Annotated in this window: 52 protein-coding genes and 1 pseudogene (2 of these 53 only partly in view); 17 read left to right on the top strand and 36 right to left on the bottom strand. The window is 68.3% G+C overall.

Going from position 1 to position 55,798, the window contains the following annotated elements:
- The 3 genes from ACFO8M_RS25580 to ACFO8M_RS25570 form a co-directional block, all read right to left on the bottom strand.
- Window positions 1-1,051 carry the 5' portion of a glycoside hydrolase family 27 protein gene (locus ACFO8M_RS25580; RefSeq protein WP_387980751.1) on the bottom strand. It extends 197 nt beyond the left edge of the window, so only the first 1,051 of its 1,248 coding nucleotides appear in the window; it begins with the start codon at window positions 1,049-1,051; its stop codon lies off the left edge, out of view.
- A gap of 71 nt (window positions 1,052-1,122) precedes the next feature.
- Complete coding sequence (locus ACFO8M_RS25575; protein ID WP_387980750.1) at window positions 1,123-1,878, bottom strand: SDR family oxidoreductase; 756 nt, start codon at window positions 1,876-1,878, stop codon at window positions 1,123-1,125.
- A 2-nt stretch (window positions 1,879-1,880) separates the two neighbouring features.
- Entirely contained in the window at window positions 1,881-2,870 is a 990-nt protein-coding gene (locus ACFO8M_RS25570; protein WP_387980748.1) for a zinc-dependent alcohol dehydrogenase, read from the bottom strand.
- A gap of 143 nt (window positions 2,871-3,013) precedes the next feature.
- On the opposite strand from ACFO8M_RS25570, the gene ACFO8M_RS25565 reads away from it, so the two are divergent.
- Window positions 3,014-4,024: a LacI family DNA-binding transcriptional regulator gene (locus ACFO8M_RS25565; protein ID WP_387980747.1), complete on the top strand. Its 1,011-nt coding sequence runs from the start codon at window positions 3,014-3,016 to the stop codon at window positions 4,022-4,024.
- Between the two features lie 109 nt (window positions 4,025-4,133).
- Window positions 4,134-5,471, top strand: a complete 1,338-nt coding sequence (locus ACFO8M_RS25560) for an L-fuconate dehydratase (protein ID WP_387980746.1) — start codon at window positions 4,134-4,136, stop codon at window positions 5,469-5,471.
- Here the strand turns inward: ACFO8M_RS25560 and ACFO8M_RS25555 are convergent.
- The 5 genes from ACFO8M_RS25555 to ACFO8M_RS25535 all read right to left on the bottom strand — a co-directional run bounded on the left by ACFO8M_RS25555 (window position 5,452) and on the right by ACFO8M_RS25535 (window position 12,503).
- Window positions 5,452-6,402, bottom strand: a complete 951-nt coding sequence (locus ACFO8M_RS25555) for a glycoside hydrolase family 43 protein (protein ID WP_387980745.1) — start codon at window positions 6,400-6,402, stop codon at window positions 5,452-5,454. The genes ACFO8M_RS25560 and ACFO8M_RS25555 overlap by 20 nt on opposite strands.
- Window positions 6,392-8,848 (bottom strand): glycoside hydrolase family 2 protein, encoded by a 2,457-nt coding sequence (locus ACFO8M_RS25550; RefSeq protein WP_387980743.1) that lies wholly within the window; start codon window positions 8,846-8,848, stop codon window positions 6,392-6,394. The genes ACFO8M_RS25555 and ACFO8M_RS25550 overlap by 11 nt, the downstream gene beginning before the upstream one ends.
- A 61-nt stretch (window positions 8,849-8,909) precedes the next feature.
- Window positions 8,910-10,568, bottom strand: a complete 1,659-nt coding sequence (locus tag ACFO8M_RS25545) for an ABC transporter substrate-binding protein (RefSeq protein WP_387980741.1) — start codon at window positions 10,566-10,568, stop codon at window positions 8,910-8,912.
- A gap of 85 nt (window positions 10,569-10,653) precedes the next feature.
- On the bottom strand, window positions 10,654-11,607 hold the full coding sequence (locus ACFO8M_RS25540) for a carbohydrate ABC transporter permease (RefSeq protein ID WP_387980739.1): 954 nt from the start codon (window positions 11,605-11,607) through the stop codon (window positions 10,654-10,656).
- Between the two features lie 14 nt (window positions 11,608-11,621).
- Window positions 11,622-12,503: an ABC transporter permease gene (locus tag ACFO8M_RS25535; protein ID WP_387980737.1), complete on the bottom strand. Its 882-nt coding sequence runs from the start codon at window positions 12,501-12,503 to the stop codon at window positions 11,622-11,624.
- A gap of 491 nt (window positions 12,504-12,994) precedes the next feature.
- Here ACFO8M_RS25535 and ACFO8M_RS25530 point away from each other — a divergent pair, with 491 nt between their 5' ends.
- Complete coding sequence (locus ACFO8M_RS25530; protein WP_387980735.1) at window positions 12,995-14,392, top strand: glycoside hydrolase family 43 protein; 1,398 nt, start codon at window positions 12,995-12,997, stop codon at window positions 14,390-14,392.
- A gap of 77 nt (window positions 14,393-14,469) precedes the next feature.
- Here the strand turns inward: ACFO8M_RS25530 and ACFO8M_RS25525 are convergent, their stop codons facing one another.
- On the bottom strand, window positions 14,470-15,783 hold the full coding sequence (locus ACFO8M_RS25525; protein ID WP_387980733.1) for a ricin-type beta-trefoil lectin domain protein: 1,314 nt from the start codon (window positions 15,781-15,783) through the stop codon (window positions 14,470-14,472).
- Between the two features lie 256 nt (window positions 15,784-16,039).
- On the bottom strand, window positions 16,040-16,861 hold the full coding sequence (locus ACFO8M_RS25520; RefSeq protein WP_387980732.1) for a helix-turn-helix domain-containing protein: 822 nt from the start codon (window positions 16,859-16,861) through the stop codon (window positions 16,040-16,042).
- A gap of 113 nt (window positions 16,862-16,974) precedes the next feature.
- On the opposite strand from ACFO8M_RS25520, the gene ACFO8M_RS25515 reads away from it, so the two are divergent.
- Window positions 16,975-18,177, top strand: coding sequence for a Gfo/Idh/MocA family protein (locus ACFO8M_RS25515; RefSeq protein ID WP_387980731.1), 1,203 nt, complete (start codon window positions 16,975-16,977; stop codon window positions 18,175-18,177).
- Window positions 18,178-18,271: 94 nt separating this feature from the next.
- The gene (locus ACFO8M_RS25510) at window positions 18,272-19,897 is read left to right on the top strand and encodes a condensation domain-containing protein (protein WP_387980730.1); all 1,626 of its coding nucleotides are present in this window, start codon (window positions 18,272-18,274) and stop codon (window positions 19,895-19,897) included.
- Here ACFO8M_RS25510 and ACFO8M_RS25505 read toward each other — a convergent pair.
- From ACFO8M_RS25505 to ACFO8M_RS25425, 17 genes are read right to left on the bottom strand one after another with little or no spacing between them, the layout of a single operon-like run.
- Window positions 19,894-21,747, bottom strand: coding sequence for a hypothetical protein (locus ACFO8M_RS25505; protein ID WP_387980729.1), 1,854 nt, complete (start codon window positions 21,745-21,747; stop codon window positions 19,894-19,896). The genes ACFO8M_RS25510 and ACFO8M_RS25505 overlap by 4 nt on opposite strands.
- A gap of 10 nt (window positions 21,748-21,757) precedes the next feature.
- The gene (locus ACFO8M_RS25500; protein WP_387980728.1) at window positions 21,758-22,897 is read right to left on the bottom strand and encodes a hypothetical protein; all 1,140 of its coding nucleotides are present in this window, start codon (window positions 22,895-22,897) and stop codon (window positions 21,758-21,760) included.
- Window positions 22,898-22,935: 38 nt separating this feature from the next.
- Entirely contained in the window at window positions 22,936-23,595 is a 660-nt protein-coding gene (locus ACFO8M_RS25495; protein WP_387980726.1) for a hypothetical protein, read from the bottom strand.
- Between the two features lies 1 nt (window position 23,596).
- A complete protein-coding gene (locus ACFO8M_RS25490; RefSeq protein ID WP_387980725.1) occupies window positions 23,597-25,300 on the bottom strand; it encodes an AMP-binding protein in 1,704 nt (567 codons plus the stop codon).
- Complete coding sequence (locus tag ACFO8M_RS25485) at window positions 25,294-26,142, bottom strand: phosphotransferase (RefSeq protein ID WP_387980723.1); 849 nt, start codon at window positions 26,140-26,142, stop codon at window positions 25,294-25,296. The genes ACFO8M_RS25490 and ACFO8M_RS25485 overlap by 7 nt, the downstream gene beginning before the upstream one ends.
- 4 nt (window positions 26,143-26,146) lie before the next feature.
- Complete coding sequence (gene blsE / locus ACFO8M_RS25480) at window positions 26,147-27,124, bottom strand: cytosylglucuronate decarboxylase (RefSeq protein ID WP_387980721.1); 978 nt, start codon at window positions 27,122-27,124, stop codon at window positions 26,147-26,149.
- A 20-nt stretch (window positions 27,125-27,144) separates the two neighbouring features.
- Window positions 27,145-27,639, bottom strand: coding sequence for a hypothetical protein (locus tag ACFO8M_RS25475; RefSeq protein WP_387980719.1), 495 nt, complete (start codon window positions 27,637-27,639; stop codon window positions 27,145-27,147).
- Window positions 27,617-28,132: a nucleoside 2-deoxyribosyltransferase gene (locus ACFO8M_RS25470; protein WP_387980717.1), complete on the bottom strand. Its 516-nt coding sequence runs from the start codon at window positions 28,130-28,132 to the stop codon at window positions 27,617-27,619. The genes ACFO8M_RS25475 and ACFO8M_RS25470 overlap by 23 nt, the downstream gene beginning before the upstream one ends.
- A 17-nt stretch (window positions 28,133-28,149) precedes the next feature.
- Entirely contained in the window at window positions 28,150-28,668 is a 519-nt protein-coding gene (locus ACFO8M_RS25465; RefSeq protein ID WP_387980715.1) for a non-canonical purine NTP pyrophosphatase, read from the bottom strand.
- Window positions 28,665-29,723 (bottom strand): GNAT family N-acetyltransferase, encoded by a 1,059-nt coding sequence (locus ACFO8M_RS25460; RefSeq protein ID WP_387980713.1) that lies wholly within the window; start codon window positions 29,721-29,723, stop codon window positions 28,665-28,667. Before ACFO8M_RS25460 ends, ACFO8M_RS25465 begins: the two co-directional genes overlap by 4 nt.
- Window positions 29,724-29,728: 5 nt before the next feature.
- Window positions 29,729-30,628, bottom strand: a complete 900-nt coding sequence (locus tag ACFO8M_RS25455; RefSeq protein WP_387980712.1) for a methionyl-tRNA formyltransferase — start codon at window positions 30,626-30,628, stop codon at window positions 29,729-29,731.
- A complete protein-coding gene (locus ACFO8M_RS25450; protein WP_387980710.1) occupies window positions 30,625-31,578 on the bottom strand; it encodes an ABC transporter ATP-binding protein in 954 nt (317 codons plus the stop codon). Before ACFO8M_RS25450 ends, ACFO8M_RS25455 begins: the two co-directional genes overlap by 4 nt.
- A 49-nt stretch (window positions 31,579-31,627) precedes the next feature.
- Window positions 31,628-32,446, bottom strand: coding sequence for an ABC-2 family transporter protein (locus tag ACFO8M_RS25445; protein WP_387980709.1), 819 nt, complete (start codon window positions 32,444-32,446; stop codon window positions 31,628-31,630).
- A 10-nt stretch (window positions 32,447-32,456) separates the two neighbouring features.
- Window positions 32,457-33,272 (bottom strand): hypothetical protein, encoded by an 816-nt coding sequence (locus ACFO8M_RS25440; protein WP_387980708.1) that lies wholly within the window; start codon window positions 33,270-33,272, stop codon window positions 32,457-32,459.
- The gene (locus ACFO8M_RS25435; RefSeq protein ID WP_387980706.1) at window positions 33,265-34,077 is read right to left on the bottom strand and encodes a dihydrodipicolinate synthase family protein; all 813 of its coding nucleotides are present in this window, start codon (window positions 34,075-34,077) and stop codon (window positions 33,265-33,267) included. The genes ACFO8M_RS25440 and ACFO8M_RS25435 overlap by 8 nt, the downstream gene beginning before the upstream one ends.
- On the bottom strand, window positions 34,074-35,219 hold the full coding sequence (locus ACFO8M_RS25430; protein ID WP_387980704.1) for a pyridoxal phosphate-dependent aminotransferase: 1,146 nt from the start codon (window positions 35,217-35,219) through the stop codon (window positions 34,074-34,076). The genes ACFO8M_RS25435 and ACFO8M_RS25430 overlap by 4 nt, the downstream gene beginning before the upstream one ends.
- A complete protein-coding gene (locus ACFO8M_RS25425; protein WP_387980703.1) occupies window positions 35,216-36,466 on the bottom strand; it encodes a DegT/DnrJ/EryC1/StrS family aminotransferase in 1,251 nt (416 codons plus the stop codon). The genes ACFO8M_RS25430 and ACFO8M_RS25425 overlap by 4 nt, the downstream gene beginning before the upstream one ends.
- A 503-nt stretch (window positions 36,467-36,969) precedes the next feature.
- On the opposite strand from ACFO8M_RS25425, the gene ACFO8M_RS25420 reads away from it, so the two are divergent.
- The gene (locus tag ACFO8M_RS25420) at window positions 36,970-37,239 is read left to right on the top strand and encodes a hypothetical protein (protein ID WP_387980701.1); all 270 of its coding nucleotides are present in this window, start codon (window positions 36,970-36,972) and stop codon (window positions 37,237-37,239) included.
- On the opposite strand, the gene ACFO8M_RS25415 is transcribed toward ACFO8M_RS25420, so the two are convergent.
- Window positions 37,232-38,134 (bottom strand): helix-turn-helix domain-containing protein, encoded by a 903-nt coding sequence (locus tag ACFO8M_RS25415; protein ID WP_387980699.1) that lies wholly within the window; start codon window positions 38,132-38,134, stop codon window positions 37,232-37,234. The two genes, ACFO8M_RS25420 and ACFO8M_RS25415, sit on opposite strands and share 8 nt — an antisense overlap.
- 345 nt (window positions 38,135-38,479) lie before the next feature.
- On the opposite strand from ACFO8M_RS25415, the gene ACFO8M_RS25410 reads away from it, so the two are divergent.
- Window positions 38,480-39,847 carry a condensation domain-containing protein gene (locus tag ACFO8M_RS25410; protein WP_387980697.1) on the top strand — a complete coding sequence of 456 codons (1,368 nt, stop codon included), beginning with the start codon at window positions 38,480-38,482 and terminating at the stop codon, window positions 39,845-39,847.
- A gap of 3 nt (window positions 39,848-39,850) precedes the next feature.
- Here the strand turns inward: ACFO8M_RS25410 and ACFO8M_RS25405 are convergent, their stop codons facing one another.
- Together ACFO8M_RS25405 and ACFO8M_RS25400 are read right to left on the bottom strand one after the other, a co-directional pair.
- Entirely contained in the window at window positions 39,851-40,990 is a 1,140-nt protein-coding gene (locus ACFO8M_RS25405) for a hypothetical protein (RefSeq protein WP_387980695.1), read from the bottom strand.
- Between the two features lie 81 nt (window positions 40,991-41,071).
- The gene (locus tag ACFO8M_RS25400; protein WP_387980694.1) at window positions 41,072-42,358 is read right to left on the bottom strand and encodes an MFS transporter; all 1,287 of its coding nucleotides are present in this window, start codon (window positions 42,356-42,358) and stop codon (window positions 41,072-41,074) included.
- 71 nt (window positions 42,359-42,429) lie between these two features.
- On the opposite strand from ACFO8M_RS25400, the gene ACFO8M_RS25395 reads away from it, so the two are divergent.
- A complete protein-coding gene (locus tag ACFO8M_RS25395) occupies window positions 42,430-43,455 on the top strand; it encodes a GlxA family transcriptional regulator (protein ID WP_387980692.1) in 1,026 nt (341 codons plus the stop codon).
- On the opposite strand, the gene ACFO8M_RS25390 is transcribed toward ACFO8M_RS25395, so the two are convergent.
- The 3 genes from ACFO8M_RS25390 to ACFO8M_RS25380 form a co-directional block, all read right to left on the bottom strand.
- Window positions 43,424-44,572 (bottom strand): hypothetical protein, encoded by a 1,149-nt coding sequence (locus ACFO8M_RS25390; RefSeq protein WP_387980690.1) that lies wholly within the window; start codon window positions 44,570-44,572, stop codon window positions 43,424-43,426. The genes ACFO8M_RS25395 and ACFO8M_RS25390 overlap by 32 nt on opposite strands.
- A 257-nt stretch (window positions 44,573-44,829) precedes the next feature.
- Window positions 44,830-45,018 carry a CstA-like transporter-associated (seleno)protein gene (locus ACFO8M_RS25385; protein WP_387980688.1) on the bottom strand — a complete coding sequence of 63 codons (189 nt, stop codon included), beginning with the start codon at window positions 45,016-45,018 and terminating at the stop codon, window positions 44,830-44,832.
- Window positions 45,015-47,219: a carbon starvation CstA family protein gene (locus ACFO8M_RS25380; protein ID WP_387980687.1), complete on the bottom strand. Its 2,205-nt coding sequence runs from the start codon at window positions 47,217-47,219 to the stop codon at window positions 45,015-45,017. Before ACFO8M_RS25380 ends, ACFO8M_RS25385 begins: the two co-directional genes overlap by 4 nt.
- Before the next feature lie 305 nt (window positions 47,220-47,524).
- Here ACFO8M_RS25380 and ACFO8M_RS25375 point away from each other — a divergent pair, with 305 nt between their 5' ends.
- The 4 genes from ACFO8M_RS25375 to ACFO8M_RS25360 all read left to right on the top strand — a co-directional run bounded on the left by ACFO8M_RS25375 (window position 47,525) and on the right by ACFO8M_RS25360 (window position 51,807).
- Complete coding sequence (locus ACFO8M_RS25375; RefSeq protein WP_387980685.1) at window positions 47,525-48,106, top strand: TetR/AcrR family transcriptional regulator; 582 nt, start codon at window positions 47,525-47,527, stop codon at window positions 48,104-48,106.
- Window positions 48,103-49,614, top strand: coding sequence for an MDR family MFS transporter (locus ACFO8M_RS25370; protein ID WP_387980683.1), 1,512 nt, complete (start codon window positions 48,103-48,105; stop codon window positions 49,612-49,614). Before ACFO8M_RS25375 ends, ACFO8M_RS25370 begins: the two co-directional genes overlap by 4 nt.
- A 219-nt stretch (window positions 49,615-49,833) precedes the next feature.
- Complete coding sequence (locus ACFO8M_RS25365) at window positions 49,834-51,054, top strand: FAD-dependent monooxygenase (RefSeq protein ID WP_387980681.1); 1,221 nt, start codon at window positions 49,834-49,836, stop codon at window positions 51,052-51,054.
- Between the two features lie 33 nt (window positions 51,055-51,087).
- A complete protein-coding gene (locus ACFO8M_RS25360; RefSeq protein WP_387980679.1) occupies window positions 51,088-51,807 on the top strand; it encodes a TetR/AcrR family transcriptional regulator in 720 nt (239 codons plus the stop codon).
- Between the two features lie 6 nt (window positions 51,808-51,813).
- Here the strand turns inward: ACFO8M_RS25360 and ACFO8M_RS25355 are convergent, their stop codons facing one another.
- Window positions 51,814-52,695 (bottom strand): helix-turn-helix domain-containing protein, encoded by an 882-nt coding sequence (locus ACFO8M_RS25355; protein WP_387980678.1) that lies wholly within the window; start codon window positions 52,693-52,695, stop codon window positions 51,814-51,816.
- A gap of 104 nt (window positions 52,696-52,799) precedes the next feature.
- On the opposite strand from ACFO8M_RS25355, the gene ACFO8M_RS25350 reads away from it, so the two are divergent.
- The 5 genes and pseudogenes from ACFO8M_RS25350 to ACFO8M_RS25330 form a co-directional block, all read left to right on the top strand.
- Window positions 52,800-53,558: a nuclear transport factor 2 family protein gene (locus ACFO8M_RS25350; RefSeq protein WP_387980676.1), complete on the top strand. Its 759-nt coding sequence runs from the start codon at window positions 52,800-52,802 to the stop codon at window positions 53,556-53,558.
- Between the two features lie 94 nt (window positions 53,559-53,652).
- Complete coding sequence (locus tag ACFO8M_RS25345; protein WP_387980674.1) at window positions 53,653-53,895, top strand: hypothetical protein; 243 nt, start codon at window positions 53,653-53,655, stop codon at window positions 53,893-53,895.
- Complete coding sequence (locus ACFO8M_RS25340) at window positions 53,859-54,200, top strand: macro domain-containing protein (protein ID WP_387980817.1); 342 nt, start codon at window positions 53,859-53,861, stop codon at window positions 54,198-54,200. Before ACFO8M_RS25345 ends, ACFO8M_RS25340 begins: the two co-directional genes overlap by 37 nt.
- A complete protein-coding gene (locus tag ACFO8M_RS25335; RefSeq protein ID WP_387980673.1) occupies window positions 54,197-54,340 on the top strand; it encodes a hypothetical protein in 144 nt (47 codons plus the stop codon). Before ACFO8M_RS25340 ends, ACFO8M_RS25335 begins: the two co-directional genes overlap by 4 nt.
- Before the next feature lie 144 nt (window positions 54,341-54,484).
- Window positions 54,485-54,587 (top strand): annotated as a pseudogene (locus tag ACFO8M_RS25330) (alpha/beta hydrolase); the annotation flags it as partial.
- A gap of 127 nt (window positions 54,588-54,714) precedes the next feature.
- Here the strand turns inward: ACFO8M_RS25330 and ACFO8M_RS25325 are convergent.
- Both ACFO8M_RS25325 and ACFO8M_RS25320 read right to left on the bottom strand, forming a co-directional pair.
- A complete protein-coding gene (locus ACFO8M_RS25325) occupies window positions 54,715-55,071 on the bottom strand; it encodes a hypothetical protein (RefSeq protein ID WP_387980671.1) in 357 nt (118 codons plus the stop codon).
- 186 nt (window positions 55,072-55,257) lie between these two features.
- Window positions 55,258-55,798: the end of a CotH kinase family protein gene (locus ACFO8M_RS25320; RefSeq protein WP_387980669.1), read on the bottom strand. 1,028 nt of this gene lie beyond the right edge of the window; only the last 541 of its 1,569 coding nucleotides appear in the window; its start codon lies off the right edge, out of view; its stop codon occupies window positions 55,258-55,260.

Here is a 55,798-nt window from a genome sequence, read left to right as displayed (position 1 = left end):
CCCAGGCCACGTGCTCGCCCTCGCGCCAAATCTCGCGGGCGCCGACGGGATGCTGCAGCGCGGCAAGGACTTCGGGGTTGGTGAGCAGCTCGATGGTCTCCGGGCTGGAGCTCGGCAGGTCCGCGCCGACCATGAGCGGGGAGCGGGCGATGCACCACAGGGTGAGCATCGTGCGCTGCTCGGCGGGGGTCAGGAGGCTGTCGCGGGGTTCGCCGACCTCCGCGCGAAGGCCCATGCGGCCCAAGGGAAGCATGTCCGCGTCGGGCCAGTGGCCCGGTCCTGCGTGCTGCGTCCAGTCGCGGAGGAGGTCGAACTGGGCGTCGACGTCCTTCCAGCGGTCCCACAGGTCGCCCGAGACCCGCCACATGTGCGAGTGCGCCTTCAGGTGCTCGGCGTGGTCGATCGAAAGCCCGACGCCGGGCGAAAGACTGAACACGATGTCGCGGCCGGAGCGGTCGATCGCGCGCCGGAACGCCGCGATCTCGTCGTCCCAGTAGGGGCCGATCATGTCGTCGGCTTTGATGAAGTCCACGCCCCAGTCGGCGAACTGGGCCACGAGCGCGTCGTAGTAGGCCTGGCCGCCGGGGTGGGAGTGGTCGATCCCCCAGTTGTCGTCGTTCCAGGAGCAGGGCCGGTCTTTATCGGCGATCTGCGCCGCCGTGTACTCGGTCCCCTTGATCGGGGTGTCGGCCGCGACGGCCTGGCGGGGGATGCCGCGCAGGATGTGGACGCCGAACTTCAGGCCCAGGGAGTGCACGTGGTCGGCCAGCGGCTTGAACCCGGCTCCGTCTGCGGCCGAAGGGAACCGGTTCGGGGCCGGTTGCGGCAGGCCGTACTCGTCGAGGACCAGTTCGGCCCCGGAGTTGTAGCCGCCCGCGCGGGCGGCAGGTTCGTACCACTGGATGTCGACGACGACGTACTCCCAGCCGTGTTCTGCCATGTGCTCGGCGATGAACTCGGCGTTCGCGCGGGTCTCGGCCTCGGTCACCGAACTTCCGAACACGTCCCACGAGTTCCAGCCCATGGGCGGGGTGTTGGCGAGTCGGGTCATGGGGTTGCTCCTTGGGTGGGGTCTGATGTCACGCATCATGATAACGATTTCAACTGGTGGATCGGATGGCGCTAGCGGCCGAGCCAGCCGCCGTCGACGGGGATGACCGTGCCCGACACGTAATCCGAAGCGGCACTGGCCAGGAACACCGTGGCTCCCGCGAGGTCGTCGGGCCGGCCCCAGCGGGCCGCGGGGATGCGTTCGAGGATCGCGCGCGAGCGATCCGGGTCGTCTTGCAGCGCTTGGGTGTTGTCGGTGGCGATATAGCCGGGCGCGATCGCGTTCACCGTGACGCCGCGGGCGGTCCACTCGTTCGCGAGCGCCCGGGTCAGCCCGGCGATCCCCGACTTGGCCGCGGCGTAGCCGGGCACGTTGATGCCGCCCTGGAAGCTCAGGAGCGAGGCGGTGAAGATGATCTTCCCTCGGCCGCGCTCGAGCATGGACCGGCCGACGGCGCGGGTGAGGGCGAACTGGCTCGTCAGGTTGACCTGGAGGACCTCGTCCCAGTACGCGTCGGGATGCTCGGCGGCGGGCGCGCGGCGGATGGTCCCGGCATTGTTGACCAGGATGTCGACCGGTTCCGCGGCGAGCGTTTCACCAAGGGCGGCAACGGCCTCCGGGTCGTTGAAATCGGCCCGGATCGCTTTGAAGGCGCGCCCGAGGGCGGTGACGCGCTCCTCGATCAGTGAGCCTTCGGGCTCGATGGTGGCGCTGACGCCGATGACGTCGGCGCCCGCAGCGGCGAGGGCCTCGGCCATGGCGAAGCCGATGCCGCGCTTGGCGCCGGTGACGACGGCGAGCCGTCCGGTGAGGTCGAAGAGGGTCATGGTCACTCCTGTCCGGCTTGGACGTCGACGAGGATCTTCATGGCCTCGCCGCCTGTGAGGGCGTCGAAGGCCGACTGGATCTCGGCCAGGGGCACGGTCTTGGTGATGAGGGCGTCGGCGGGGATCTCGCCGGAGTCCAGCAGCGCGACGGCGGTGTCGAAGTCCTCGCGCTGGTAGACCCGCGCGCCGAGCAGGCGCAGTTCGCGCCAGAAGACGCGCTGGAGGTTGATCGGGCGCGGCTCGGGGTGGATGGCGACGACGACGAGCGTGCCGCGGACCTTCGCGTAGTCGACCGCGCCGAGCACGGCCGCGGCGGCGCCGGAGACCTCGAAGACCACGTCGGCCCCCGCTCCGGCGGTCCACTCCTCCACCCAGGCCACGGTGTCGTCGCGGGCGTCGAGGACGGTGAAGCCGAGTTCGGCGATGCGTTCACGGCGCCCGGGATCGAGCTCGATCACGACGACCTCGCCGCCGAAGGACCGGGCGACCGCCGCGATGAGCACGCCGATGGGGCCGCCGCCGATGACGACGGCCTTCTGGCCGGGTTCGAGTTCGGCGCGGCGCACGTCGTGGACGGCGACGGCGGTCGGCTCGACGAGGGCCGCGTGCTGCAGCGAGAGCGAGGCGGGCAGGGGCACGAGGAGTCCGGCGTCGACGTTCCAGCGGCCCTGGAGCGCGCCGGGCGAGTCGATGCCCACGAAGTCGAGGTTCTGGCAGATGTGCTGGTTCCCCGCGAGGCACGCGGGGCAGGTCCCGTCCCAGGCGAGCGGCATCACCGTGACCGGGTCGCCGACCGCCCAGTCCGCGACGCCCTCACCGAGCGCGGCGATCGTGCCGCTCATCTCGTGCCCGATGATCGCGGGGGTCGCGACGCGGGCGTCCATGTGCCCGCTGAGGATGTGCAGGTCGGTCCCGCAGATCCCGTTGTAGGCCACGGCGATCTGCACCTGCCCGGGTCCCGGCGGGGGCTGCTCGGCCTCTCCCACGGTCATGGTCCGATTTCCTGCGTAATGCGCGGCGAGCACGACTGCCTCCTCGGGGGCGGGTACAGAACGATCGACGATGAGGATCGCACACATCCACCGATTGCGCAATCGTTTGTTCACCGATTCGGCGGATAGGCGATACTGGACCGATGGTGAAACTCAGCGATGTGGCCGCCCGCGCGGGCGTCTCGGTGTCGGCGGTCTCCAGAGTGCTCTCGGGCGACCCATCGGCCCGGGTCAGCGAGGCCACGCGCGAACGGGTCCGCAACGCCGCCGCCGAGGTCGGCTACCACCCCAACTTCGCCGGCCGGGCGCTCAAACTCGCTCGCACCGACGTCATCGCGCTCATCGTCCCCGACGTCACCAACTCGCTGTTCGCCGAGCTCACCCGCGGCGTGGAGGACGAGGCGGTCGCCCGCGGCTGCGTCATGCTGCTGGCCCGCAGCGAGGACATGCAGCCGGGCGGCAAGATGTTCGACCGCCTCATCGGCGAGGGCCGGGTCGACGGCGTCGTGCTCCAGCCCCGCGACGAGGCCGACCCCGAGGAACTGGCCCAGACCGTGGGCGAACGCGCGCCCCTGGTCACCATCCACCACCGCGTTCCCGGTGCGAGCTCGGTGGTCGTCCCCGACGCGCTCGCCGCCCAGCGTGCCACCGAGCATCTGATCGCCTTGGGGCACCGCAGGATCGGCTTCGCCGGCGGCCTCGCCGCCTCGCCCACCGCGCAGCGCAGGAACGAGGGCTACCGGGAGGCCCTGGCGCAGGCGGGCCTCCCCGGCGATCCGGACCTCGTCACCTGGCGCGGCTACCGCGAGCCCGACGGCCGGGCCTCGACGGCCGAGCTGCTGGCGCTTCCCCAGCGGCCCACCGCGATCGTGGCCGCCAACGTCAACGCCGCGGTCGGCGTCCTCGCCCAGGCCAGGGCCCAGGGCATCGCCGTTCCCGGCGACCTCTCGGTGGTCGCGATCCACGATGCCTGGACGGCCGAACACACCTGGCCGCCCCTCACGTGTGTGCGCATGCCGCTCTACGAACTCGGCCGGGCCGCCGTCACCGCGCTCGCCGACGCCATCGACGGCGGACCGATCACGCACCGCACGGTGCACGACCCCGAACCGGTCCTCGTCCCGCGCGCGTCCGCGGCCGCTCCCGTGAGCTGACCCTCACGCACCTCTTGCATCGGGCGACACCGGCCGCTATCGTCGATACTTGATCAAACGTTTGCGCAAACGGTGGCGCAGCCGTGGCCGCGAAACCGAGGAGACTCCAATGACCGTCATCGAAGCCGTTGAAGCACACGACATCCGCTTCCCCACCTCCGTGACGCAGGACGGCTCGGACGCGATGAACAAGGACGGCGACTACTCCGCCGCCTACGTCATCATCCGGACCGACGACCCCGAACTGTCCGGATACGGCTTCACCTTCACCATCGGCCGCGGCAACGACATCGTCGCCGCCGCCGCACTCCACTGGGCCGTCAAGCTGATCGGCCGCGACCTCGACACCATCGTGAACGACCCGGGGGGCCTCTACCGCGACCTCCAGTCCGATTCGCAGATGCGCTGGCTCGGGCCCGAGAAGGGCGTCGTCCACATCGCACTCGCGGCGGTCATGAACGCCGTCTGGGACCTCGCCGCGCGCGCCGCGGGCAAGCCCTTGTGGCGCCTGCTCGTCGACATGACCCCCGAGCAGCTCGTGGACGCCGCGGACCTGCGCTACCTCTCCGACGCGCTCACCCGCGACGAGGCCCTCGCGATCCTGCGGGCCCAGGAGCCGACCCGCGCCGACCGCATCGCCGAGCTCGAGGCCCGCGGCGGCTACCCCTGCTACACCACGAGCGCCGGGTGGCTCGGCTACAGCGACGACAAGCTCCGCCGTCTCCTCCAAGAGGCCGTCGGCGAGGGCTACCGGCACGTGAAACTGAAGGTCGGCGCCGACCTCGAGGAGGACCGCCGCCGCCTCGCCATCGCCCGCGAGGTCATCGGCTGGGACGCCAAGCTCATGATCGACGCCAACCAGGTCTGGGACGTCCCGGAGGCGATCGACTGGGTCAACGCGCTCGCCGAGTTCAAGCCGCACTGGATCGAGGAGCCCACCAGCCCCGACGACGTGCTCGGCCACGCGGCCGTCCGCCGCGCGGTGGCCCCGATCGGCGTCGCCACCGGCGAGCACGGCATGAACCGGGTCCTGTTCAAGCAGTTCCTCCAGGCCGAGGCCATCGACTACCTCCAGCTCGACTCCGCCCGGCTGGCCAGCGTCAACGAGATCATCGCCGTCTACCTGCTGGCCGCGAAGTTCGACGTTCCGGTGTGCCCGCACGCCGGCGGCGTGGGCCTGTGCGAACTGGTCCAGCACCTGTCGGTCTTCGACTACGTCGCCGTCTCGGCGAGCCTGGAGGACCGTGTGACCGAGTACGTCGACCACCTGCACGAGCACTTCACCGACCCGTGCATCGTCGCGAACGGCAACTACGTGCTCCCGTCGAGGCCCGGCTACTCAGCCGAGATGCACCGGGCCTCGATCGAGGAGTACGCCTACCCCGGCGGCGGCTATTGGAAGGGCCGGAGCGAAGCGGTGCAGGCCGTCACGTCCAAGCAGAGCTGAGGCGTTCGTACTCTTCTGCGGTCACCGGGAGCACGACGCCGTGGCACGGGTCCGTCGGCAGCCGGAAGTCCTCAGAGGGCGTCCACTCGCCGCCGGCGAGGTCGGTCGTCTCGAACGGCACGTAGCGGCGTTCGGGCGTGAACTCGTCGATCCAGAGGTACCACTTGTCCTCGGTGTTCGACTTGTACACGAGCGGCCCCTCCCCCCGGCTGATCGGCCCCAGGCCGATGCCCTCGGCCAGCGGCTTCCATTCGCCCGCAAGGGAGGTCGCGGTCTCGGAGAAGATGCTCTTGCCCTTCGGCACACCGGGGGTGCGGCTGCGCTCGTCCTTGAGGAAGCGGTGGTAGACGCCCTCGTGCTCGATGACGGTGGTGTCGATGGTGTGCCAGCCCCGGTCGATCCACACGCGGGGTTCGGAGAACTCCCGGAAGTCGCGGGTGTTCGCGCACATGATCCGGTTGTAGCTCTCGCCCTCGTGCTCGGGATTGTCGAAGAGCGTCGAGGACCAGTGGACGAGATAGGCCTCCTGCTCAGGGTCCCAAACGGACTCCGGAGCCCAGGTGTTGCCGGCCTCGGGCGGTGCGACCTCCACGAGCCGGCCTTCGCCCCAGTCCACCAGGTCCTCCGATTCCCAGACCATGACGGATCGGCTGCCCCAGCGCTGGTGCCGGTCCCAGTCGAGACTCTTGAAGAGGCACAGGTCGGTGGCGACCATGAAGAACCGGTCGCCAGCCGGGGAGCGGACGATATGCGGGTCGCGGACACCGCACTCGCCCAAGGTCGACCGCAGGACCGGCTTGCCGCCGTTGAGGTCGTCGAAGTGCAGAGGGTCGTCGCCGTCGCTCAGGGCGAAGTAGATCTGCTCGCCGTCGGCCGCCTCGCGCTTGAAGTGCACGTAGAGGTAGCCGGCGTAGCCGGGTTCAATGGACACGGATCTCCTCGATGTCGTTGGGCTGCTTGGGAAAGTACACACGGACCGTCAGCGCCGTCCGCGTCTCGAACTCGATGCGCACGGATCGCTCGCCGCCGGGTTCGGCCTCGTGGACCGGCACGAAGGTGCGGCTGTCCTCGGCCGTCTCGACGATCCACGGGTGGACCGGCGGCTCGGCGAAGTCGATCTCGATCCGGTTGATCGGATACTGGAACTCCAGGCTCGGGGCGATCCATTCGCCGGGTTCCCGGCGCTCCGCGCGCCAGATCGCACCGCCCGGCTCGGTCGCGTTGCCGCCCTTGTAACCGGGAGCGGTGCTGCTGGTCTTGACGGGGCGGTACGACGCCAGCGACATGAAGCCGGGGACGGACGGCGGAACGGCCAGGAACGGGGCGGGGGGCGCGAACCGCCGCTCCGTGCCCTGTCCGGGCTTCGCCGGGCCGACCGCGGTCAGGACGATCTCGGCCGGGGCCAGCCCTTCGACCACGGCCCGGATGCGCTGCGGCCCTGGGATATAGGAACGCATCTCGATCGCGCCGGCCCCGTCCCAGACGCTGTTGGTCTCCGGGGACAGGGTGAAGCTCGGTCCGGAGGGGAACACTCCCCCGCCTTCGACCACAGTGAGCTCGATGGTGCGGTCGTCGGCGACCCGGCGGCCGTGCTCGTCGAGCAGCTCGACCTCGATCCTCGCGTCACCGGTGCCGTCGGTGGGGATCGTCTCCGTGTCGCTCTTCAGGCGCAGCGCGACGGCGGTGCCCGGCTCGGGGAACTCCGGCGGGGCGATGCCGCGCAGCTGCTCGCGGTACCAGTGGTAGGCCCGCTTGGGCCTGCGGAAGTAGTCGGCCAGACCCATGAGCCCGGACCCGGGCGCGATGGTCTTGTAGTGGAAGGCGCACCAGAAGATCTTGCCTGAGCGCCAGGGATAGTCGGTCTCGACGCCGTGCTCCCACTGCACCTCGTACTCGCCGGGGCCGTTGCCGAGCGTCCCGTGGTACTCCGAGACGACGCTCGGAACACCGGGGTCCATGTACAGCTCCGCGCCGTCGCCGTTGTAACCGGCGATGTCGCCGAGCACGTCGAAGCCCCGCCGCTGCACGCCGCCCACGGCCGCCGGCCGGGTCGGGTCCAGCTCCTTCGACAGGGCCACCAGTTCGGAGGTGAGGGCTTTGGCCTTGTCGATCACCTTCTCGTCGCTGAAGAACGCCTCGTTGCCGATGCTCCAGGTGATGATGCTCGGGTGGTTGCGCTGGGTGCGGATCATCTCCCGCAGCGCCTGGCGCAGGCTCTCCTCGAACGCCGGCTCGTCGGCTTCGTTCACGGGGTAGGCGCTGGCGAACCAGTAGCCTTCGGTGTCTTCGCCGCCGATGCCCCAGAAGTGGAGTTCGGACCAGAACAGGAGTCCTTGGCGGTCGCATTCCTCGGCGAAGTAGGGGTGGTGGGGGTAGTGGGATCCGCGGATGATGTTCATCCCGAGGTCCTTGATCATCGCGACGTCACGGCGGATGGACGCGCGGGTGCCGGCGTCGCCCCAGCCGCCGCGGTTCTGGTGGACGTTGGCGCCGTGGAGGTCGAGGTGCTCGCCGTTGAGGAAGAACCCGCGATCGGCGGTGAACTCGAACCAGCGCACACCGAAGGAGGTCTGGTGCGAGTCGCGGACGGTCCCGTCGACCGAGATCGAGGCCGTCAGCTGATAGCGGTGCGGGTGGTCGGGGTGCCACAGCAGCGGATGCGCCAGGGCCCCTTCGAGTTCGACCACCGCGCGCGACCTGGCCGGGATCGTACGGCGCACGGGCGGAATCGTGGCCACCGCGCGCACAGGGTCGGCGATCACGGCCGCCACGTTGACCTCGACCGGTCGCGGTTCGTCGTTCACGATCTCGACGGCGGCGGCCACGGTGGCGCGCTCCCTGCTCACCTCCGGAGTGGTGACACCGACTCCGTGCCAGTCGATTCGCACGCGGTCGGCGACGATCAGGCTCACGTCGCGGTAGATGCCGCCCGCGAAGCTGTAGTCCCCGGCGCGGGGGGCGAGGCGCGCGTTCCACAGGTTGTCGACGCGCACGAGCACGTCGTTCGCCCCGGCCGTCACCGCGTCGGAGATGTCGATGGTGAACGGGGTGTAGCCGCCCTCGTGGCGTCCGACCGAGCGACCGTTGACGAACACCTCGCAGGTCTGGAAGACCCCCATGAACTCCAGGGCGATCCACCTGCCCAGCCATGCCTCGTCCACGTAGAGATTCCGCCGGTAGCAGCCGTGGCCGACGTAGATGCGGTGCGCACGGTAGTCCGGCTGCTCGAATGAGTGCGGCAGACCGACGTCGTACCACTGCGGATCGGGCGCCTCGCGTTCCGCTGCGGGGTGCTCGCCGAAGTCGAACTTCCAGCCGTCGTTGACGAACTGCTGCACTCGCATCATGGTGCCGGGGCCTTTCTGTTCGGGTGTCATGGCGGTGGGCCGCCCCCGGTCTTGACCCCTGGGGCGGCCCACCTGGTGGGGAGTAGGACGGCTACTTCGAGGCGTCCCAGGCCTCTTGGTAGATCTCGACGTACCGGTCGGCGCCGAGGTCGGTGAGGTTCTGCTGGAACTCGGCCCAGTCCTCGTCGCTCCCGATGTCGCGGACGCCGGTGACGAACTCGGCCGCCGCCTGGACGACGAAGTTCTCCACATTGGTCTGGATCGTCGCGAGCTCTGTGGCGGTCTCGCCCGTCACCGCCACGTCCCAGTACGGGAACAGCTCGTCGGACTCGTGGCCCTCGTAGTGCTTGGTGGCCTCGAACAGCCGGCGCTCGTAGCCTTCGGGCGTGTCGACGTCGGTCGCGGTGACCTGCCCGTTGCGGAACTCCGCGTCGCTGAAGAATTGCGCGATCGGGCCCCAGGAGTTGTTCACGCCCTCGCCCTCGGGCGGCGTGAGGACCTTGAAGTTCGGTTCGAGGGTCTCGTCCAGGGCCACGTCGCCCGCCTCGGGCCGGGCCCAGTTGACGCCCTCGACGCCGAACTCGCCCAGCAGGTGTCCGTCGTAGGAGACCATGAAGTCGACGATCTGCATGAGCTTCTTCTGCTTCGCCTCGCTGGAGCGGTTCGTGATGACGAAGGTCGCGCCGGGCGCGGCTCCGGCGCCGCCGCCGCTGTACGTGGCGTCGCTGCCGTTCGGCCCGGTCAGCGGCGGGACCGCGTTGTACTGCGTGTAGCGCCCGTCCTCGTTGTCGTCGGAGACGAACCACGGGTGCATCATGGCGGCCGATCCGACGATCACGCCCTCGGCGCTGTTGCCCTTCGCGATGATCGCCTCGCCGTTCTGCGTGAAGGCGGCCTCGTCGATCAGGCCGTCCGCGTACAGGGACGCCACATAGGAGATGCCGTCGCGCCATTCGTCCTTGGTGGGCTGCAGGACGACCTGGTCACCGGAGGTGCCGAGCGTGGCCGGGGTGGTGCCCTCCGCGTTCGCGTACATTTCCGCGGTGTAGACGAACGGGTTCATCAGATACGAGAGGAGGGAGCTGCCGCCCGCCGCGGAGAGCGGGATCTCGTCCGCTTCGCCGTTGCCGTTGGGGTCCTGCGTCTTGAAGGCCTCGAGGACCGTCCGCAGCTCTTCAGGCGTGGTGGGCTGCTCCAGGCCGAGGGTGTCCAGCCAGGCGGAGTTCATCCACAGCTTCGAGGGGTAGGAGCAGTGGTAGCAGTCGTTCCAGGCGGGGATGCCCCAGATCTTGCCGTCCGGGGAGGTCGCCAGCTCTTTGAAGCCGGGCTCCTTCTCGAACGCGGCGGTGAGGTTCGGGGTGTCCTCGCCGATCAGGTCGTCGAGCGGCATGAGCACGCCCTGGCCGCCGAGCTTCACCAGCTCCTCGCTGGAGAACTGGTCGATCCACGGAATGAGCATGTACGCGTCGGGGTAGTCGCCGCTGGCGAGGGAGATCTGCCGCTTCTCACCGGCCGCGGTGCCGTCCCAGGTGGTCGTCTCGAACTGGAGGTCGACGTCGAACTTCTCCTCGAGCAACTTCGTGAACGCGTTCGTGTCCAGGTTCTGCTCTTGGCCGGCGTCCTGGGGGGCGAAGATGGTGATCACGTCGTCCGGAGTGGTCTCCGGCTCCGAGGAGCACGCGGCGAACGCGCTGGCCGACACGGCCAATGCCGCTCCGGCCGCCGCCGCTCGGACGAATCTGCTGGTCATCGTTGACTGCCTTTCGTTTGAGGAGTTGATGGGTGCGAGGGGAACGCCGTCGAGCCGGTCACGGCGAGAACTGGGTGGCGCTGCCCTAGCCCTTGACGGAGCCGAGCATCACGCCCTTGGTGAAGTGGCGCGCCACGAACGGGTAGACGAGCAGCACGGGCACGGTGGAGACGACGATGAGGGAGAACTTCATCAGGTCGGCCATCTGCTGGGCCGCCAGCTGGTCCGCGAGGTTCGTTCCGGCGCTGTTGTTGACGATCAGGATGTTCCGCAGCACCAGCTGGAGTGGGTACAGCTCCTCGCTGCGCAGGTAGATGAGGGCGCTGAAGTACGAGTTCCACTGCCCGATGCCGTACATGAGGGCGATGACGGCCAGCAGCGGCTTCGACAGCGGCAGCACCACCGACCACAGGAAGCGCAGATCGCTGGCGCCGTCGAGCTGGGCCGCCTCGTACAGCTCCCCCGGGATCGAGGAGCGGAAGAAGGTCATCGCGATCAGCACCTGCCAAGCACCGATCGCAGCCGGCAGGATCAGCGCCCACCGCGTGTCCAGCAGCCCCAGCGCCCGCACCACCATGTAGGTCGGAATCAGCCCGCCGGAGAACAACATGGTGAACAGGACGCCGCCGATGAGCACCTTCCGGCCGACGAGTTCGCTGCGGGAGAGGGGGTAGGCGATCATCACCGTGAGCGTGATGCTGACGAGCGTGCCGACGATCGCGTAGAACAGCGAGTTCCCGAACCCGGTCAGAATCGCTTCGTTGCCCAGTACCGCTTCGTATCCGATGAGCGTGAAGTCCACCGGCCACAGGAACACCCGCCCGCCCGACACCGCTGCGGGGCTCGAGAAGGAACTGGCCAGGATGTTGATGAGCGGGATCAGCACGATGAGGAGGAAGGTCGTCAGGAGGATGTAGACGCCGACCATGAAGATCCGGTCGACCGGGGTGTCCTGGACCTGGGTCGTGCGGCGCTTGTTCTTGCGGCGCTTGGTCTCCGGTGGGGTCTCGGGCTCTGCCCGCATTGTCTCGATTGTCATTGCAGGGGCTCCTTTCACCACAGGCCGTTGCCGGTCACGCGCTTGGACACGGTGTTGACGGCCAACAGGAGGATCAGATTGATGACGGAGTTGAAGAGCCCGACCGCCGTCGCGAGACTGAAGTCGGCACTGAGCAGGCCGATCTTGTACGTGTAGGTCGCGATGATCTCCGACTGCGAAAGGTTCAACGGGTTCTGGAGCAGGAACGCCTTCTCAAAGCCGATCGCCATCACCGAACCGACGCTCAGGATCATCACCACGACAACGGTGGGCGCGATGCCCGGCAGGTCCACGTGCCAGATCTTCTGCAGGCGGCTCGCCCCGTCGAGGCGGGCGGCCTCGTACAGGCTCGGGTCCACGCCCGCCAGTGCGGCCATGTAGATGATCGCCGAGTACCCGGCGGTCTGCCAGATGTCGCTCCACACATAGACACTGCGGAACGCGTCAGGGTCGGCGAGAAGGTTCGAGTCCATGCCGAAGAACCCGAGGAAGTTCGCCATGAACCCGATCCGGGGCGAGAAGATCAGGATCAACATCGACACGACGATGACCGTCGAGATGAAGTGCGGTGCGTAGGTGACCATCTGCACGGTCCGCTTGAAGAACCGCGCCCGAACCTCGTTGAGCGCCAAGGCGATGATGATCGGGATCGGGAACCCGGCCAGAAAGCCGTAGAGGCTCAGCATCAGCGTGTTCCGGATCAGGTCCCACGCGACCGGGTTCGCGAAGAACCGCTCGAAGTGGTCGAGACCGGCCCACGGCGAGCCCCAGATGCCCTGGACCACGTTGTAGTCCTTGAACGCGATCACGTTGTTGGCCATCGGGATGTACTGGAAGATCACGAAGTACGCCACCGGAAGGACCAGCAGCAGGTAGAGCTGCCAGTGCCGGCGCAAGTTCCGCCTGCGTGTCTTTCGCCTGCGTTCACGGACCGTGACGGCGGTCCGCGCTTCCACTGCCGCGGTCACCGGTCCGCCCCTGCCGTCTTGCGCCCCGTATACCGGCGCTCCCAGTTCAGAACACTCACGCTCGCTCCTTCGCGATCCGGTTTTGTGAATGTTCACGGTAAATCGAGCACTCAGGTTCGTCAATGCTCCGAACGAAAAAAGATCAGATCTTTACCTCGATTGAAAATATTTCGTAAGAATCAGGCGGTATTATCACCCGGTTTATCCGATACGACCATTGGTTGATCTCGTATTGATCGGATCTTTTGGTCGTTCGACGAAGCATCACATCGATATCGATCTATTTACATACGAGGGCCTCTTGATTACCCTGGATGCCATCCCTCTACGTTTCGATGATCCTGCCGAACGTTTCGAGGGTGCTCGAATCCGCGAGTGACACCCCGGGCGCGCACCAGCGCGGCCAGAGAGGTTCCCCCATGAAGCCACCCACTCCACACCGAAGGCGGATCACAGCGCTCGCGCTGGCATTCGCGTTCGCGGCGGCCGCGCTGAGCCCGGTCGCCGACCCGTCGCCCTCCCCGGCACAGGCCGACAACCCGATCGTCCAGACCATCTACACCGCGGACCCGGCGCCGCTGGTCCACAACGGCCGCGTCTACCTCTACACGGGGCACGACGAGGACGGCTCGACCTGGTTCACCATGAAGGAGTGGCGGGTCTGGTCGTCGGACGACATGGTCAACTGGACCGACCACGGCTCACCGCTGAACATCGACACATTCAGCTGGGCGCGCCAGGACGCCTGGGCGGGCCAGGCCGTGGAGCGCAACGGCAAGTTCTACTGGTATGTCCCGGTCATCAACGACGCCACCGGCAGGTCCGCCATCGGTGTGGCCGTCGCGGACAGCCCCACCGGCCCGTTCCGGGACGCCCTCGGGCATCCGCTCGTCGAGAACGGCGAGATCGACCCCACGGTCTTCATCGACACCGACGGGCAGGCCTACCTGTACTGGGGCAACCCGAACCTCTGGTACGTGAAGCTCAACGCCGACATGACCTCCTATTCGGGCTCGCCGACCAAGATCCCCCTCACCACCCAGGGCTTCGGCACGCGGCCCGGGAGCACGGACCGGCCGACCCTCTACGAGGAGGGGCCGTGGGTCTACAAGCGCGGTTCGCTGTACTACAACGTGTTCGCGGCGCAGTGCTGCTCGGAGTTCATCGGCTACTCGACGGCCCCGGGCCCGACCGGGCCGTGGACCTACCGGGGGACGGTCATGCCCACGCAAGGATCGAGCTTCACCAACCATCCCGGGGTGATCGACTTCAAGGGAAGCTCGTACTTCTTCTACCACAACGGAGCCCTGCCGGGCGGTGGCGGTTTCACCAGGTCGGTGGCCGTCGAGAAGTTCACCTACAACGCCGACGGCACCATCCCGCTCATCAACATGACCACGGCGGGGGCGCCGCAGGTCGGCGTCCTCAATCCGTATGTGCGCCAAGAAGCCGAGACCATCGCCTGGGAGACCGGCGTGGAGACCGAGCGCTCCAGCGAGGGCGGCATGAACGTCGGCTGGATCGAGAACGGCGACTGGATCAAGGTGAAAGGCGCGGCCTTCGGCACCGGGGCGAAGTCGTTCACCGCGCGGGTGGCTTCGGCGACCGGCGGCGGCAGGATCGAACTCCGGCTCGACGGCGCGAACGGCGCGCTGGTGGGGACCTGCACCGTGAGCGGCACCGGCGGCTGGCAGACCTGGGCGAACGTCTCCTGCCCCGTGACCGGCGCGACCGGCACGCACGACCTGTACCTGAAGTTCACCGGCGGCAGCGGTTACCTGTTCAATGTGAACTCGTGGCAGTTCAGCGTCTTATAGTCGCGGCGCAGCAGAACGGGCCTCCCTCGCGGGAGGCCCGTTCCTTCATGCCGATATTGCGGGTGCCGATCAGCCGATCAGCTCAGGGCCCATTTCTGGCCGGCCGAGCCGTTGCAGCTCGACAGGACCACTCCGGTCCCGTTGGCGGTGGCGCCGCCGGAGGTCGCCAGGCACAGTCCCGACTGGACGCCGGTGATGGTGCCGTCGGCGTTGACGTTCCACTGCTGGTTCGCACCGCCGTGGCAGTCCCAGATGATGGCCCGGGTACCGGAGGAAGTGCCGGCGCCCTCCGCGTCAAGGCACTTGCCGCCGTAAACGGAGAGCCGCTTCGAGGTGGTGTTGTAGACCCACTGCTGGTTCGAGCCGGTGTGGCAGTCCCACAGCTGCACGAGCGCGCCGTTCGACTGCGACTGGGCCGCGACGTCCAAGCAGCGGTTCGCGCTGGTGTTCTTCACCTGGTCGGTCTCGGCGGGCGGCGTGGAACTGAACTGGCTGATGAACCGCCAGACCTCGCCCTTGACCCAGCTCCGGGCGCCGCTTTCACAGCCGGTGCAGCCGTCCACCGGGCCCTGCTGGTGGCCGCCGTCGAACGCGGCCCACTGGACCGGGTACCCGGCGCGGCACGAATACGTGGTGGTGATGTGGGTGCCGCTGCCCGAGGCGGGCTCGCGCGGACTCTGCGACGCGCAGCCGTTGTTGGCGACGAAGCGGTCGCGCATCGCCCGCGCGTTCGGCATGCTGTCGTTGACGCCCTGGATGCCGAAGTACGCCACGGCACCCGAGCCTCCGCTGCAACCGCTGACCGGTCCCGGGACGGCAATGGCGATGACCGCGCGGAACACGTCCGGCCGGGCGCACGCGAGCGCGTAGCTCATGGCCCCGCCGTAGCTGAAGCCCAAGGAGAAGCGCTGCGACTGGTCGACGCAGAGGTCGGCCTCGATCCGGCGGATCATGTCGTCGAAGAAGACGACGTCAATGCCGTTCGAGTTGGCCCAGGCGTTGTTCTGACCCTGCGGCGCAACGAAGATCGCGGAGCCGCCCGACAGCGCGTCCAGCCCGTAGTGGGCGTAGACGGCGCCGTCGCTGCCGCCGCCGGCGACCTGTTCGGCGGTGCCGCCCCACCAGTGGTTGCCGAAGATCAGCTTGTGGGGTTTGGTGTTGTCGTAGCCGGCGGGGACCTTGAGGATGAAGGTGCGGTTCTGGCCGCTGCTCTGGATGGTGTGGGTGCCGCTGTTGAGGGTCGGGGCCTTGCCGCATCCGGTGCTGGCGGTCGCGCTCACGTCGGTCGCGGTCGCCGCGGGCGGCTCGGCGGCCTGGGCCGTCGCACCTCCGGACAGCACCAGCAGTCCTGCGGCCGCGAGGGCCGCCAGAACGGATCTGAATCTGGACATCAGATGAAACTCCTTGTGGTCGGGCTCGTTCGAGCCCGCGCTGTCGGCCGGCATCGCATGAGAGGTCCATTGAGGAGGCGCGATGTCACCGACCGCCTGGGATCGCTCCCAGGTCGGGCCGGATCGGATCGTGCGAAGCCTTGAATATTGACGTCAGTCTATATAGATGGGACCTATTGCGTCAATACCGGAGGAGTTTTCGATATTTGCGACCCAATGTCCTTGCCCGCGAGAGCGATACATCCGACCTTTGCCGCTATCGGTGATGGCGGCGGTAGGCGGCGGGCGGGACGCCGCATTCGTTCTTGAAGGCCGCGTAGAAGCGGCTGACCGAGCTGAAGCCCGAATCCGATGCCACGGCCGCGATCGGGAGGTCGGTGGTGACGAGCAGGCGCCGCCCTTCGGCCAGGCGACACCGGGTGAGGTAGTCGATGATCGTGGTCCGCACGATCTTGCCGAAGTGCGTCATCGCGTAGTTGGGGTGCAGGCGCGCCGCGGCGGCGACATCGGCCACGGTCAGCGGTTCGCGAAAATGCTCGGCGATGTGCCGGGCCATCGTGACGACATGGCGCAGCGCGGGATCGCCTCCGGTGTACCGGTGCACCGGCGCCTGCGGTGCGTCCAGCGCGAGGCGCCGGACCCGCGCTTCGACCTCGAGCAGCAGGATGCGGCGGCGCTCGGGTTGCACGCTGGACAGGTCGGCGGCCCACTGGGTGAAGTTCGCGGAGTCCGCATCCATTGCGGCCGTGGGCGGGGCGATGAGCGGCATCCCCGAGAGCAGGCGACCGACCAGCGCGGTGGGCAGGCCCCAGCCCAGGAACGTCGCGAACGGCACGTGCACCCAGTGCGCCCGCGTCGCGGAGTTCGCGACGAGCTGGTGGGGTACGGCGGCCCAGAACGCCGCGACCGATCCGGGGCCGATCTCCACCGGTTCGCCGCCGAACAGGTAGAGCATCGTGCCGCCCTCGGCGACGAAGTTGATCTCCAGGTCGTCGTGCTGGTGCGCGGTGGCCATGAGGGTCGGGCGCCCGGCCCATCCCAGGAGTTCCGGCGGGGCGAGCTCGATCTGAGGATCCAAGAAAGACTCGTTCCAATCAGTGAAGACTTCTCTGATCGGAACTTATACGGTGATGCCGCAACGGTCGGCACCGGGCACGACCGATCAGTCTCGATCATCAAGGAGTCTCCCCCGTGTTCTCTATCGGCATCGTCGGCGCCGGGCAGTTCGCCGGCGCCTTCGCGAAACTGTTCAACGCCCACCCCGGGGTCTCCCGCGTCACCGTCACCGACCTCCTCCCCGACCGCTCCGCGGCCCTCGTCCGCGAGCTCGGCCTGGCCGGGGTCGCGGACGACTTCGACGCGATGCTCGCCTCGGACGTGGACGCCGTCGCGATCTTCACCCAGCGCTGGACCCACGGGCCGCTCGTGGAGCGGGCGCTGCGCGCGGGCAAGCACGTCTACTCGGCCGTGCCGATGGCCTTCACCGTCGAGGAGATCGGCGCGATCATCAACGCCGTCAAGGAAACCGGCCTCACCTACATGATGGGCGAGACCAGTTACTACCACCCCGCCACGGTGCTGGCCCGGCAGAAGGCCGCCGAGAGCGCGTTCGGCCGCCTCTTCTACGCCGAGGGCGACTACGTGCACGACATGGACCACGGCTTCTACGCCGCGTACGAGTACAGCGGCGGCGCCGACTGGAAGCGCACCGCCAGCTTCCCGCCCATGAAGTACCCCACCCACGCCATCGGCGGCGTACTCGGCGCCTGGAACACCCACGCCGTCAGCGTCAGCGCCATCGGCGTGCCCGATCAGCGCGGCGACGGCGTCTTCGACAAGTCCGTGAGCATGTTCGGCAACGACTTCTCCAACGCGACCGCGCTGTTCGAGACGGCCGACGGCGGCAGCATGCGCACCAACGAGTTCCGTCGCGTGGGCCTCGCCGGCGGTGTTCCCGAGTCGCGGTTCACCTTCTACGGCACCGAAGGCATCCTCGAGCAGAACTCCCGATCCACCTTCTGGCACGAGCGGTCCGGCCACCTCGACGACCTCACCGACCTGGTGCAGCCCGGTTGGGCGACCGGCGCCGACGACCCCGTGCTGGCCAATGTGGACCCGAAGCTGCACGACTCCTTCATCTCCGGGCACGCGCCCGTGCACGACACCTCCGCGCTCCCCGTCGAGTTCAAAGGACTCGGCAACGGCCACATGGGCAGCCACCAGCTGCTCGTGCACGACTTCGTGACCGCCGTGAACGAGCAGCGGCTGCCGAGCGTGAACGCCTGGGTGGCCGCTCGCTACACGCTGCCGGGCATCGTGGCCCACGAGTCCGCGCTGCGCGGCGGCGAGCGACTCCGGATCGACGACTTCGGCGACGCACCGGGCACCGCCTAGACTGACACGGATCGTGAGCCGCCCCCGCGCTCGGCGTCAAGCATTGGAGGCATTCGGGATGCAGTCGACTCCTCTTGACGATTCCGTGGAACGCATGCGCAGCAAGGACATCAGCTTCACCGGGACGGCGTTGGCTCCGGCAATGCTTCCTTGGGGGCAGCGGTTCATGCGGGAAGCCATCAGACGAGTCGAGCCGATCGATCACCATCTCAATCTGGCCTGGAGCCAGGAAGTGCCGCCGGGTGCTGACCTGGATGCGGTGTGCAATGCGCTCGGGGCACTGGTGAGCAGGCACGAATCACTGAGGACCAGGTACGGCGTCGACGGCTCGGGGCACCCGGTCCAAGAAGTGATCGGCCAGGGCGCCTTCACGGTTCGCATCCATGAACTCGGAACCGCCGATCTGGAGGACGCGGCGTCTGCCGCGATCCAGAGCTTCAGGGATCAGCGCTATGACCTGAAGCAGGCGCCACTGCTCAGAGCCACTGTCATCGCTCGGGACGGTCGACCGCGCGTGCTCGTGATCGGGTTGTCCCACATGGTCACCGACGGCTGGGGCGCCAGACGGATCGTCGATGAGCTGACAGGGTTCATGGATCCAGGCGAAGTAGGTGCAGCGGGGGCGCCTGAGGTCACTTGGCAACCGAGCGACCAGATTCGGCACGAGCAGACGCAGGCCGCGACGAACCGGCGTGATCGGTCCCTGGATTACTTGGAGGGCCAGTTCCAGAATTTCCCTTCGACCATGTTCTGGCAGCGTCAAGGGAAGACGGAGGATCCGCGATACTGGTCCGGGAGCCTGCATTCTCCTGCCCTGCTGCCCGCGGTCGCCGCGATGTACCGGACCCACTCGGTGACCCCGGCACCGGCGATCCTCGCGGCCTTCTCAGCAGTGGTCGGGCATGTGACCTGCCATGACACCTGCCGCATGTTCGTCATCCAATCGAACCGCAACCGAAGGAACATGGATTCGGTGGCCAACTACTCGCAGACCGTGCCGCTCGGCATTGAGCTCAACAGCGATTCGTTCTGGAGCCTGACGAAGGACACGCAGAGTGCGATGCTCAACGCCTCTCGATTCGCATCGTATCCACCCGAGACGCGGTTCCAGCTCAGCGAGGACATCGGGGAACGTCGCGGCATTCGCATTGCCGAGGACTGCGTGTACAACCCTCAGTGGTGGATGACCGGACCCGAACTTGCAAGGCTGGCTGATTCCGGTGACGCAGCCGCTGAGCTGCCGGCACGCTCCGGCACCTTTACCTGGAACAAGGGCGCGGACAGCGGCCTGGTCATGTACTTCGGAACCTCGCCGACTGGACTCACCATCACCGCTGATACGCGATTCGTTGCGCCAGAACAGTTCGAGCCCCTCCTGCGGCTCGTCGAGGACATCGTCGTCAGGGGGGCGAAAGAGGACTTCTCTCCCTCCGAAATGCTGGAACGGCATCCCCGGGAGATTCCGGATCACGAATGGGCGTTCATCGACAACTGCTGGGTGAGCCTCGAAGCGACTCGAGGAATGGTCGCCGAGGCGACCGGCGCGGTGGCGGTCGACATCGAAACGGTCCGCGACCAGGATGGTCGGGAATGTCTATCGGCGCTCATCTCAGGAAGTGCATCCGAGATGAGCCTCGGCGAGGTGCGGACGCGTTGCCTGGCGGTGCTGCCTCGTTGGCGCAGCGCCATGGTGCCGCATCGCCTTTCGGAATCTCGCTAGCGCCGACCTGCGCGCTGCTCGGTCTCGCGAAGTCCGTTTGCGACGGCCGCCAATGATGCCAGTCCCAGGAACCAGTCGGGATGGGGCCGGGTGTACCCCTGCCGTTCGATGACCCCGACGATGCCGGGAATCATCATGTAGGCGCCGCCGTTCTCGGCATACGTCCGCGCGAGGTCGGCCCGGAGTCCGGGATTGCACTGCTCGACGGCCGCGATCACTGCCGCAGCCCGAGCGTCTGTGACGAGACGTGCGCGATAGTCGGTGCGGGGCACGAATACCGCCTCGGGTTCCGGCGCTGCGTGCCGAGCACCGGGCAGGTGCGGTACCGCCAGGTATCGACCCGGCACGACCACGAGGGGGTCATTCGACGCCGCCTGCAGCAGGTGATCGTGCACGGCCGCCAAGTCCACGGCGCCGACTGCGTACAGGTCTATGGAAGCGCCGTCATCGCCCTCCTCGACCGCCGCGTCCACCACTCCCTCGCATCCGAGTGCGGCTTCCCGTACATGCCGCGGCGAGAACCGGGACGCGCCGAGCTCGATCCAAGGGCCGCGGGAGACGTGATCGAAAGTGGGAGCGGCGATCCTGTCCATGATCGCGTCGATCGGACGATCGGGATCCTCGCTCAGCGCCTCGACCGCACTGGCGATCGAGCGCAGCAGCAGCTCCGAGTCGGAGCGCGAGGCGAGACGGGTGTCCGTCTCCAGGCGGAGCTCCATGCCCGGCCACCTCGGGACGAGGTCGAACCGCAGCCTCGTGTTCACCCCGGGTCTGGTCTCGTACCGGAATTCCATGTCCTGCACTGAATGCCGCAACGGCGCATGGTCGCGCAGGAAGTCCAGGTATTCGATGAAGACCGGCTTCGCCATGCTGCTGCCGAAGGCGCAGTTGTCGCGCACCGCCGCCATCGTGCACGCTCCTGTGTCCCTCGCGCCGGCGCGGTAGCCGGCCAGCAACGTGGCATGCACCTCCTGCAGAAGACGGCCCGATGTCCACTTCGGATCAAGCGTGAAGATCCAGTCGATCTCGGCCGCGAAGCGCCCCACCGCGTGCCGCAGACCGGGACGCCAGCGGTTGGAGACCGCCGTCGACATCAGGCAGTCCTCGACGCCGAGCCAGCCGTGCAGGACCAGTCCGATCGCCGCCTGCAGCACCGTCGGCTCGGTCGTCCGACTGAGACGTGCCGCCCGTTCGGCCCTGTCCAGCAAGTCAGGGACTCGCAGCTGCGCCATGCCGGTCGCACCGTCGGAGCCGCTGATCGGAGCGAAGTTCCGTGCCACGCGGGCCCGCGCCTCGGCGTGCCAGGCGAGGCCCTTGCCGCTGCCGGCGATCAGCCCCGCGCGCGATCCCTCCGCTTCCGCGCAGTCGATCGGCTGCACGGTGGTGCCGGGGAACGGGTCGGCGTCGCCGGCGAGCATGGCCAGGATGCAGCGCTCCACGATCACCATCGAGTGGCCGTCGAGGTCGATCTGGTTGGCCAGGAGGTCCGCCGACACCACCGCGCCCCCGTCGCGGACGATCCGGCACCGAAAACCCGGGGCGCGGCTCAAGTCGAAATCGGGTTCGTCCGGGGCGTCGGCCTCGAACATCACCGGTTTGTACGCGGCCAGGACCCGCTGCCTCGGCCGTTCGATCCCAGGAGGCCCGTAGACCGTGCGCAGCGCCTCGAAGCGCTCCGCGCAGCGGTCGAGCGCCGACTGCAGTGCCGCGGCGCTCGTACCTTCGGGGAGTGCGAGCCGGTGGGAGATGAGCGGGACGTGACCCCACTCCTCCCTGAACGTCGGCTGGTTGTAGTACCAGAAGATCTGCTGACCCCAGGTCAGCGGTCCGACTCTCGTTTCAATGTCCACTGTCTACTGATCATCCTTCCGCGTGGGCTTGCCCGAAGGCGTCGGCGGCCACGGCCCCAAGGGGAGGGCCGCCTCTGAAGAGGTCTGACAGGACGCGGTCCGCCACTTCCCGGGCGCCGCCGCCCGGCCCGAGGGCCGCAGCGACAGCGGCACTGTCGAGTGCCGGCGGCGCCTGCTCGATCAATGCGAGCAGGCGTGCGGGGTCGGCATGGCCCGCGGACTGGCTCTCCAGAGCGGCGATGCCCCGGACCATCTCCGCCGCAACGGGTTCGGGAAGCACCGCATGCCGCAGCCAGCGCTCCACGGGGCTGTTCCACGACATGGTCGGCAGATCGAGGGCGTCACCGAAGGCCTGCATGAGTTTGACCTGCGAGTAGTTCTGCGGTGGCAGCAGTTTCGGGGCGATGCCGGCGCCGAGGCACTCGACGAGGGTGGTGAGGCCCGGAGGGCAGATGACGGCATCAGCGCTGCGGACGGCTGCGAAGAACGCTTCTTGCGATCCTCCCCGCACCGCGCGTTTGACGCGTTCGCCCGCGAATCGTCCGAGTACCGCGGTGTTCCCGAAGATCGACAGATCGTCCACGTCCAGGCGGCCGTCTGCGACCAGCACCTCCAGCGCGTTCAGAATGTAAGGGGCGTAAGCGATCTTGCCGGACCCGAGGCGGGAGCCGGGGGCTTCGAGTCCCGACAGGCTGATGACGATGCGGCGAGGCCGCGTCTCGGCGGTCAGCGCCGGGGTTTCGCGCAGGTCGCCGATGGCGCCTACGGGGGTGGGGCGGGGCATGCCCGCGAGGTTCCTCGCCGGTACCGGAAGGAGGGGAAGGTCCTGGTAGAAGTAGGTGTGGATGAGGTGTTGCACGGGAAGGGGCTCGTCCCAGAGCCAGGCGAGTGAATCGACCACATAGATGTTTCCTCCCCTCCCCGCCGCTTTCCGTACACCCTGGACGTTCATGACCGTGATCGTGGCGTCGGCCGGTGCGGCGCTTGCAATGTCGACCGAGCTGGCATCGAAGACCCCTGCTCCCACCGGGCTCTGGAAGGTGGGCGACGCGACCAGTTCCAGTCGGACGGCATCGCCGGCTCGCTCCCGTATCGCGCGGGCGATGTGGAGTGCTTTGCCGAGCGGCCCGTAGCCGAATTCCACGGGCATCAGCCTGATGGTCGGACGCCGGCTCGTCACGGAGTCCGTCATGGGCGGTGCCAGACGATCTCGGTGGGGGCGAGGTCCAGGAGCATCCTCACGCACGGAGTGCCGGGTCGCACGCCCACCGTTTCGACCGGCGCCGGGTACGCGACGGACTGGTCGATGTTCACCGCCGCGATCTTCACGTCGTGCAGCGTGAGCGAGGGTGCCGGTCCCGGCGCTGCGGTCCACGACCATCCCTGAGACGTCGGCAGTTTCGACGTGGTGGTCACCGTCCGGCAGTCGGGGCAGTGCACGCGCAGGAATTCCAGGCCTTGGTCGCGCCAGGCGCGGCCGGGCGAGGTCGCTCCGCAGAGCGGGCAGGATTGCGTCGTGGGAGTGGCCGCCCGGTCTTCGATGTCGCCCATCTGCTTCAGGACCGACTGCGAGAAGCTGAGCGTGAGCCGCCCCAGTTCGAACAGGAGCGCCGGTTGGTTCGGGGACGAGCCGATGGACCGGATGGAGGTGAGGAGCTGGCGTGCGGGTTCGGTGACCTGCCGTCCCCATTGCTCCTGTGCCGACCACCAGCTCGCCGTTCCGGCGAGGCGCTCGACGTCCTCGGGGCCGCCGAGCCCGCCGGAGCGGGCGGAGGCCGGGCCGGACACCAGGTCGCGGAATCGCGTCCTCTGCAGGTCACCGCGTTCCTTGCGGGAGTTGCCGTTCACTTCAACGGCCGCCTTCCTGTAGTTGGATCAACATGTCGCGGAGACCGAATTCGCCGCTGAACAGCTCCACTGGCAGCTCGACGCCGAAATCGTCCTCAATGGTCGTGAGGAGTTCCAGCGCGCTCATCGAGTCGCCGCCCGCGGCGTACCAGCTCACGTCGAGGTCGACGACGGGCCGCTCCAGGATCCGCGCGCATATGGACTTGAAGGTCTCGGCGAGCGCGCTTTCGTCTTCGCCCGTCGGAGCCGCGGAGGGCGGGGATCCGGCGAGGATCTGCGACCGCACTTCGTCGCGGACGACCTTGCCCGCCCGGTTGCGCGGGAGTTCGGTGCCGATCACCACCCGTTTGGGGGACTCGTGGTGGTGCAGGACGGAGGCGAAGTCGAAGGAGGTGTCGGCGGCGGTGTCGTGCGGGACGATCAGGGCCGCGACGACTTCACCGAGCGTGGGGTGCGGGATGCCGCACACCGCGACCTCGGCGACGCCCGGCTGCGCGGCGAGCACCCGTTCGACCGCGAGGGGCGACACCTTGCGCCCGCCCACGTTGACGAGGTCTCTGGCGCGGTCCAGCAAGAACACGTATCCGTCGTCATCGACATACCCGATGTCCCCTGTGGACACCCAGGCCGGTTCGGCCGGAACGCCGTCGGTCCGCCGGTCGCGGCGCAGGTATCGCCGGGGCACCGCGTCCACGTGCCTGATCTGGATTTCGCCCTCGGTCCGGGCCGGGACGGCGCCGTCTTCGCCGACGATGCGCACCTCGGTTCCCTCTACCGGCCTGCCGAGGGCTTCACGGGGCCCCTCCCCCCAAACGAGTTTCATCTTTGCCCGGCCGGACTCGGTCAGGGAGTACTGGTTCACGACCAGGGCGCGGGGAGCGACCGCCTGCAGCTTGTCCAGCACTGCCGGCGGGCAGAAGGCAGAGCTCACCGAGATCTCGGTGATCCGGCCGAGACCGCCCGGTTCGGTGGTCCTGACCAGCATCTGCGCCATGACCGGGGCCAGCCGCAAAGTCGTGACCTCGTGCCGTTTCATGGCTTCGCTCAGGGCGTCGGCCCCGAACCGCGGCAAGGTGACGACGAAGGACCCCCACTTGAGCGGGCCCCGCAGCATCTCCTGGCAGAAGTTCGTGCCGAAGGCGGCCGCGTGCGCCTCAATGCTGCGCCCGCGGTCGCCCTGCTCCTCCGGCGGCGTGAGGTCGTAGTCGAATCCGATCTCGCCGTAGGGGCACAGCACGCCTTGCGGTTCTCCGGTGGTGCCGGAGGTGAAGATGATCTCCGCTACGTCCGTCGGCGACGGGCCGCCTCGGGGCGCGCGTTCCTCGCGGAGGTCGTCGAGCCCCGTCCGCTCCAGCCCGATCCCTTCGGGCGCTTCCGGGTCGGCGAAGACGGTCCAGTTCGCGCCGCAGGCTTGGAGGATGCCCGCGTATTCGTCGTCCCTGAGTTCGGTGGCGGCGGGCACGGCCACCGCCCCGAGGTCCAGGGTCGCCGCATATGCCGCCGCATAGGGAAGGAACGACTCCAGCGAGAACCGCAGCACCACCACATCGCCGCTGCACACCCCGGCGTCGGCCAGGTGCGTGGCCGCGGCCTCGGCCTGGCGCAGCCATTGTCCATAATCGAGTACCGCGTCGCCCACCGCGAGGGCGGGGCGGTCGGGGTACATTGCCGCTCGCTTGCGGAGCAGCGCTACCGGGCTCAACATGACTGATCGGTTCCTCCTGTGTCGATGACGATCTTTCGGGCGCTCAACGTCTGAGCGCAGTGGTCGATCGCGGCCAGCGCCTCGTCCGGCCGCACGATGTCCGAGTGCGCGAGCGCGGCGTATCTGGCGGCGACGTATCCGAGGAGCAGGTCGCCGCGGGGCGCCGATGCCGCGGACAGGTAGCCGTCGAGGACGTCGGGGAGACGCGCCCGCTCGACGCTGCCGAGGTCGGCCTCCCTGCTGGACCGCCGCGCGTCGGACCAGTCGAGGACGCCGGATATCCGGTCGCCTCGCGCGAGGAGGTTGGCGCCTCTGAAGTCGCCGTGCGTCGGGGTGTCGAAGGTGCCCGTCCAGTCCCGCTCGGCCCGCTGCACGCACGCGGCGGTCCGCGGTGCCACTCGGTGCGCCTGCGCGGCGAGGAACGCCTTCGCGAGGGCGAATCGCCGCATGCGGCGGGGGCGCGAGCGCAGTGCCGCGGGGAACCCGTCGAGTGGGGCCGCGTGCACGGCGGCCAGCATCGCTCCCGCCTCCCGCAGCGCCGGTCCGCTGGTGGGCGAGGGCCAGCCCGGCAGGCGCCGGTACACCATGTACTCGTGGGCGTCGATGCTGCCGTGGCCCAGCAGTTCCGGTACGGGGATGCCGGCCTGCCGGGCCGCCCGCCAGACCCGGGTCTCCACGTCCACGCGGATGGGGGCGCACCAGGCGACCCTGACGACATGGCGGTCGGTCTCGACGACGGCGGTGTTGCCCGACCGGCCGAGCCGCATCTGCCGGATGTCCTCGCCGGCGAGATGCTCGCGGCGGAGTATGCGGCCGAGGACCGACCGTTCGCTGCTGCCCATCGGTTCAGTAGGACCAGGAGGGTTGCGGTGTCCCCGACGCGGCGCGGTCGCTGTAGCCCGCGGCCGAGCTCGAGCACCCGGTGCAGAGGTTCGCGCCGTTCTCCCGGAAGAACAGGCGGCGTTCCCGGAATGTCGGTGAGTCCAGGGTGAAGGAGCCGTCGTCGTTGCGGACCTGCGCGCCGTAGAGGACGGGGGTCGAGCGGTGCGGCAGCAGGCTGCACGGGAACAGGTAGCCCTCCTTCGGGTCCAGGTACATCACGTCGTCCGTGACTCGGCAGACGTCGCCGGACGAGCGGGGCGGGATGCCGCGCTCGAAGTACTGGTCCCGCTCCTCGGGAGTGTCGCCGAACCACCGCTTGCCCATCGGGATGAGGCCGTCGCCCTCGTACACCGCTTCGGCGACGCGCACGACATCCTCCCGGTCCGGGTAGGTGATCTGGTCGCTGAGCTTCAGCGCCGAGAGCTCCCACTGCTCGACGCCGGCGTCGCGCAGGGTCTTCGCCAGCTCCGGCATGGACTGGTAGTTGTGGGGCCCGACCACCGTGTTCACCCGGACGCGGATGCGGTGCCGCCGGGCCTCGGCGATGCCCTCGAACGCCTTCTCGAACAGGTTCGGGGTGTTCCGGTATTCGTTGTGCTGCTCGGCGAACCCGGAGTCGATGCTCACGATCACCTGGTCGAGGCCCGCCTCGGCCAGCTCCTCGGCCATCCGCGGCAGCAGGAGTCCGTTGGTGATCAGCGAGACCTTGGCGGGAAGGGCCGCCCCCACCCGCACCAGCGGCAGGATCTCCCGGTGCATGAGCGGTTCGCCGCCGGTGAATCGGACGTGTCCGACACCCATTTCGGCGGCCTGCGCGAGGATGCCGGCGAGCTCGTCCGGTTGGAGGCGGTAGCGGTCCCGCGACAGCGCGAACCCGCAGAAGAAGCAGTCCGCGTTGCAGGCTTCGAGGACTCGGACGAAGAGATATTTACGGTCTTCCACGGCGGTTCACCTTTCGGTCGTCATAGCGTGCGGTCGGGCTCCCAGCCCTGGACCAGGCGTTCGGCTTCAGTGCGCTGAGAGTCCTTGAGCCGCATGGTTTGAAAGTGCATCGTGGCGTCGACGCGCCGGATCGGCTGATCCGCGTCGCCGAGGCTGCGGCCGAGCAGGAGGATCTGCTGCCACAGTGCTTCGATCGAGGTCAACGCCTCGCCGGACACGGTGGCCGTCGTGGCGGCGATGGTGTTGTCCCGCAGCGTCAGGCAGGCCCATGAGTCGCCGTCCGCGGCGACACGGACTGTCGCGAGCGGATCGTCGGCCTGTCGCGCCAGGGCTTCGAAAGGGCTACGCAGTGCCGCATCTGAGGGCGGCTCCGGCGGCCACTTCGCGCTGATCGTCACGGACACGTCGTGCAGCGCTGCACAGTCGCCCTCGTCGCGCACTGCGGACGCGAGCAGCGCCTCGATCAGGCCGACCTTGGCGTCGGTCGGGCTGTCACCTTGCACCACTGTGAGCACGCGGCACCCCCTTGGCCTTGACTCTTGCGACGGCATCGGCGAGCACCCCGGCGTCCTGCGCCACGCGCCGCAGGTCCGCGAACTCGACTGCCGTCACCGCGTCGAGGCCACGCTGCAGATGGCTGTAGGAGGAGGCGCGCTGCTCGTCCCAGGCCAGCACGATCGGCTTGCCCAGGCTCGCCACCCAGCCGAGCTCGATGGCCGTTCCCGAACTGAGATAAGGCAGTCCGTCCGGGCCGGTGGGCCAGAGCGCGACGTAGACGTCGCAGCTGTCGCACCACGACAGGTCGCGGACCGTGATGGCCTGCGAGGTCAGGTCCGGTACGCCGAATCCCTCGGCGATGTGCGCGCTGTTGACCACGGCGCCGCGATCGCGCAGCGCTTCGACGGCCCGCAGAACCAGTTCCCGCATGCCGGGGTCGAATTCCCTGGTCTTCGAGAAGAGGCTCTTGATGGGGCCGCCGCAGAGGATTTCCAGGCCCGAGAGGTCCATGTCCGCATCCGTTCCGCTCATTCGAAGTCGGCCGTCGTTCGTTCGGCGAGCCGCGCCGCGACCCGCCCCATCAGCCTCGCGAGGCTGTCGCGCGGCCCGACGAAGCAGTTGGTCAAGGGCAGGTCCGAGTCCTCGGGCAGGAACTGCTCGGGAACGATCCGGTCGTCGTGGTCCAGGAAGGTGAGTGTCTGCGAGCCGAACCGCAGCCCCACGCAGTGGACCACGCGCACACCGGTTCCCGGCACCAGTTCGCGACGGACGTCGTCCGTCGACGCCAGCCAGGCTTTGGTCCGCGGTCCCGGTTCGCCGCCGAGGCAGGCGAACTCGAAGCCGCTGTCGTGCGCCACGACGGGTGGGCCCGCCTCCGGGACGCCCGCCAGCTTGGCCAGCACCGCGGGCCGGTAGCCCGTCTCGGCCCGGTCCTCGGCATCGCCGGGATCGGCCATCCGGGGCTGGAACCCGGCGGCGGTGAGGTACCCGCCGAGGAGCGCCACTTTGCCGGCGTTGCCGGTCGCGATCCGAACGTCCCCGCTCATGCCAGCACCTGCCCGAGCACGAGCATGTTCATGCCCGGCTTGTAGGCCTCGCGCATCTGCGCTTCTACGGCGAAGCCCATGGAGCCCAGGAGGGAGGCGAATTCCAGCATCGCGTCGGGCAGGTGGACGTAGATCTTCCGCCGCCCCTCGGACCGCGCCAGGGACACGCAGGTGTCGATCAGGGTGCGGGCCGCCGCCTCGCTGTCGGCGATGCACGGCGACAGTTTGACGCTGCCGCCCCGCTTCGGGACGTACACGGCCGCGGCGGTGAGCTCGCCGTCCGCCCGGGAGACGACCAGGCGCTTGCCCTTCTGGTCGTAGCGCTGGCGCGATTCCTGGCACGCGGCGATGATCGACTCGTAGAAGCCCCGTTCGATGCCGTCGAAATAGGGCTCCATGCGCGGGGCGAGGAACGCCTCCAGCTCGTCCAAGCTCGGGTCGTGCCACAAGGCGGCCTGGTCGGAGCCGCCGGCGGTGAAGCTCGGCGTCAATGCGTCCGCGGCGTACCGGCTTCGGGCGGTGTGCCTCGGGTTGAGGGCGCCGAGGACGATCTCGTCGCCGCCCTCCCGGTACTGCTCGCGCAGCACGCCCTCGGTCTGGAAGCCGCGCTTGAGGTTGAACATCAGCGCGGGGCCGTTCAACGTGGACACGGTCATGTAGATCTTGCGGACGCCGTACTCCTGGAACAGCTTGGCCTCTACGGCGTCCCGCAACCTGGTCGCCACTCCCCTGCGCCGGAATTCGGGGAACACCGCGGTCGGGCCGATCTTGGCGGATCCGCCGCGCTTCATGGTCACCACCGTGAAGCCCGCGCACTGCCCGTCGATGTAGCTCGCGAAGATCTGCTTCCCGGTGGTGAAGTAGCCGAAGGGGTCACGGCCGCTGCCGGCGTTGCTGAGGATCGAGTCGGGAAAGGACTCGTCGACCTCGTCGTAGAAGCGGGGCAGTTCCTTGAGCAGCAGCTGTTTGAAGTCGTCGGAAGCCTCCGACGGGAGGTACTCCCGGAGTTCGAATTCCCGCTCCGCCAGCCCTGCTGATGGGACATGCACAGACATGTTCGTCACTCGTCTCTCTCGTGGTCGCTGCTGCTCTTCGAACGGCTGAGTTCCTGGTATTCCGCCAACCAGAGCCGGCCGTCGCCGCATGGCAGGCTGGGACCGTCGATCTCGGTCAGGCTGGTCCTGAGGATGCGGACGGGCCTGCCGTCCAGCTCGACCTCCGGTCCGTCGGCGCCCGGAGTGCCGATCGATCCGAGGCTCCAGGTCCGGATCAGGTTGTGGACGTCCCGGACAGGCCTGCGCCAGTCCACGGCGGCTTCACCCGCGTCGAAGGCACCCGCGTAGGTCGCCGCCGCGTCGTCCTGGGGTTCACCCTTTTCACCGGCCGCGATCCGGTCCAATGCGAGTGCGAGGACCTGGTCGGCGGCCCGGTCGACGCCGGCCCAGATCGCCGGGCCGAACTCGTCCGCGGCGATGTCGATGGACGCGGTCGCGAGGATCGGCCCGGTGTCGAATCCGGCGTCCATCCGGTGGGCGGTCACGGAGAGCCGCTCGGCTCCCTCGGCGATCGCCCGGTGTACGGGGAACGGGCCGCGATGGCGGGGCAGCTCCGACGGATGCAGATTCACGGACCCGTGCTCGGCCACCTCGAGCACTCGCGGCGGCAGCCTCCAGGGAAACCCCCTGACCAGCAGCAGGTCCGGTGCATAGTGCTCGACCAGCTCGGCCAGTTGGGCCCTGCTGTCGACGACCGCCACGGCCATGCCCGCAGGGCACGCCGCCACAATGGATTTGGCCATCGCCTTCATCCCCGGGGAGCCCGCCCCGTCGCGGGAGGGCTCCTTCCGGGTGCAGATCACGGCCACCGGAGTGTGGCCCTTCGCCCGGCACTGGCGCACCATGCCGCGCAGCGCCGAGGCGTACTGCGTGACGATCACGACTCGCATACCTGTGATGCTCATCGGCTCGTCGCCTCCGCACCGGACAGCGGAGCACCGTCGTTCATGCGCCGGTATACCTGGGATACCACCTCGTCGATGGGCGCCGACGCGGTCTGGATGTCCTCGATGCGGCACCGTTCGGCCAAGGCGTCGAGCAGGCGCACGACCGGAACCTGCGACGCGTCGAAGGCGTACTCGTGGCGCCTGCCCTCGCTTCGGGTGAGGGAGGCGCCCTCCAGTTCGGGGGCGTCCACGGTGTCGGTGGTGACGGTGAGGATTCGCCCGTCCGCCACAGTGGAGCGAAGCTCCTCGAAGCCGCCGTCGAACCTGATCGAGCCGTTGTGCACCATCACGATGCGCGCGTCGAGCTTCTCCAGGTCGGTCATCGCATGACTGGTGATGAGAACCGTGCGCTTGTGCTCGGCGTTGATGTGCTTGATCCAGTCGAGCATCTTCTCCCTGGCGATCACATCGAGCCCGAGCGTCGGCTCGTCCAGGAGGATCAGCTCGGGATCGTGCAGCAGCGCCAGTGCGAGGTCCGCCCGCATGCGCTGCCCCAGACTCAGTTCCCGGGCCAGGCTCTTCCAGATGGGCCCCAGGTCGAACTGCTCGGTGAGCAGACCGAGCATGCGGTCGTATGTCTCATCTGGAATGTCCCATGTGGATTTCTTCCAGCGGAAGCTCGCGGCGATCGAGTGGTCCCACCACAGCTCCGTCCGCTGCCCGAACACCACCGCGATGTTCCTGACGTAGCTCACCCGGTCCGCGGCCGGATCCATGCCGAACACCCGCACCCGGCCGCGGTCGGGCACCATGAGGCCCGACAGCAGCTTGATGGTCGTGCTCTTGCCGGCGCCGTTCGGTCCCGCGTATGCCACCATCTCCCCGCGCCCGATGCGCAGGGACACGCCCTTGAGCGCCTCGACGGTCTTCACCGTCGGCTTCACCAGCTCGCGGAAGGTCTCACGCAAGGATTCGGGACGCTGTCGCTGATAGTAGGTTTTCCAGACGTCCGCGAGATCAACGACGATGTCCGAAGTCGGAGTAACGGCCGCTGCCGAATTTTTCATAACGCCTCAGTCCCTTCTTGAAGACGGTGATGGAGAGCAACGCCAGCAGCAGGGCCGCTGCGGGCGCCAAGAGCACTTCCGGCCGGAAGCCCGTGCCCGCGGCCAGCAGTTCCCGCGCGGGAATCCACCCGATGAAGCCCACCGGGACGACGGTGACCAGGATTCCCAGAACCGCCTTGGGGGCCGCGTCCAGCGGGAAGGCGGAGAGTCCGCCCAGCGCGGAGGCGCTGGCGGTGTTGACCTCCTCGGCCCCTCGCGGTGACCAGAAGGCGAGCGCACCCCACAGGAACTGGTAGGACACGATCACGCAGACCGCGCTCGCGAGGTTCAGCAGCAGCATCGCGTACCACAGTGGACCGAATGAGTGCGGCAGCGACGCGATGGACCAGACGAGCGTTCCCGCCCCGAGTACCAGCGTGGCCAGCAGGTCGAATGGGCTGAACCCTTCGGCCGCAAGGGCCTTCCACAGCGGGATCGGCTGCACCAGCAGGTGGTCCATCTGCCCCCGCCCGATCTTGCGGCTGATCATCAGCACCTGCCTTCCGGAGAAGACGTTCGCTATGCCGCGGGCGAGCAGCACGAACCCGAGCATGAAGTACAGCTCGGTCGAATCCCAGGGCCCCACGTTGTCGAAGCGGCCGGCCAGCAGCAGCGTCCCCAGCACCGCGCTGACGTTGATCAGCGTCTCGCCGAGCACCCAGCCGAAGGCCTGCCAGCCGCCGCGGAGGAAGGGCTCCAGGCCCAAGCGGCCGTTGGTGGCCAAGAGCATTGTCAGACTTTTAGCCACCGAAACCGACCACCTTGTCCCGCAGGCGCTTGCTCCACCACATGAGTCCCAGTCCCAGCGCGAGGGCCCAGGCCGCCTGCGAGGCGATGACCCCCAGTGCGCCCGTCTCCTGGGTGTAGACCAGGAGGGGGCCGGAGGCCATCGCGGCGAACGGCAGGAACTGCAGCACGTCGCCGATGTGCCACGGCATGAGGCTGAAGGGAATGAGGGCGCCGGACACGATCGTGGTGCACGCCATCCGGATGGTGATGACGAACCAGATGCCGTTCGCCAGCCGGACGGTGAGCAGCGCGAAGCAGAAGTCCACCATCAGTCCGACCGCGACCCCCAGCAGCAGGCTCACCGCGAACAGTCCGAGTGAGCCGGCGCCTACCAGCGACACGTCGAGCAGGAGCGCCGTCCCGCAGACCACTCCCGAGGTCACGAGCATGACCGGCAGGATCCGGCCGAGCATTTCACTCGCGAACTGGGACGCGATCCCCATCGGCCAGAGCATGCGCACGGTGATGGTGCCGTTGGCGATGTGCTCCGACAGGCTCGTCTGGGGATTGAGCAGGGGGCCGATGGCCGTGGCGACGGTCGTGTAGGTGAGCAGCGCCGGCACGTCGAAAGCGGTATTGCCGAGCTGGTCCTGCGGCAGGTTCCGCCAGATCGTGATCAGCACCCCGAACTGCAGTAGCTGGAACACGACATTGACTGCGACGTAAGGGACGTCGGCAGGGTGGATCACCGCGGAGATCCGCATGGTGGCGGCGAAGCCTCGCAGGGCGCGACGGGCGCGCAGACCGGGATGCGCGTAGTTAAGCATCCCAATCGACCCCGTCGACTCCCGGGAACTCCGCGGCGCTCGCGAACACGCCGCGCCGGTGGAGTTCCGCCTTGACCCGTGCGATGTAGTCGCGGTCCAGCGTGCCGAACCGCTTCGACTCCAGGGCGATGTCGTCCCAGCGCGGCTCGTCGGTGAAGATCGACGCCGCGACGGAGGAGAGGAGGGCGAGCGGCCCCACGTACCCGTCCACCGGCAACTCGGGGAGGAGGAGGTCCTCCCAGCCCTGCAGGATGCTGACCGAACCGGCGAAATGATCGGTGAGCGCTCGGGTGAGCGACTTGTCCCGCATGGAGTCCTTGATCGCGACGGCGCCGAGGACCTCGCAGAGGCGGATGCCCGCCGCGACGTCGAGCTCCCAGCCGGAGATGAAGGATTCCCAGTAGAAGACGATCGGGACGTCGACCTGCTCGCGGATCCGTGAGAATCGCGCTATGAGTTCGCCGTTCGACGTCAGGCCGTGGCGGGTGGGGACGGAGAGCACGACCGCGTCCGCTCCGAGGTCCTCGGCTTGGCGGGCGCGGCCCACCAGCTCCTCCCATTCGGTCGCCTGGCAGCCCGCGTAGACGGGCAGGCCCGCCGCCCAGCGAAGCGTCTCCCTTGTGACGGTGAGCCACTGCGTTCGGGTGAGCCGCCAACCTTCCCCTGAGCTGATGCAGGGCATGAGTCCTGAGATGTACGGGCGGACCGCGTCGACCTGTCGGCGAATGCCTTCGGCCCCGACCCCTCCGTCCCCGCTTGCCGGAGTCGCCAAAGGGGCGATGGCGCCAGTGGGTCTGATGCTCATGATGTGGTCAGCACCTTTCGGAGCGCGGCGGCACTGCGGGCGAATGCCTCCGGGTCCCTGGCCAAGGCCACGCGGACGTACGACTCGCCTTGCCGGTGGTCGCTCCAGAAGAAATGGGTTCCGGGGAGCACGTGAACGCCGTGCTGGGCCAGGCGTTCCTGCAGATCCGTCGCCGTTCCCCGGTGCAGTCGCAGCCAGGCGACGCTGACGAGCGAGTCGGGGCGGACCAGTTCGAGCTCGGTCCCCTCGATCGCGTCCGCCAGCACCTGCCGGTTCGCGTCCAGCACATCGGCCACCGACGCGAACCCGTCGTTCTTGCTCGCGGTGACGAAGTCCGCCAGGAGCCGCACGGCGAAGGGCGAGACGTTCAGCAGCACCGCGGTGTGGAGGTCGCGCACCTCGTCCCGGATGTCGGCGCTGACGGTGAGGATGCCGCACTTGATGTCGAGCGTCGGCCAGGTCTTCCCGGTGTCCTCGATGCACAGGTAGGTGACACCCGAATCGTCGAGGATCTCGTAGACGTCCGGCCGCCGGCCGCGGAGGAACGAGGCGAACGAGAAGTCCAGGATCAGGGTCTTCCCATGGCGTGCGCAGAAGCGGACGATGGCGCGGAAGCGCTCCCCGTCGTCGACGAAGGACGTGGACCCGGTGGGATTGTTCGGATCCACGAGGATGAGCGCGTCGCCGACCTCGTGCAGGGCAAGCGCCGCGAAGGCGTCCGGCGACTTGAACACGATGTCCTCGGGCAGCGACGAGACCTCCAGCTCGTTGTGCGCCAGCAGCTCGTACAGGTTGTCGAAGCACGGCTCGATCAGCGTGACCGACTTCCGGGAGAGCCGCAGATGCGTGGCGATGATGCCCATCGAGATCGACGCGGCGTACGAGAGCCACGAACGCCCCTCGTTGGCCGCCATGGAGGTCTGACCGTGAAAGTCGAAGAAGTTCTGCAGGAACTGCCGGTCGAGCTCCGCCTGCGTCAAGGTCTGCGATTCGTCCCAGAGCTTCGGCAGCATGTCGATCACGTCGCGTTCCGCCGCGGACTGCCATTGGTGCGCATGCGCATCGGCGAGATTGTGGCTGCTCTCGAGGGCGACCATCTCGTACTGGGTGAGATCGGCGAGCGGTGCCGCGGTCTTGTTCATGCGACCGCTCCCGCCGACTTGAACGTGCCGGTCAGCAGCCCGGCGATGCCTTCGGCGCATCGGGCCCCGTCTTCGGGCGACATCTGCGTGCCGATGACGATGGCGCGGCCCCAGAGCGACCGCTCATGTGCGAGCAGCTCCTCTTCGCGGTCGCCCCACCAGCCCATGCTCAGCATCCAAGGCTTGACCCAGGGCATCTCGATCAGCGACGGGTAGGTCGAGACGGGGATGTTCTCCGCGTTCAGGGCCCGGACCAGCCAATCGCGGTAGGGCTCCCACTCTGGCGGCAGGATGAAGCCCACGTCGAACCAGGCCGGATTCACCTCGTGCGAGCCGCGACCCGGCTGCACCGTCTGAATGCCCGCGGCGTCCAGGATCTTCTGGATGGCGGCCGCGGTCGCATTGCGCGTCCGGGCGCGCTCCTCGAGCCCTCGCAGCGCGTGCAGGGCCAGTACCGACTCCATCTCCCCGCCGCGGAAGTTGTATCCGGGAACCTCACCGACCTGCCGGACCGCCTTGCCGTGGTGGCCGACCATGCGCATGCGGTTCAGGAGCAGTTCCGAGTCGCAGACGTTGAGTCCGCCCTGTCCCGCTGTCACGAGCTTCTTGTGCGAGCCGGCGAAGGAGCCGATGTCGCTCCACCCGCCCGCCGGCCGCCCACCGAAGGACGCGCCGTGCGCCTGCCCCGCGTCTTCGATGGTGTAAGCGGCGCCGACCTTCGCGGCGATGTCGGGTACGTCGACCACGTTGCCCAGGAAGTGCGTGACCAGCAGCGCGGTCGGCTGCTGCTCGGTGCTTCGTTCGTAGCCGTCCGCCGTGCACAGCAACGTGTCCGGGTCGGTGCGAAGGAAGATGGGACGGGCCCGGTTGTGGTAGACGGCGTTGATCGCGGCCACGAATCCGGAACTGCCGATGACGACCGAATGGCCTTCACCGGCCCCGGTGGCGAAAATGGCGGTGATCAGCGCCGAGGAGCCCGAGCTGTGGAAGAACGCGTGCCGGCGACCGATGGCCGCGGCGAACTGGCGTTCCAACTCCTTCGCCTTCGGTCCGCCGCCCCAATAGCAGGTTCGGCCGCTGCGCACGACCTCGGCGACCTCGTCCGCCGCTTCGACGCACACGCCCGGGTCCTCATAGGGCTTGGCCGGCAGGTACGCCGTACCGCCGTTGACTGCCAGCGAACGCAGCGTGGACAGCTCGCCGAACTCCTTGATGCCGATGGCCTGATTGCCGGTGATCGTTCCCATGGCGATTACTCCCAGATCCAGTCGTCGGACGGGGCGGCGGCATCAACAGCGATCGGAGTTCCGGACGGGGCGGCGGTCGCCGCACCGGCGAATAGAACGCCGGCGAACATGAATGCAATCGCGAGAAGCATTGGCGTGAATCGACGCATGGAATCATCCCTTGAGGTCGTTCGTTCCAAACCGTGGATCGGAGGTTCGGATTTCGTACGACACTCATCCTGCAGACGTCGAGAGCAATTGAACAGTGGACAGTACAGGCCTCGGCGGGATTCGGACCGATCCCGAGTTGGTGTCCGCTAGCGGCCAGGTCACTTCTTGCCACTATCGTTCGCGCGGCCGAAAGGGCAAGATATCGGCATGGCGAAACGCTGCATCGACGACGGGAATCGGACGTCGAGGCGCGCAGCGAACACACGACTCCATTGAATGGATGTGCAGAAAGTGGGCCGTGCTCACCCGCCCGATGCCCGGAGCGCATTCGGCGCATTGAAAGGGTTCGACCGATGCGCTTGCTGGTTATCGATGTGGCATTCGTAATTGAGGCCCCACCGCCTCAGCAGCTGGTCGACTCATTGCAGCGAAGCCTGGTGGGCGGCATCGCGATCGACCACATGTTCGTCGTGTCCCCTGACGACACGACCCGGTCCTGCTGCTTCTTCGTGCCCGACGACAGCGTCACCGCCGCCGACGCGGCCATGATCACGCGCCGGGCGCTGGCGAGCGAGGCGGCGTTCGGGCCCTGGACCGTCACGCGCGTCCGGGAGGCTAGATGAGGTCCTCCGGCTCGATGAGCCCCTCCGCGACCGATCGCGCGCCGCTTTGGAAGCGACTGGTCGAGCCCAAGTACTCGGTGACCCTGTCGTGAATCCTGCGGATGGTGCGCTCCGAGACGCCGAGCTTCCTGGCGACAGTGCTGTCGGTGTGCCCCTGCGCCCAAAGGGACACCGCCGCCAAGTCCTGCTTCGACAGACCCGTCCCCTCCCGCTTGCGCTGGGCGCTGAGCGGCTTCGCCGCCTTCCAGAAGGCCCCGTAGAGCGCGATCATGTTCGAGACGATCCCCGGCTCGGTGATGACCAGAGCGCCGGAAGCGGTGTTGTCGGAATCGATCGGCACCACCGCGATGCTGCGATCGATGAGGAGCATCCGGGTCGGCAGTGTCGGACTCAGCCGGACCTGCGCCCCCCGCTCGGCGATCCACTGCACGTGCTGGCGGGTCAGCTCTTCGTTCTTGGCACTTTCGAGATAGATGCACCGCATGTCGACGCCTCGGTCCAGGGTCTCCTCGGACAGCGCTCGCGCCGCCCTCATGCCGGCCTCGGTCTGGGGGCCTCCGGGGTTGAAGGACCACACCTCGCTCTGGCACTTCCTCGACAGCGCGTCCAGACGATCGCGCACCGCTTCGACCCCCACGACCCGGTCGACCCCGACCGTATGCGCCGACAGCGGCCGGTTCCCGTTGATGTCCAGCAGCAGTCCGGCGACGGCGCTTCGGGCCTCGTGCAGCTGCGACTGCTGTCGCTCGAGATCGGCCTGCCTCGACTCGAGGAGAGTGGACAGACCCGACTGCGGGTCGCTGACGACCCATTGGGTGTCGTCATCGGGCTCGGTCGAGATGAGCTTCGCAGTCGCGAGTGCCTCCAAGCCCGCCTTGACCGCATCACGGGACATCCCGAGAATCCTGGACAGCTCGTCCAGCCGATAACCGGGATACGCCAGCATCGCCATATAGAGACGCTGGTTATCGTCCGAAATTCCGAAGTATGAGAGCATGTTGTTCCTATGCGGTGCGGCTGGGGTGCGGCAGTCCACTCCCACGTCAGGGGCAGGGTCGCGCCGCGGGCATCGCGAGAGCTCCCTGAATTCCCTTGCCTGGTCTCGTTTCATGCCGGCAGCCAGGACAGTGAGGGAATCCTGGCTGTGAACGATCACACAATGATAGTGGTGGATCGCCCTCCGTGCAACATAGATGCACCTGCATATATTGTTCAGAACGGGTCGATGAGGGAGACGCATATGGACAAGGCTGCTCCGGCGATCGTGCCGGACCGCGAAGACCGGATCGAGTTCCACGGCCTCGATGCGACCTCCCATGCTCCGACATGGGGGCAGTACGGCATGTGGAAGGTGAGCCGCCGGATCGGCCGAGACAGCAGCATCCTCAACCAGTCCACCGTCGTTGATCTCGGCGCCGGCATCGAACCCGCCGCCGTCGACGCCGCGCTGGTGCGAGTCGTCGCAAGGCATGAGAGCCTTCGAACGTGCTTCACCGAGTCTGACGCCGAGCGCCCACGCGCCGATGTGTTGTCCGCCGGAGCGATTGCGATGAACCGCTATTCGTATTCCGGCGACGGAAGCGTCGAGGATTTCGTGCGACTCGCGGCGAAGGTCGAGGGCGGTGCCGCATTCGACCCGGAATCGGATCTGCCGCTGCGGGCCGCCGTCGTCGACTGCCCCGATGAGCGCCGCTACCTGATCGTCACCTGCTCGCATGTGGCCGTGGACAACTACGCCATGAGGCTGCTAGGAGACGAAATCTCCACCCTGCTCGCGAGCGGCGCCGATGCGGAAGCGCCGCCGACCGCGATGCAGCCCAGGGACCTCGCGGAAATCGAGCTTTCCGAGCGAGGAACAGCTGAGAACGGCCGTTCCATGCGGCACTGGCGTGACGCACTGATGAAGGCACCCGCCAATACTGGCGCTCCTGCGGAAAGCATGCTGCGCAGCGACCGGGGAACATTGTTCGGGGCGATCGATTCTTCGGCGATCCCGAAGGCGCTCACCGCTCTCACCGCGAAACTCTCCTCCACGCCGTCGAGCGTGCTGCTCGCGGCGATCGGCACGGCGTACGCCGACGTCACCGGCGAGTCCCGGATGTTCTTCCAGGTGGTCTGCCACAACCGCAGGTCCGAGGCCGCCCGCCGCTATATCGGTTGCACGGTACAAGGCGGACCGTTCTACCTCGAAGCCCGCCGGACGGCCTTCTCCGACACCGTCCTGGCCGCCGAGCAGGCGGTCATGAAGGCATATATCGCCGCTCGCTATGACAGCGACGCACGGGATGCGGTCCTGTCCGAAGTCGAGTCGACCCGCGGCGTGGCCATGGACATCCGGGCGATCATCAGTGACGAGCTGAGCATGCGCATGCCCCGGGTCGGCACCGGTGCCGACCCGGCCCCGATCCAGGCGGCCGCGATATTCAAGGACGGCAAGGTCTCTCACGCCGTCATCGACGCTGCGCCCTCCGAGCGGATCAATTTCCATCTCGGGGGTTCGGCGACGGAAGCACGCGTGTCGATCCTGGCGGACCCGGACTGCTTCAGCCCCAGGCAACTCGAATCGATGCTCAACAAGATTGAAACCGTACTCGTGGAGGCGTGCTAGTCGTCATTCGCGGCCCGAGTGCTCCTGGACCAGCGGGAGGTATTCGGTGGGTTGGCCGCCGCCGGCCTCGCCGGTCGGTGTCCAGATGCAGGGCAGCTCGGACTGGCATTCCGGGCCCCAGAACAGGGCGACCGCGGCTCCGCCGCTGCTCATGCCTCCGATGGCGGCGCGCATCAGGTCCACCGAGCCGGCTTCGCTGCCCGCCGCCGCGGGGGCGTAGAACTCGGACCACCACACCGGCAGATCGGTGCGGGCGGTGATCCACTCGGTGATGTCCTGGAACTTCTGGTAGGTCTGCTCCGGCCCCGGGTGATAACCGTCCCTCGTGGACGACCAGGCGTCGACGGTGAAGAACTCGGCGCCGACCGCGTTCGCGAGCCAGTACTCGATGGCGTCCAGGTCGCGCTGATCGACGGTGCCCCAAGCCCCTTGCAGTTCCGAGCAGTCGTGCGAGCAGTCCGCGTAGGTGTTCAGCGAGGCGTACGGACCGCCGAGTTCCGCGTCCGGGCGCACCTCCTTGACCGCGGTGTACACCAGGTTGTACAGCTCGGTGTAGCCCTCGTGGTCCCAGCGGTTGGCAGCCTCGTTCCAGAAGCCCTTGAACTCGTTCCACACCTGGAAGTGCTTCACCTGCGGATACCGCGCCGCGGCCTCGGCCGCCAGCTGGGCGTACTCGTCGTAGAACTCCGGCTTCGGCGCTTCGTAGTCCTGCGGCCAGTCCTCGCCGCTGGGCGTCATCCACCCTGGCGCGCAGCACAAGGTGATCACCGGTGTCCCGTCGGTGCCCTCGATGAGCTGGATCCGCTCGTCCAGGCTCCCCCAGTCCCGCTCATCGGAGTCCTGGTCCGGCCAAGGGTTCTCGGCGCCGAAGCCCATCAGATGCTGGTTCTGCAGCGGACCGATGCCGCCGAGGATCTGCTTGGCGCTCTCCACGGCGGCCTCGTCGCCCCACCAGTCGGCGCTGACCCGCTCATGGGTGACGCCGAGCTGGAAGTCGACGGCCTCGGTGTCCGGCCCGTCGGGCACACCGTCCGCGAACGCCGGAACGCTCAGGGCGGCGACCGCCAGCATCGCGCCGGCGATCGGAACCGACGCGGCGACACGAGCCGAGAGAACCGAACCGCTTACTCTGCGAAATCTCATGGATTTCCTTACGGCAGAAGAGATGTAGCCCATCTCATGCTAGGGCTTCGGGCATCTGGGGGGCAACCGTCGCAATGCGCCCTATTGGTGGCTCAGCGGCCGTTTGATCGCCAGGGACATGACCGCGGCGAGTGCGCACAGTGCTCCGGCGGTGAACCAGGCCGGGTCGTAGTTCCCGGTGGCGTCCCTGACGAATCCCGCGCCCCAGGCGATGAGCGCCGCCCCGAACTGGTGGGAGGCGAGGACCCAGCCGAAGACGACCGCGCCGTCCTCACCGAAGTGCTCGCGGCACAGCGCGATCGTCGGCGGCACGGTCGCGACCCAGTCGAGGCCGTAGAACACGATGAAGAACAGCATCGGGGGCTTGACGTCCCCGGCGAACAGCGTGGGCAGGGCGAGTAGCGAGACGCCGCGCAGCGCGTAGTAGACCGCGAGGAGATGCCGCGGGTCGAAACGGTCGGTGAGCCACCCGGAGAAGATCGTGCCGATGAGGTCGACGATCCCGATGACGGCCAGGAGCGACGCGGCCGCCGTCAACGGCATGCCGTGGTCGTGGGCGGCGGGGACGAAGTGCGCGCCCACGAGGCCGTTCGTGGAGGCGCCGCAGATCGCGAAGGTGCCTGCGAGGAGCCAGAACGCGCGGGAGCCGCTCGCCTCCCACAGGACGCCGACGGTGCGGCGGGCGGCGCCGGTCGTGGACGCGACGGGCGTCGTGTAGTCCGGTCCGGACCCATACGGCCGCAGGCCCACGTCCTCGGGCCGGTTGCGGACCACGAGCAGCACCAACGGGACCATCGCGAGCGCGGTGAGCGACACCAGGAGCGCGGCCGAGCGCCAGCCCGGGCCTTCGACCAGGACGCCGACGAGCGGCAGGAAGACGAGCTGACCGGCCGCTCCACCCGCCGTGAGGATGCCGCTGACGAGGCCGCGACGCTCGATGAACCAGCGGTTGGTGATCGTGGCGACGAAGGCCATCGCCATCGACCCGGTGCCGATCCCGACGATGAAGCCCCAGCACAGCACCAGCTGCCAGGAGGCGGTCATGAAGACGGTGACGCCGCTGCCGAGGGCGATCAGGACGAGGGCGAGCGAGACGACGCGGCGGATGCCGTAGCGCTCCTGGAGCGCGGAGGCGAAGGGCGAGAACAGGCCGTACAGCAGGATGTTCACCGAGATGGCGGCGGAGATCGTCCCGTGCGACCAGCCGAACTCCCGGTTGAGCGGCTCGATGAAGACGCTCGGGGTGGCGCGGAAGGCGGCGGCACCGACGAGGGCGGTGAAGCTGACGGCGGCGACCCACCAGGCGCGGTGGACCCGGCGAGTGGGACGGTGCAACTGCTCTGGGGTGTCTGGGGCGGCGATGGACATGGGATAAAGCTTCGCCGTTCGGCACCGATGCCGCCAGTGGCCCGCAGGCCAATATGTGCGAAGATCCGGCCATGGGCGTTTTCCAGCATCCCGGGCGGCACCGCGTCGCGGTCCTCGTCCGACACGGGCACCTGCCGGTCGAAATGGGCATCCCGCACCGGGTGTTCGGCTCCGCGAAGTCGGGCGGCGAACGGCTCTACGAGGTCGCGACCTGCGCGGTCGAGGCGGGCGAGATACGGACGGACACCGACGTCACGGTGAACGTCAAGCACGGCCCCGAGGCGCTCGCCGAGGCCGACACGGTCGTGATCCCCTCGGCGCACGAGACCGACGAATCCTGGACCAGCGGTCGTCTCGCGGCGCCGCTCGCCAACGCGCTCAGCATGATCCGGCCACAGGCGCGGATCGCGTCGATCTGCACGGGCTCGTTCGTCCTGGCGGCGGCCGGGCTGCTCGACGGCCGGCGTGCGACGACGCATTGGGACGCGGCCGAACGGTTCCGGCGGCTCTACCCGCGAGTGCGGCTCGAACCCGAAGTGCTGTATACGGATGAAGGCAACGTGCTGACCTCGGCGGGCGTGGCATCGGGATTCGACCTCTGCCTGTACATGGCCAGAAAGGACTTCGGTGTGGCAGTGGCTAACCGGGTCGCCCGGCGGTCGGTCGTGCCGCCGCATCGCGACGGCGGCCAGGCCCAGTACATCGAGCACCCGGTGCCCGAGCTCGGGTCGGCCTCGACCGGACGGGCCCGGGAGTGGGCCCTCGCGCGGCTCCACGAGCCGCTCACCTTGCGGCAGTTGGCCGAATGCGAAGCGATGAGCGTCCGCACGTTCACGCGACGCTTCAGGGAGGAGGTCGGCACCTCGCCTCAGCGCTGGCTGCTCCACCAGCGCCTGGAGCGGGCCAGGCACCTCCTCGAACGCAGCGACGAGCCGATCGACCGCGTGGCGGCCGACGCGGGCTTCGGCTCGGGCTCGTCGCTGCGGCTGCATTTCCAAGCGGCCCTGGGCGTCTCACCGAGCGCCTACCGCCAGACCTTCTCGGGAGGCTGTGGCCCCGAGGCCGTCAGAGCGAGCGGGGCCGGGGAACCCGGGTGATCTCCTTGTCCATGGCCTTCCATCTCGGGTAGCCCTTGAGGACCTGAGCGGTCTTGTGCTCCAAATAGGGCAGGGCTTCGAGCGGCACGTCGGTGACGTTGGCGGCCCAGGTGACGAAGTCCGGCATGAGGTCCCGGACCGCGCTGATCACGGGGTCGGTGGGCTCGTACTTCGCGGGGAGGTAGCGCTCCAGGAAGACGAACGAGCTGACGGGGCTGACCGAGAAGCCGTTGAAGCCGTGGAACCAGCACATCTCGTCGATGGCCTTCATATGCGGTTCCTCGAGCTCGCGGTGTCCGGTGAGCAGGTACATGAGGAAGGCGCCGTTGCGCAGTCCCTGTTCGTCAGGGGTCGGCGCGACCATCTCGCCGGGGTCGACCTCCACCTGCGGGAGCATGCGCAGCCGTGCCTTCCACATCGCGCGAACCGCGAGGTAGCTGAAGTCGAGTCCGCTCGAATCGCCTCCGACGCAGAAGATGTCCCAGTCGTCGAGGGACCTGACCGTACCCTTGTAGACCTCTATCGGCTCGCACTGGCGCGGCAGGTAGAGCCGATCGGTGAAGATCGCGTTGCGTTCCCGGTGCGGCCGGAGCAGCTCCTCGAAGTCGGGATGGTGCCCGCAGGCGGTGACCATGTCGAAGTGGAAGTCGGAGTAGTCCACGGTGTACGACAGGCCGAAATCACCACTGGGGGCTTTGAAGGACATGAAGTAGGTGCGGCAGTCGCCGTATACGTCGCCGCTTTCCCAGCACGCCGCCAGGGCCAGTTCCTCGCCGTACCAACCGGGTGCGGCGACGCCGAGCTGCTCCAACCGGCCGAGGGCCTTCAGGGCGGCGCGGCGCCCGCCCGGGGTCTCCGCCAATTCCGTCATCGCCGCGAGACTCGCCGACGCGTACTCGTCGGCGCGGTTGAGGAAGTACTGCACGGCGACCATCTGCAGCTCGGCCACCGAGACGCCCTGCACCTCAGGGATGGTGGCGTTCACCCACATGTGCCCGAGGAACCCCGACAGGTTGGCTTCGACCTTGACGCGGTTCTCAGGGTCGGGGGTCTGGTCGGCGGGCAGTCCGTCGAGGATCCCGATCCACCGTTCACGCTCTTCCTCGGACAACGACATGAAGCGTCCCCTTCCTGAAGTCCTGCGGAAGAGTATGCCCTTCGACACTGAGAGTGTTCAACATCGATGTCGGCCAGTAGACGAGACCGTCCAGGCGCCGGCGGGGCGAGTCCCGGCAATCGTCATACGCCGCCTGGAGCATGCCCCCGAAACCTCAAGCGAGGAAACCGAGGACGTGCTCCAGGCCGTCGTTGCGCGGCTCGCCCGGCAGGTGACGAACAGCCCGCACCCCGAGACCGCCGGAGCCGCGGGCGATCTCAGCAGCAGCGGGCACTGGGGTGATTGTCGCCGCGGTCGGTGCGCTGACGCTCGAACTCGCGCCTCGGCAGGGCGGGTGCGCCCGGGTGCATGCGGCGGTGGCGGTCGAGGTAGTGGCCGTAGGCGGCCTCGCCGGTGAGTTCCCGCAGGTACCACCGGACGAGGCCGAAGAGGCGGCGCGGTGTCACGGCCCGTCCGCCGGCTCGTGCTCGCCGGCGGGGGCCCGGCCGGCCGGGACAAGCAGTCGCGACTCTACATACGGCGCTTCGGACGAGGGCAGCGGCTCGGTCGACCTGAGCGCGCGCCAGCAGATGACGATCGAGTTGGCGATGATGACCACGACCAGCACCGCGAAGAACGCGGCGAGCACGCCGTCCACGGTGGAGTTGGTGACCACGGTCTGCATCTGCCCGAGATCCTTTGCGGGAGCGAGCACTTCGCCCCGTTCCAGGGCTTCCGCGTACCGTTCCCGCTGTGCGAAGAACCCGATCCGCGGGTCGTCGGAGAAGACCTTCTGCCAACTCGCCGTCAGCGTCACGACGGCGACCCAGGCGAGCGGCGCGGCGGTCACCCAGGCCCATCGCAGCCGCCCGCTCTTGACCAGCACGGTGGTCGCGACGGTGAGGGCGATCGCGGCGAGCAGCTGGTTGGCGATGCCGAAGAGCGGGAAGAGCTGGTTGATCCCGCCGAGCGGGTCGTTGACACCGGCGTAGAGGAAGTACCCCCACGCGCCCACCACGAGCGCGCTCGTGATCCAGATGCCCGGCTTCCAGCCGACGCGGCCGAGCGGCTTCCACACGTTGCCGAGGGTGTCCTGCAGCATGAACCGGCCCACTCGGGTCCCGGCGTCCACAGTGGTCAGGATGAACAGCGCTTCGAACATGATCGCGAAGTGGTACCAGAACGCCTTGAGTCCGTCACCGCCGAAGACCGAGGACAGGATCTCCGACATCCCGACGGCCAGTGTCGGCGCGCCGCCGGTGCGGGCGACCAGGGACTCCTCCCCCACCGCATCGGCGGCCGCCTGCAGATCCTGTGGGCTGATGGTGAACCCCAGGTTCGCCACGGCCGTCGAAGCCGACTCCACAGTGGTGCCGAGCACGCCCGCCGGGGCGTTCATGGCGAAGTAGAGGCCAGGGTCGAGGATGCACGCCGCGATCAGGGCCATCACGGCGACGAACGACTCCATCAGCATGGCGCCGTATCCGATCATGCGGACCTGCGACTCCTTCTGGATCATCTTCGGCGTAGTGCCCGAGGCGATGAGCGCGTGGAATCCCGAGAGCGCGCCGCAGGCGATCGTGATGAACACGAACGGGAACAGCGTGCCGGAGAAGACGGGGCCCATGCCGTTGAGGGCGAACTCGGAGACGGCCTCGGTCTGCAGAGTCGGGGCGACGATGAGCACCCCGACGGCGAGCAGCCCGATGGTGCCGATCTTCATGAACGTCGACAGGTAGTCGCGGGGTGCGAGCAGCATCCACACCGGCAGCACGGCGGCGACGAAGCCGTAGACGACCAGGCAGAAGACCAGCGTCTGCGGGCTGAGGGTGAACGTGTCGGCCCACGACGAGGCCTGGACCCAGCCTCCGGCCACGATCGCGAGCAGCAGCAGCGCGACGCCGATGAGGCTCGTCTCGATCACCCGTCCCGGCCGCAGCGTGCGCAGGTAGAAGCCCATGAGCAGGGCGATCGGGATGGTCATGGCGATCGAGAACGTGCCCCACGGCGACGCGGCCAGCGCGTTGACGACGACGAGCGCGAGCACCGCCAGGATGATGATCATGATCGAGAAGACGCCGACGAGGGCGGCGGCGCCGCCGATCGGTCCGATCTCGTCGCGCGCCAGCTGGCCGAGGCTCTTCCCGTTGCGGCGCATGGAGATGAAGAGCACGACCATGTCCTGCACGGCACCGGCGAAGATGGCGCCGATGATGATCCACATCGTGCCGGGCAGGTAGCCCATCTGTGCGGCCAGCACCGGCCCGACGAGCGGCCCGGCGCCGGCGATGGCGGCGAAGTGGTGGCCGAGGAGGACGCGGCGGTCGGTGGGCTGGAAGTCCACGCCGTCTTCGAGCCGTTCGGCCGGTGTGGCGCGAGTGTCGTCGACCTGCAGTACCTTGCGGGCGATGAAGCGGGCGTAGAACCGGTAGCCGATGGCGTACGAGCCGAGGGCCGCGATGACGAGCCAGAACGCGGAGATCTCCTCGCCCCGGGCGAGGGCGATCACGCCCCATGCGGCGGCAGCCGCGATCGATATCGTCGTCCAGACGAGGACGGAACGCCAAGTGGGTCTCCTCGGCCCTGCCAGTTTACGGCTCGCAGGCTTCGCCGAGGCTGCTTGCGGGCGTTGCGTCCGCCCGGAGCTGTCGGTGTCGGGGGTGGTCATGTCGTCCTCCGAGTGTCGCGCCGTTGGAACAGGAGTCGCCGGGTGGGGGCGGCGTCGCGCGCGGGTCACGACGACGCATGATAGACATCAGTACATATCAATCCCTATTCCGACGATTGTGTCGTAATCCTGCTGGGCGCACAAGACGCGGTCAACCGTTTCCGGCGGACACCACGAGCCGGAGCCGTCTCCGGCCCTTGTTCAAGCGGCGATCGTGGGGCAGGTCTCCGTGGTCGCGGTTGCGCGGCGGCGACGATTGCGCGATTATCGAAACGAACTGTTTTCGTTTTGATAAGGGGATCGCTGTGGAACGACGCTCGCGGCTCGGGCCCGATCGTGAGGCCGAGATCTTCACCGCCGTCGTGCACCTGGTCAAGGAGCACGGGTACGAGAAGGTCACCATGCAGCAGATCGCCGCCGAATCCCACTCCAGCACGGCGACGCTGTACCGCCGCTGGGAGGGCAAGCCCCGTTTGATCATCGAGGCCATTCGGCACCTCAAGCCGCACCCGATGGACGTCGTCGACACCGGAACGCTCCGCGGGGACCTGCTCGCCGGGGTCAGCCCCATGGCCGAGACCGCGGCCGACGACCACGACCTCATCGCCAGCATCCACAACGCCGCCAGGGACGACGAGGCACTCGCCCAGGCCATCCGCGAAGTGATGGCCGAACCCGTGCAACGGGCCGTCGAGACCGTCATCGACCGCGCCGTGCGACGCGGCGAGATCGCCCCCGACCCACCGGGCCGGCGCTTCATCCACGAACTGCTCCTCGCGCCCGTCGCCGTGCGCCCCATGATCTCCGGGCAGCACCCGGACGAGGAGTACCTGACCGCCTACATCGACGCCGTTATCCTTCCGGCCCTTGGAGTCCGACGACCATGACCACCACCGAACCAGCGACCGGGCGCACCGGCGCGAAGCTGCCATCGCACTTCGGGTGGATCTACGCCGCCCTCATGGTGACGATGCTGCTGTCCGCCCTGGACCAGACCATCATCTCGACCGCGCTGCCGACCATCGTCGGCGAACTCGACGGTCTCAGCCACATGGCGTGGGTGACCACCGCGTACATCCTCGCGGCCACCATCGGCATGCCCGTCTACGGCAAGCTCGGCGACCTCATCGGACGCCGCAGCCTGTTCCTCGCCGCTCTCGCGGTCTTCGTCGCCGGCTCCGCTTTGGCCGGGTTCGCGCAGGACATGCCGCAGCTCATCGCGTTCAGGGCCCTCCAAGGGCTCGGCGGCGGCGGGCTGATGATCATGTCGCAGGCCATCATCGCCGACCTCGTGCCGGTGCGCCAGAGGGCGAAGTTCATGGGCCCCATGGGCGCCGTGTTCGGCCTCGCCGCCGTCGCCGGTCCGCTCCTGGGCGGGTGGATCACCGACAACACCGACTGGCGCTGGGCGTTCTGGATCAACCTGCCGCTCGGCGCGGCCGCGCTCGCCATCAGCGCCGCGGCGATCAAGCTGCCGCGCAAGCGGGTCAAGGTCAAGTTCGACTACCTCGGGACCGCGCTCATGGCCGTCGCGGTCACCTGCCTGATCCTGGTGTGCACCTGGGGCGGCACCGAGTACGACTGGACCTCGCCGACCATCCTGTGGCTGGGCGCCGCCACGATCGCCTCCGCGGTCCTGTTCTGCGTCGTCGAGAGCCGCGTCGCCGAGCCGCTGATCCCCCTGCGGATGCTGCGCAACCCGGTTTTCAGCCTCGCCACGCTCATCGGCATGATCGCCATCGGCCTGGGCATGTTCGCCGTCATCTCCTACATGCCGACCTATCTCCAGATGGTCTACGGCTACTCGGCAACCGAGTCGGGGCTGCTGCTCATCCCGATGGTCGCGGGCATGATGCTCACTGCCACCGCGTCGGGTGCCCTGGTGTCGAAGCTGGGGCGCTACAAGGGCTTCGTGGTCACGGGCATGCTGGTGATGCCGGTCGGGATCTGGCTCATGTCCACACTCGACCCGTCCTCGCCGGTGGCACTGCTGTGCACCTGCATCGCGATCCTCGGGGCGGGGATGGGCCTGGTCATGCAGAACCTGGTCCTGGCGGTGCAGAACGCGTTCCCGCAGAAGGAGGTCGGGCACCGCGACGTCCTCGAACAACTTCTTCCGCGAGATCGGCGCGACCGTTGGCGTGGCGGTGGTGGGCGCGATCTTCACCAACCGGCTCACCGATGCGCTCACCGGGATGGGCACGGACTTCGGCGGCGCCGGGGCCGAGTCGATCACCCCGGCGATCGTCAGGTCGCTCCCGGAGGTGCTGCGCGACCAGGTGGTCAACGCGTACGCCGACGCACTGCTGCCGATCTTCCTCGGGCTCGTCCCGGTGATCCTGATCGGCACGGTACTGGCGTTCTTCCTGCCCGACCGCAAGCTCAGCGACGATGACGGCATGGACGAGCCCACGAAGGAACCGGCCATCGCCGCAGCCGCGTAGCGGCTGCTCTCCGACCCCGCCCGGGACCCGCGGCACAACACCCTGCCGCCGGGTCCCGGGCGGTTTTCTGGGTCTGTTGCCATGTGGCCGAACAGACTGACCAATAGAACGGTTTTGGTCAGTTCGTATGCTAGGTTCGGAGGAACACCCGACACGAGCTAGGAGTAGCCATGAACCACCTCGTCAAGCCCCGCCGCGCACTGGTGGTCGGCCTCGGCATCGCCGGGATATCCACCGCGCTCCGACTCCGGCGGATCGGCTGGGAGCCAGTGGTGGTGGAGCGCGCGCCGGCCCGCCGTTCGAGTGGGTACTTCATCATGCTGTTCGGCGCCGGAGCCGCCTCAGCCGAGCGACTCGGGGCCCTCGACGCGATCGGCGACCGCGGTCACCCCGAGATGCGCACCTTTGAAGTGAACCGGGCCGGGCACCGCACCAAGGGCATGAACCCGGCCACCCTCCCCGGCAAGACCCGCCCGCGGATGCTCCTTCGCGGCGATGTCGAACGGGCGCTGTTCGACGCCCTGCCGTCCGATGTGGAGATCCGGTACTCCACGGTCCCCGTCCGCATCGCGCAAGACGACACTTCGGCCGAGGTCACCTTGCGCGACAACGCGACCGACACCACCTCCACCGAGCGGTTCGACCTCGTCGTCGGCGCCGACGGTCTCCGCTCGACCGTGCGCAGGCTGGCCTTCGGGCCCGAGGAGCACCTGCACGCGCTCGACTACATGATCGGGGTGACCCTCCTCGACTCGCAGGTCGAGGGCCTCGGCCCCCGCGAGGGCCTGACCCTGGCCGAACCGGGCCGGTCGGTGACGACCTTCCCCTTCGCCGACCACGCCCCGAGCCTGCTGTTCTCCTACCGCACCAAGGACATCGACGGCGAGTTCAAACGCGCGCCGATCGAGTCGATCCGCGCCGCCTTCGGGCCGCAAGAGCCCGGGCCCCTGCTCGAGCACCTGTTCCAGCGGTTCGAGCAGGCCGACGAGTCCCTGTTCGACTCCGTGAACCAGGTCAGGATGCCGCACTGGCACCGCGGCCGAGTCGTCCTCGTCGGCGACGCCGCATGGTGCGTGACCTTGTACGCGGGCATGGGCGCCTCCAGCGGCATCGCCGGAGGCGAACTGCTCGGCACCATGCTCGAACGCCACGGCGACGACCTGCCGGGGGCGTTGCGGGCCTGGGAGAACCGGCTGCGGCCGTTCATCACCACCGAGCAGGCCAGCGCGTTCACCATGCGCAGGATATTCACGCCTCACGACCGCAAGGAGCAGCGCTCGCGGACGGCCATGATGCGCCTCATGAACGCACCGGTTCTCGGACCCGCCATCGGTAAGCTCGCACAAAGCAAGGACATGGCCAACAAGGCGTTCGACATCGCGGCGGTCTGAACCACCGCAGAGCCAGACAGGGAAACACGAACGATGAGCCAGCTGATCGAGCACCGCTCGCGCAAAGCCGCCCGCGTGCTGGAGAGCACCCGCGAACTGGTGCTCGATCACGGCATCCGCAAACTCACCGTCTCAGAGATCGCCAAGACCGCCGGGATCGGCAAAGGCACGGTGTACCTGTACTGGCCGTCGAAGGAAGACCTCGTCGTGGGCCTGTTCGCCCGCGAGGCACTGGCCCTTTTGGAAGCGGTCGTCGAACGGCTCACCGCCGACCCCGAGTCCGTGCTCCCCAGTCGCCTCGCCCCGCTGCTCGTGAGCACCGGCCGCAGGATCACCCTGGCGAACCGGCTCACCGCCGCGGACTTCGAGCTGCTGCGGCATCTCGTCCAGCAGTCCGGCGCCCGAGAGCTGTTCGCCGATGTCATGCCCAGCGCCCTGTGCGAGGCGGTCATGCCCGTCCTCCACCGGCACGGGCTGCTACGAGACGATCAGCCCCTGGCCGACCAGTCCTACACCATGCACGCGATGCTCACCGGTTTCGGCACCGCGCTCCTGGAACCGGACACCGCCCCGCGTCCCGAGGGCGAGCCCGAGGCCATTCTCGCGCACGCCGTGGGCCGCCTCCTCGAACCCGCTGCGGCCCCGGACGGCAAGGCGCTCACCGCGGCTGCGGCCGAGGTCGCCGCGGCCATGGTCCGGACCCGAGACGCGGTGCTGGACCTCATCGGACGTACCCAGGTCACCGGGGCCTGACCGCCGTCACCGTCGGCGGGAGGTGGTGCGGAACGCGATCGGTGTCTGACCCGTCCGCTGGTGGAAGTACTTCGAGAAGTTGGTGGCGTCCTTGAAGCCGAGGTCGCGGGCGATCCTCGCGGCGGTGCGGTCGGAATGGGCGAGCAGTCGCTTGGCCTCGAGCACGATCCGCTGGTCGATGAACTCCTTCGCGCCCGCACCGGTCGCCGCGAACGCCGCCCGCGCGATGGTGCGCGGCGAGTAGCCGAGCTGGGCGGCGTAGTCCTCCACGCGGCGGGTGCGGGCGAAGCCGCGTTCGACCGCGTATCGGAAGCGCCGGAACGTCTCGTTCACCTCGCCTGCAGGGACGTCGACCGCACCGGCGTGGGCCAGGCGGAGCACGAGCACCGCCAGCAGACGACGCAGCACCGCGAGGTGGACGGACAGGGGTAGGTCGCCCGTCGAGTGGAATTCCCGCGCCAGGTGGGCGCGGGCGGCCTCCAGTGCAGCGCCGCCGGCGCTCGGCCGGAACACGATCGAGCCGCCCGGCTCGTCGACCCGGGCGGCTTCGGCGGTGTCGGCGTCGAGGAAGTCGTCCTCGAACAGGATCAGGTCGCCTTCGACGCCGGACAGGTCGCCCCAGCGCTGGACCTGCCCGGGCCGCACCCACAGCCACGTCCCCGGTTCGATCTCGTAGTCGACGAAGTCGACCATGAAGCGCAGGCGCCCCGCGGTCGGGGCGATGAGCTGATGGAAGTGGGGGCGCTGCAAACGGTCGAGCGTCGCGAGGTTCCGGCGCCGGAGCGCCCCAAGGTAGACCACCTCGACCCCGGCCGGGGAGCCGACCGGCGCCCGGAAGTCGACTTCGAGGATGCCCTCGGATTCTGGTTGTCGGTTTTTCACCATCATCAGTCTCGAGTGTATCGTGCATCCTCCCTGTACTGGGCTTAGCTTCGAGAAGGCAAAGAAAGAGCGCCATGGATCGGTGGCGCACCAGAGCAAGGGAGGACGCCATGGGCAACGCGAAGGAAACGGTGCTGGCCGCCGCGAAGGAACTGTTCGCCGACAAGGACGCGACCGCGGTCGACCGCTGGGTCGCACCCGACTACAAGCAGCACTCGTCGCTCGCCCCCGACGGCCCCGAAGGGCTGCGCGGCCTCGTCGGGAACCTGCCGGAGGGCTTCAGCTACGAGAGCGCCCGCGTCATCGCCGACGGCGACCTCGTTGCGCTCCACGGCGTCTACTACGGCTTCGGGCCCGACCCGCTCATCGCGTTCGACCTGTTCCGGGTCAAGGACGGCAAACTCGCCGAGCACTGGGACGCCCTCACTCCGCTCGTCAAGGACACCGCGAGCGGCCGCTCCCAGACCGACGGTCCGACCAAGATCGGGGATTCCAGCCGGACCGAGGCGACCCGGGCGCTGGTGACCGAGTTCGCCGAGAAGGTCCTCAAAGGCGCCGACTACTCGGTCCTCACTGACTACATCTCGACCGAGCAGTACGACCAGCACAACCCCGAGGCCGCCGACGGCCTCGAAGGGTTCGGCGCGGCCGCCGCCAAGTGGGGCGAGCAGGGCAAGAACCTGGTCTACAAGACCATCCACAAGGTCGTCGCCGAGGGCGACTTCGCCCTGGTCCAGTCCGAGGGCGAGTTCGGCGAGCCGGTCGCCTACTGGGACCTGTTCCGCGTCTCCAACGGCAAGATCGTCGAGCACTGGGACATCGTCGCGCCGATCCCGGCCGAGCTCCCGCACGGCAACGGGCTGTTCTAGGAGGCCGCGCGAACTCGCCTGAACCGCAGGCACTGTGCACCACCACAGGTCCGGCCCCGCTCCGGGGCCGGACCGCCATTCGTTTGGACGCAACATGACCCTCCTCGAGCTCGGCGACTATCGCGAGGCGATCGACCTCGACCTGCCGTTCACGCCGACCGCCCCGCCCACCGAACCGCACGACCTCGCCGGATCGACCCGGAATGCGCTGCGCCTGCTGGCGCGGGAGCCGTCCGCCGGCCCGCTCGGGTTGACTTCCGAGCCGCCCAGGGCGAGCCCGAGCCGACCGGAACCGCGAAGATCACCCGCGGCTACCACCTGCCGGCGCGGTTCGTGATCCACACGGTCGGCCCCGTGGTCCACGGCCCTGTCACCGTCGCGCACCGGCGGGCCCTCGTCGACAGCTACACCGCCTACCTCGACCTCGCCGCACAGGTCGCACCGGTCCGCACGATCGCCTTCTGCGCCGTCAGCACCGGCGTCTTCGGCTACCCGAGACACGAAGCCGCCCGCGTCGCGATCCAGGCCGTCGAGGCCTGGCTCGAGCACCGCCTCGGACGGTTCGACCGCGTCATCTGCTGCACCTACACCCAGGACGACACCGCCGCCTACCGGCAAGCCCTACACCAGGAGACACCGTGAACATCACGACCGCGCAGACCGTGCGGGCATGGCTCGACGACGCCGACCGCGTCCTGATCACCGCCGGGGCCGGCCTCTCGGCCGCCGCCGGATACGACCCGCCGAGCACCTGGCCTACCGCCGGCCGCAGGCCCGCCTGATCCGCGTCAACCGCGACCACTCCGAAGTCCCCGCGGAACTCGCCGGCCGCGCCCTCTCCGTGCAGGCCGACGCCGCCGACTTCATCGGAGCCCTGACCGCCTGAACACCCGGCCCCGCCTCCGCGATCGGCTCGGTCCCAGGGTTACGCCGAGCGTCTGCGGAAGGCGGGAGTTCCGTGCGAGCTCAAGGTCGTGCAGGGCGCGTACCACGGATTCGACCTGGTGGAACGCAACGCCGGAATCTCGAGTGAGTACCGGGAGTCCCAGGTGCAGGCCGTCGGGCGGGCACTGGGGCGAGCGGTTCGACCCGCTCGGAGGAACGGCATGAACCGGGTTCGCGAGCTGCCCCTGACGCGCCGAGAGCCCTGTCGACCTCACGTCGTGGGCGGGGCCTCTCCCGCATCGAGCGTGTCGAAGAGATCATCGGGGTCGATCTGCGCGCGGTAGCGGAACATGAGCGAGACCCCGCTCCCGAAGGAGCCGAGCGTGTCCGAAGGGTCGGTGACGAACTTCGGCTCCGCCCACTGCTGCGCGATCACGGCGGTGGGCCTGCCGTTCACTTCGAGGATCCAGGTCGCGCGTCCGCCGGCGATGGTGGCGAGGAACCGCCGCTGCCGCAGGTAGGCGACCGCCTCGGCGATCGTGCTCGACTCCGGCAGGTCGATCGTCCGAGCGTGCGGGTAAACGTCGTCGCCCATGGCGACACTCGATCGGTCCACGTTGACGTTCATCGTCGGCCCTCCTCAACTTGCCCGATTCTGCCCGTCCGCCCGGCCGAAGTCAGCCGGAACGCCGGCGACGGCGCGCAGAAGGCCGATCCGGTCGGCCGGGGTCGTTCGGACTCGCTCGGCCGCATGGGTCGACGCGACGGGGCCGGGTGGAGCAGACCATACGGCCCCGTCGCGCCAGATCATCCCTCAGACTGCATCGAGTTGTACTGCCAGGAACTCCTCGCGCTGCTGGATGACCGTCTTGAGCGACTCCGCGGACTCCGCCACATCGGCGGCGCCGTTGAGTTCAGCGGCCGCCGCTGCAGTGTCGACCGCTTCCGCGGCCGCACCACTGGCGTAGATCCGTTCATAGAGGTCGTTGTAGGCCTCCATGTAGACCGCCTCGAATGCCTCGGAGTCGAGGAATCGCTGTTTGAAATCGCTCGCGCCGGACGACATGCCGCCCATGCCTTCGGGCATCTCGCCGCCTTCGGGCATCCCGCCTCCCTCGGGCATTTCCATGCCTTCCGGCATCTCCATGCCTTCCGGCATCTCCATGCCTTCGGGCATCCCGCCGCCGCCCATTCCGATCGACCCGATCTCGCCGGGTGCCAGTTCGGCGTTGGTGAGCGACAGGTCGAGGTCCCAGGTGAGCACGGAGATCAGGCCGGTGTCGTAGTCGTACCAGAGGTAGTAGTTGCTGCCGGGTCCGGCCATGTCGTCGGTGTTGACGATCAGGTTCTGCAGC

The organism is Glycomyces rhizosphaerae, from assembly GCF_042647865.1.
Classification (GTDB): Bacteria; Actinomycetota; Actinomycetes; order Mycobacteriales; family Micromonosporaceae; genus Glycomyces; species Glycomyces rhizosphaerae.
The sequence above is the reverse complement of the archived record's forward strand: the minus strand, read 5'-3'. Positions and strand labels throughout refer to the sequence as shown.

Bases quoted from the DNA above. Each gene is read 5' to 3' on its own strand.
- ACFO8M_RS25380 (WP_387980687.1), bottom strand. From the start codon at position 47,219: ATGACCACCCCCGACACCGACAGCTCCGGGCGGACGCAACGCCCGCAA.
- ACFO8M_RS25365 (WP_387980681.1), top strand. From the start codon at position 49,834: ATGAACCACCTCGTCAAGCCCCGCCGCGCACTGGTGGTCGGCCTCGGC.
- ACFO8M_RS25465 (WP_387980715.1), bottom strand. From the start codon at position 28,668: ATGAGCGGGGACGTTCGGATCGCGACCGGCAACGCCGGCAAAGTGGCG.
- ACFO8M_RS25525 (WP_387980733.1), bottom strand. From the start codon at position 15,783: ATGTCCAGATTCAGATCCGTTCTGGCGGCCCTCGCGGCCGCAGGACTG.
- ACFO8M_RS25325 (WP_387980671.1), bottom strand. From the start codon at position 55,071: ATGAACGTCAACGTGGACCGATCGAGTGTCGCCATGGGCGACGACGTT.
- ACFO8M_RS25510 (WP_387980730.1), top strand. From the start codon at position 18,272: ATGCGCAGCAAGGACATCAGCTTCACCGGGACGGCGTTGGCTCCGGCA.
- ACFO8M_RS25410 (WP_387980697.1), top strand. From the start codon at position 38,480: ATGGACAAGGCTGCTCCGGCGATCGTGCCGGACCGCGAAGACCGGATC.
- ACFO8M_RS25490 (WP_387980725.1), bottom strand. From the start codon at position 25,300: ATGTTGAGCCCGGTAGCGCTGCTCCGCAAGCGAGCGGCAATGTACCCC.
- ACFO8M_RS25500 (WP_387980728.1), bottom strand. From the start codon at position 22,897: ATGCCCGTGGAATTCGGCTACGGGCCGCTCGGCAAAGCACTCCACATC.
- ACFO8M_RS25395 (WP_387980692.1), top strand. From the start codon at position 42,430: ATGGGCGTTTTCCAGCATCCCGGGCGGCACCGCGTCGCGGTCCTCGTC.
- ACFO8M_RS25565 (WP_387980747.1), top strand. From the start codon at position 3,014: ATGGTGAAACTCAGCGATGTGGCCGCCCGCGCGGGCGTCTCGGTGTCG.
- ACFO8M_RS25545 (WP_387980741.1), bottom strand. From the start codon at position 10,568: ATGACCAGCAGATTCGTCCGAGCGGCGGCGGCCGGAGCGGCATTGGCC.
- ACFO8M_RS25345 (WP_387980674.1), top strand. From the start codon at position 53,653: ATGACCCTCCTCGAGCTCGGCGACTATCGCGAGGCGATCGACCTCGAC.
- ACFO8M_RS25440 (WP_387980708.1), bottom strand. From the start codon at position 33,272: ATGCTTAACTACGCGCATCCCGGTCTGCGCGCCCGTCGCGCCCTGCGA.
- ACFO8M_RS25575 (WP_387980750.1), bottom strand. From the start codon at position 1,878: ATGACCCTCTTCGACCTCACCGGACGGCTCGCCGTCGTCACCGGCGCC.
- ACFO8M_RS25460 (WP_387980713.1), bottom strand. From the start codon at position 29,723: ATGTCTGTGCATGTCCCATCAGCAGGGCTGGCGGAGCGGGAATTCGAA.
- ACFO8M_RS25435 (WP_387980706.1), bottom strand. From the start codon at position 34,077: ATGAGCATCAGACCCACTGGCGCCATCGCCCCTTTGGCGACTCCGGCA.
- ACFO8M_RS25350 (WP_387980676.1), top strand. From the start codon at position 52,800: ATGGGCAACGCGAAGGAAACGGTGCTGGCCGCCGCGAAGGAACTGTTC.
- ACFO8M_RS25570 (WP_387980748.1), bottom strand. From the start codon at position 2,870: ATGACCGTGGGAGAGGCCGAGCAGCCCCCGCCGGGACCCGGGCAGGTG.
- ACFO8M_RS25540 (WP_387980739.1), bottom strand. From the start codon at position 11,607: ATGACAATCGAGACAATGCGGGCAGAGCCCGAGACCCCACCGGAGACC.
- ACFO8M_RS25400 (WP_387980694.1), bottom strand. From the start codon at position 42,358: ATGTCCATCGCCGCCCCAGACACCCCAGAGCAGTTGCACCGTCCCACT.
- ACFO8M_RS25430 (WP_387980704.1), bottom strand. From the start codon at position 35,219: ATGAACAAGACCGCGGCACCGCTCGCCGATCTCACCCAGTACGAGATG.
- ACFO8M_RS25560 (WP_387980746.1), top strand. From the start codon at position 4,134: ATGACCGTCATCGAAGCCGTTGAAGCACACGACATCCGCTTCCCCACC.
- ACFO8M_RS25470 (WP_387980717.1), bottom strand. From the start codon at position 28,132: ATGGACCTCTCGGGCCTGGAAATCCTCTGCGGCGGCCCCATCAAGAGC.
- ACFO8M_RS25360 (WP_387980679.1), top strand. From the start codon at position 51,088: ATGAGCCAGCTGATCGAGCACCGCTCGCGCAAAGCCGCCCGCGTGCTG.
- ACFO8M_RS25445 (WP_387980709.1), bottom strand. From the start codon at position 32,446: ATGCTCTTGGCCACCAACGGCCGCTTGGGCCTGGAGCCCTTCCTCCGC.
- ACFO8M_RS25455 (WP_387980712.1), bottom strand. From the start codon at position 30,628: ATGAGCATCACAGGTATGCGAGTCGTGATCGTCACGCAGTACGCCTCG.
- ACFO8M_RS25415 (WP_387980699.1), bottom strand. From the start codon at position 38,134: ATGTCCCGTGATGCGGTCAAGGCGGGCTTGGAGGCACTCGCGACTGCG.
- ACFO8M_RS25550 (WP_387980743.1), bottom strand. From the start codon at position 8,848: ATGACACCCGAACAGAAAGGCCCCGGCACCATGATGCGAGTGCAGCAG.
- ACFO8M_RS25425 (WP_387980703.1), bottom strand. From the start codon at position 36,466: ATGGGAACGATCACCGGCAATCAGGCCATCGGCATCAAGGAGTTCGGC.
- ACFO8M_RS25530 (WP_387980735.1), top strand. From the start codon at position 12,995: ATGAAGCCACCCACTCCACACCGAAGGCGGATCACAGCGCTCGCGCTG.
- ACFO8M_RS25355 (WP_387980678.1), bottom strand. From the start codon at position 52,695: ATGATGGTGAAAAACCGACAACCAGAATCCGAGGGCATCCTCGAAGTC.
- ACFO8M_RS25420 (WP_387980701.1), top strand. From the start codon at position 36,970: ATGCGCTTGCTGGTTATCGATGTGGCATTCGTAATTGAGGCCCCACCG.
- ACFO8M_RS25485 (WP_387980723.1), bottom strand. From the start codon at position 26,142: ATGGGCAGCAGCGAACGGTCGGTCCTCGGCCGCATACTCCGCCGCGAG.
- ACFO8M_RS25390 (WP_387980690.1), bottom strand. From the start codon at position 44,572: ATGTCGTTGTCCGAGGAAGAGCGTGAACGGTGGATCGGGATCCTCGAC.
- ACFO8M_RS25405 (WP_387980695.1), bottom strand. From the start codon at position 40,990: ATGAGATTTCGCAGAGTAAGCGGTTCGGTTCTCTCGGCTCGTGTCGCC.
- ACFO8M_RS25370 (WP_387980683.1), top strand. From the start codon at position 48,103: ATGACCACCACCGAACCAGCGACCGGGCGCACCGGCGCGAAGCTGCCA.